56 protein-coding genes and 1 other annotated feature (2 of these 57 running past the window's edge) are annotated in these 57,671 nt (G+C 41.1%); of the genes, 45 read left to right on the top strand and 11 right to left on the bottom strand.

Translation table 11 applies throughout. From position 1 onward, the window contains the following. Both ACTNB8_RS00840 and ACTNB8_RS00835 read left to right on the top strand, forming a co-directional pair. On the top strand, window positions 1–264 hold the 3' portion of the coding sequence (locus ACTNB8_RS00840) for a DNA polymerase Y family protein (protein WP_441051449.1). 972 nt of this gene lie to the left of the window's left edge; only the last 264 of its 1,236 coding nucleotides appear in the window; the start codon falls outside the window, past its left edge; the stop codon is at window positions 262–264. Window positions 265–557: 293 nt separating this feature from the next. Continuing rightward, window positions 558–2,222 carry a hypothetical protein gene (locus ACTNB8_RS00835; RefSeq protein WP_441051446.1) on the top strand — a complete coding sequence of 555 codons (1,665 nt, stop codon included), beginning with the start codon at window positions 558–560 and terminating at the stop codon, window positions 2,220–2,222. Window positions 2,223–2,283: 61 nt separating this feature from the next. Here ACTNB8_RS00835 and ACTNB8_RS00830 read toward each other — a convergent pair whose 3' ends face one another. Continuing rightward, on the bottom strand, window positions 2,284–2,982 hold the full coding sequence (locus ACTNB8_RS00830; RefSeq protein ID WP_441051444.1) for a YoaK family protein: 699 nt from the start codon (window positions 2,980–2,982) through the stop codon (window positions 2,284–2,286). A 118-nt stretch (window positions 2,983–3,100) separates the two neighbouring features. On the opposite strand from ACTNB8_RS00830, the gene ACTNB8_RS00825 reads away from it, so the two are divergent. Continuing rightward, window positions 3,101–4,021, top strand: a complete 921-nt coding sequence (locus ACTNB8_RS00825; protein WP_441051442.1) for a LysR family transcriptional regulator — start codon at window positions 3,101–3,103, stop codon at window positions 4,019–4,021. On the opposite strand, the gene ACTNB8_RS00820 is transcribed toward ACTNB8_RS00825, so the two are convergent. Beyond that, the gene (locus tag ACTNB8_RS00820) at window positions 3,981–5,147 is read right to left on the bottom strand and encodes a CapA family protein (RefSeq protein ID WP_441051440.1); all 1,167 of its coding nucleotides are present in this window, start codon (window positions 5,145–5,147) and stop codon (window positions 3,981–3,983) included. The genes ACTNB8_RS00825 and ACTNB8_RS00820 overlap by 41 nt on opposite strands. Before the next feature lie 128 nt (window positions 5,148–5,275). Here ACTNB8_RS00820 and ACTNB8_RS00815 point away from each other — a divergent pair, with 128 nt between their 5' ends. Further along, window positions 5,276–6,115 carry a deoxyribonuclease IV gene (locus ACTNB8_RS00815; RefSeq protein WP_441051437.1) on the top strand — a complete coding sequence of 280 codons (840 nt, stop codon included), beginning with the start codon at window positions 5,276–5,278 and terminating at the stop codon, window positions 6,113–6,115. Between the two features lie 5 nt (window positions 6,116–6,120). On the opposite strand, the gene ACTNB8_RS00810 is transcribed toward ACTNB8_RS00815, so the two are convergent. From ACTNB8_RS00810 to ACTNB8_RS00800, 3 genes are all read right to left on the bottom strand, one after another. Then, complete coding sequence (locus tag ACTNB8_RS00810; protein ID WP_441051435.1) at window positions 6,121–7,110, bottom strand: 2-hydroxyacid dehydrogenase; 990 nt, start codon at window positions 7,108–7,110, stop codon at window positions 6,121–6,123. 66 nt (window positions 7,111–7,176) lie between these two features. Further along, the gene (gene aroA / locus ACTNB8_RS00805) at window positions 7,177–8,451 is read right to left on the bottom strand and encodes a 3-phosphoshikimate 1-carboxyvinyltransferase (RefSeq protein ID WP_441051432.1); all 1,275 of its coding nucleotides are present in this window, start codon (window positions 8,449–8,451) and stop codon (window positions 7,177–7,179) included. A 9-nt stretch (window positions 8,452–8,460) separates the two neighbouring features. Further along, window positions 8,461–9,552 (bottom strand): prephenate dehydrogenase/arogenate dehydrogenase family protein, encoded by a 1,092-nt coding sequence (locus ACTNB8_RS00800; RefSeq protein WP_441051429.1) that lies wholly within the window; start codon window positions 9,550–9,552, stop codon window positions 8,461–8,463. Window positions 9,553–9,771: 219 nt separating this feature from the next. Between ACTNB8_RS00800 and ACTNB8_RS00795 the strand changes: the two genes are divergently transcribed. Next, window positions 9,772–11,862, top strand: coding sequence for an elongation factor G (locus ACTNB8_RS00795; protein WP_441051427.1), 2,091 nt, complete (start codon window positions 9,772–9,774; stop codon window positions 11,860–11,862). Between the two features lie 163 nt (window positions 11,863–12,025). Next, window positions 12,026–14,428, top strand: coding sequence for a leucine--tRNA ligase (gene leuS / locus ACTNB8_RS00790; RefSeq protein ID WP_441051425.1), 2,403 nt, complete (start codon window positions 12,026–12,028; stop codon window positions 14,426–14,428). A gap of 42 nt (window positions 14,429–14,470) precedes the next feature. On the opposite strand, the gene ACTNB8_RS00785 is transcribed toward leuS, so the two are convergent. Next, the gene (locus ACTNB8_RS00785; RefSeq protein WP_441051423.1) at window positions 14,471–16,225 is read right to left on the bottom strand and encodes an Rqc2 family fibronectin-binding protein; all 1,755 of its coding nucleotides are present in this window, start codon (window positions 16,223–16,225) and stop codon (window positions 14,471–14,473) included. 18 nt (window positions 16,226–16,243) lie between these two features. Continuing rightward, the gene (locus ACTNB8_RS00780) at window positions 16,244–17,086 is read right to left on the bottom strand and encodes a YitT family protein (protein WP_441051421.1); all 843 of its coding nucleotides are present in this window, start codon (window positions 17,084–17,086) and stop codon (window positions 16,244–16,246) included. Window positions 17,087–17,289: 203 nt separating this feature from the next. Here ACTNB8_RS00780 and ACTNB8_RS00775 point away from each other — a divergent pair, with 203 nt between their 5' ends. The 6 genes from ACTNB8_RS00775 to pgsA are packed head-to-tail and all read left to right on the top strand — an operon-like array spanning window position 17,290 to window position 21,266. Beyond that, the gene (locus ACTNB8_RS00775) at window positions 17,290–18,168 is read left to right on the top strand and encodes a YicC/YloC family endoribonuclease (protein ID WP_441051419.1); all 879 of its coding nucleotides are present in this window, start codon (window positions 17,290–17,292) and stop codon (window positions 18,166–18,168) included. A gap of 18 nt (window positions 18,169–18,186) precedes the next feature. After that, window positions 18,187–18,459 (top strand): DUF370 domain-containing protein, encoded by a 273-nt coding sequence (locus tag ACTNB8_RS00770; protein ID WP_296155707.1) that lies wholly within the window; start codon window positions 18,187–18,189, stop codon window positions 18,457–18,459. Next, the gene (gmk, locus tag ACTNB8_RS00765) at window positions 18,452–19,084 is read left to right on the top strand and encodes a guanylate kinase (protein ID WP_441051417.1); all 633 of its coding nucleotides are present in this window, start codon (window positions 18,452–18,454) and stop codon (window positions 19,082–19,084) included. Before ACTNB8_RS00770 ends, gmk begins: the two co-directional genes overlap by 8 nt. A 1-nt stretch (window position 19,085) precedes the next feature. Continuing rightward, the gene (gene rpoZ / locus ACTNB8_RS00760) at window positions 19,086–19,403 is read left to right on the top strand and encodes a DNA-directed RNA polymerase subunit omega (protein ID WP_441051414.1); all 318 of its coding nucleotides are present in this window, start codon (window positions 19,086–19,088) and stop codon (window positions 19,401–19,403) included. A 2-nt stretch (window positions 19,404–19,405) separates the two neighbouring features. Continuing rightward, complete coding sequence (gene rimO, locus ACTNB8_RS00755; RefSeq protein WP_441051413.1) at window positions 19,406–20,743, top strand: 30S ribosomal protein S12 methylthiotransferase RimO; 1,338 nt, start codon at window positions 19,406–19,408, stop codon at window positions 20,741–20,743. Then, on the top strand, window positions 20,727–21,266 hold the full coding sequence (pgsA, locus tag ACTNB8_RS00750) for a CDP-diacylglycerol--glycerol-3-phosphate 3-phosphatidyltransferase (protein WP_441051410.1): 540 nt from the start codon (window positions 20,727–20,729) through the stop codon (window positions 21,264–21,266). Before rimO ends, pgsA begins: the two co-directional genes overlap by 17 nt. 91 nt (window positions 21,267–21,357) lie before the next feature. On the opposite strand, the gene ACTNB8_RS00745 is transcribed toward pgsA, so the two are convergent. Both ACTNB8_RS00745 and ACTNB8_RS00740 read right to left on the bottom strand, forming a co-directional pair. Continuing rightward, the gene (locus ACTNB8_RS00745) at window positions 21,358–21,630 is read right to left on the bottom strand and encodes a hypothetical protein (RefSeq protein WP_441051408.1); all 273 of its coding nucleotides are present in this window, start codon (window positions 21,628–21,630) and stop codon (window positions 21,358–21,360) included. Between the two features lie 16 nt (window positions 21,631–21,646). Then, complete coding sequence (locus tag ACTNB8_RS00740; protein WP_441051407.1) at window positions 21,647–21,973, bottom strand: hypothetical protein; 327 nt, start codon at window positions 21,971–21,973, stop codon at window positions 21,647–21,649. A gap of 98 nt (window positions 21,974–22,071) precedes the next feature. On the opposite strand from ACTNB8_RS00740, the gene ACTNB8_RS00735 reads away from it, so the two are divergent. Beyond that, entirely contained in the window at window positions 22,072–22,203 is a 132-nt protein-coding gene (locus tag ACTNB8_RS00735) for a hypothetical protein (RefSeq protein WP_441051406.1), read from the top strand. Window positions 22,204–22,233: 30 nt separating this feature from the next. Here ACTNB8_RS00735 and ACTNB8_RS00730 read toward each other — a convergent pair whose 3' ends face one another. Further along, a complete protein-coding gene (locus ACTNB8_RS00730; RefSeq protein WP_441051404.1) occupies window positions 22,234–22,500 on the bottom strand; it encodes a hypothetical protein in 267 nt (88 codons plus the stop codon). A 365-nt stretch (window positions 22,501–22,865) separates the two neighbouring features. Beyond that, window positions 22,866–23,084 (top strand) — a binding site (T-box leader). A gap of 41 nt (window positions 23,085–23,125) precedes the next feature. Between ACTNB8_RS00730 and tyrS the strand changes: the two genes are divergently transcribed. The 20 genes from tyrS (at window position 23,126) to rpsA (ending at window position 45,050) form a co-directional block, all read left to right on the top strand. Continuing rightward, the gene (tyrS, locus tag ACTNB8_RS00725; protein ID WP_441051402.1) at window positions 23,126–24,355 is read left to right on the top strand and encodes a tyrosine--tRNA ligase; all 1,230 of its coding nucleotides are present in this window, start codon (window positions 23,126–23,128) and stop codon (window positions 24,353–24,355) included. Between the two features lie 36 nt (window positions 24,356–24,391). Continuing rightward, window positions 24,392–27,031 (top strand): alanine--tRNA ligase, encoded by a 2,640-nt coding sequence (alaS, locus tag ACTNB8_RS00720; protein WP_441051400.1) that lies wholly within the window; start codon window positions 24,392–24,394, stop codon window positions 27,029–27,031. A gap of 147 nt (window positions 27,032–27,178) precedes the next feature. Beyond that, window positions 27,179–27,355, top strand: coding sequence for a 30S ribosomal protein S21 (gene rpsU, locus ACTNB8_RS00715; RefSeq protein WP_004222305.1), 177 nt, complete (start codon window positions 27,179–27,181; stop codon window positions 27,353–27,355). 101 nt (window positions 27,356–27,456) lie between these two features. Beyond that, a complete protein-coding gene (gene cls, locus ACTNB8_RS00710; RefSeq protein ID WP_441051397.1) occupies window positions 27,457–29,019 on the top strand; it encodes a cardiolipin synthase in 1,563 nt (520 codons plus the stop codon). Between the two features lie 67 nt (window positions 29,020–29,086). After that, window positions 29,087–30,277: a D-alanyl-D-alanine carboxypeptidase family protein gene (locus tag ACTNB8_RS00705; protein ID WP_441051395.1), complete on the top strand. Its 1,191-nt coding sequence runs from the start codon at window positions 29,087–29,089 to the stop codon at window positions 30,275–30,277. A 57-nt stretch (window positions 30,278–30,334) separates the two neighbouring features. Next, entirely contained in the window at window positions 30,335–31,366 is a 1,032-nt protein-coding gene (locus tag ACTNB8_RS00700) for a molybdopterin-binding protein (protein ID WP_441051393.1), read from the top strand. 8 nt (window positions 31,367–31,374) lie between these two features. Then, the gene (locus tag ACTNB8_RS00695) at window positions 31,375–32,211 is read left to right on the top strand and encodes a metallophosphoesterase (RefSeq protein ID WP_441051391.1); all 837 of its coding nucleotides are present in this window, start codon (window positions 31,375–31,377) and stop codon (window positions 32,209–32,211) included. A 2-nt stretch (window positions 32,212–32,213) separates the two neighbouring features. Then, window positions 32,214–32,999 carry a segregation and condensation protein A gene (locus ACTNB8_RS00690; protein ID WP_441051389.1) on the top strand — a complete coding sequence of 262 codons (786 nt, stop codon included), beginning with the start codon at window positions 32,214–32,216 and terminating at the stop codon, window positions 32,997–32,999. A gap of 18 nt (window positions 33,000–33,017) precedes the next feature. Next, window positions 33,018–33,587, top strand: coding sequence for an SMC-Scp complex subunit ScpB (scpB, locus tag ACTNB8_RS00685; RefSeq protein WP_441051387.1), 570 nt, complete (start codon window positions 33,018–33,020; stop codon window positions 33,585–33,587). A gap of 20 nt (window positions 33,588–33,607) precedes the next feature. Continuing rightward, window positions 33,608–34,402: a zinc dependent phospholipase C family protein gene (locus ACTNB8_RS00680; protein WP_441051385.1), complete on the top strand. Its 795-nt coding sequence runs from the start codon at window positions 33,608–33,610 to the stop codon at window positions 34,400–34,402. Between the two features lie 62 nt (window positions 34,403–34,464). After that, entirely contained in the window at window positions 34,465–35,664 is a 1,200-nt protein-coding gene (locus ACTNB8_RS00675) for a D-alanyl-D-alanine carboxypeptidase family protein (RefSeq protein ID WP_441051383.1), read from the top strand. A 149-nt stretch (window positions 35,665–35,813) separates the two neighbouring features. Beyond that, entirely contained in the window at window positions 35,814–37,250 is a 1,437-nt protein-coding gene (locus ACTNB8_RS00670) for an acyl-CoA carboxylase subunit beta (protein ID WP_441051381.1), read from the top strand. A 13-nt stretch (window positions 37,251–37,263) separates the two neighbouring features. Then, window positions 37,264–38,010: an OadG family transporter subunit gene (locus tag ACTNB8_RS00665; protein WP_441051379.1), complete on the top strand. Its 747-nt coding sequence runs from the start codon at window positions 37,264–37,266 to the stop codon at window positions 38,008–38,010. Between the two features lie 29 nt (window positions 38,011–38,039). Further along, the gene (locus tag ACTNB8_RS00660) at window positions 38,040–38,408 is read left to right on the top strand and encodes a biotin/lipoyl-binding carrier protein (RefSeq protein WP_296155748.1); all 369 of its coding nucleotides are present in this window, start codon (window positions 38,040–38,042) and stop codon (window positions 38,406–38,408) included. Window positions 38,409–38,424: 16 nt separating this feature from the next. Further along, complete coding sequence (locus ACTNB8_RS00655; protein ID WP_441051377.1) at window positions 38,425–39,573, top strand: sodium ion-translocating decarboxylase subunit beta; 1,149 nt, start codon at window positions 38,425–38,427, stop codon at window positions 39,571–39,573. A gap of 94 nt (window positions 39,574–39,667) precedes the next feature. Beyond that, the gene (locus ACTNB8_RS00650) at window positions 39,668–41,080 is read left to right on the top strand and encodes an oxaloacetate decarboxylase subunit alpha (RefSeq protein WP_441051375.1); all 1,413 of its coding nucleotides are present in this window, start codon (window positions 39,668–39,670) and stop codon (window positions 41,078–41,080) included. A 95-nt stretch (window positions 41,081–41,175) separates the two neighbouring features. Beyond that, the gene (locus tag ACTNB8_RS00645) at window positions 41,176–42,420 is read left to right on the top strand and encodes an NAD(P)/FAD-dependent oxidoreductase (protein WP_441051373.1); all 1,245 of its coding nucleotides are present in this window, start codon (window positions 41,176–41,178) and stop codon (window positions 42,418–42,420) included. A 15-nt stretch (window positions 42,421–42,435) separates the two neighbouring features. After that, on the top strand, window positions 42,436–43,128 hold the full coding sequence (cmk, locus tag ACTNB8_RS00640) for a (d)CMP kinase (protein WP_441051370.1): 693 nt from the start codon (window positions 42,436–42,438) through the stop codon (window positions 43,126–43,128). After that, the gene (gene ispH, locus ACTNB8_RS00635) at window positions 43,118–43,984 is read left to right on the top strand and encodes a 4-hydroxy-3-methylbut-2-enyl diphosphate reductase (RefSeq protein ID WP_441051368.1); all 867 of its coding nucleotides are present in this window, start codon (window positions 43,118–43,120) and stop codon (window positions 43,982–43,984) included. Before cmk ends, ispH begins: the two co-directional genes overlap by 11 nt. Further along, a complete protein-coding gene (gene rpsA / locus ACTNB8_RS00630; RefSeq protein WP_296155760.1) occupies window positions 43,965–45,050 on the top strand; it encodes a 30S ribosomal protein S1 in 1,086 nt (361 codons plus the stop codon). The genes ispH and rpsA overlap by 20 nt, the downstream gene beginning before the upstream one ends. Before the next feature lie 81 nt (window positions 45,051–45,131). Here rpsA and ACTNB8_RS00625 read toward each other — a convergent pair whose 3' ends face one another. Beyond that, window positions 45,132–46,172, bottom strand: a complete 1,041-nt coding sequence (locus ACTNB8_RS00625; RefSeq protein WP_441051367.1) for a ribonuclease H-like domain-containing protein — start codon at window positions 46,170–46,172, stop codon at window positions 45,132–45,134. Window positions 46,173–46,419: 247 nt separating this feature from the next. Between ACTNB8_RS00625 and rsxC the strand changes: the two genes are divergently transcribed. The 12 genes from rsxC to ACTNB8_RS00565 form a co-directional block, all read left to right on the top strand. Next, entirely contained in the window at window positions 46,420–47,745 is a 1,326-nt protein-coding gene (rsxC, locus tag ACTNB8_RS00620) for an electron transport complex subunit RsxC (protein WP_441051365.1), read from the top strand. 16 nt (window positions 47,746–47,761) lie between these two features. Then, a complete protein-coding gene (locus tag ACTNB8_RS00615) occupies window positions 47,762–48,742 on the top strand; it encodes an RnfABCDGE type electron transport complex subunit D (protein ID WP_296155765.1) in 981 nt (326 codons plus the stop codon). Continuing rightward, the gene (locus ACTNB8_RS00610) at window positions 48,739–49,344 is read left to right on the top strand and encodes an RnfABCDGE type electron transport complex subunit G (RefSeq protein WP_441051364.1); all 606 of its coding nucleotides are present in this window, start codon (window positions 48,739–48,741) and stop codon (window positions 49,342–49,344) included. Before ACTNB8_RS00615 ends, ACTNB8_RS00610 begins: the two co-directional genes overlap by 4 nt. Continuing rightward, window positions 49,341–50,045 (top strand): electron transport complex subunit RsxE, encoded by a 705-nt coding sequence (gene rsxE, locus ACTNB8_RS00605; RefSeq protein ID WP_441051363.1) that lies wholly within the window; start codon window positions 49,341–49,343, stop codon window positions 50,043–50,045. Before ACTNB8_RS00610 ends, rsxE begins: the two co-directional genes overlap by 4 nt. 2 nt (window positions 50,046–50,047) lie before the next feature. Then, window positions 50,048–50,623, top strand: a complete 576-nt coding sequence (locus ACTNB8_RS00600) for an electron transport complex protein RnfA (RefSeq protein WP_296155771.1) — start codon at window positions 50,048–50,050, stop codon at window positions 50,621–50,623. 12 nt (window positions 50,624–50,635) lie between these two features. Further along, entirely contained in the window at window positions 50,636–51,427 is a 792-nt protein-coding gene (locus tag ACTNB8_RS00595; RefSeq protein WP_441051360.1) for an RnfABCDGE type electron transport complex subunit B, read from the top strand. Between the two features lie 131 nt (window positions 51,428–51,558). Next, window positions 51,559–52,170: a Holliday junction branch migration protein RuvA gene (ruvA, locus tag ACTNB8_RS00590; RefSeq protein ID WP_441051359.1), complete on the top strand. Its 612-nt coding sequence runs from the start codon at window positions 51,559–51,561 to the stop codon at window positions 52,168–52,170. Window positions 52,171–52,188: 18 nt separating this feature from the next. Next, entirely contained in the window at window positions 52,189–53,187 is a 999-nt protein-coding gene (gene ruvB, locus ACTNB8_RS00585; protein WP_441051357.1) for a Holliday junction branch migration DNA helicase RuvB, read from the top strand. A 69-nt stretch (window positions 53,188–53,256) separates the two neighbouring features. Continuing rightward, a complete protein-coding gene (locus ACTNB8_RS00580; protein ID WP_296155779.1) occupies window positions 53,257–53,664 on the top strand; it encodes a cell division protein ZapA in 408 nt (135 codons plus the stop codon). A gap of 66 nt (window positions 53,665–53,730) precedes the next feature. After that, window positions 53,731–55,893 (top strand): peptidase U32 family protein, encoded by a 2,163-nt coding sequence (locus ACTNB8_RS00575; RefSeq protein ID WP_441051354.1) that lies wholly within the window; start codon window positions 53,731–53,733, stop codon window positions 55,891–55,893. A 5-nt stretch (window positions 55,894–55,898) separates the two neighbouring features. After that, window positions 55,899–57,269: an FtsW/RodA/SpoVE family cell cycle protein gene (locus ACTNB8_RS00570; protein ID WP_441051352.1), complete on the top strand. Its 1,371-nt coding sequence runs from the start codon at window positions 55,899–55,901 to the stop codon at window positions 57,267–57,269. Then, a protein-coding gene (locus ACTNB8_RS00565) for a peptidoglycan D,D-transpeptidase FtsI family protein (protein WP_441051349.1) crosses the window boundary here: on the top strand, window positions 57,181–57,671 show its 5' portion. 1,003 nt of this gene lie beyond the right edge of the window; only the first 491 of its 1,494 coding nucleotides appear in the window; the start codon lies at window positions 57,181–57,183; the stop codon falls past the right edge of the window. The genes ACTNB8_RS00570 and ACTNB8_RS00565 overlap by 89 nt, the downstream gene beginning before the upstream one ends.

The raw sequence follows: 57,671 nt of genomic DNA, 5'->3' as shown, positions 1-57,671 counted from the left end.
GTAAAAATTCTGTTTCAGGAATCCTGGAAGGGACAGCCTCTTCGGTTGATTGGAGTTGCTCTGACAGGGCTGACAGAAGATGAGTATATACAGTTTTCATTATTTGAAGATGTATCCAGAAGAGAACGTCAGAAAAAACTGGATGAAACACTCGACAATATCCGCAGAAAATACGGAAATGACAAAGTCACCAGAGCCAGTACCATGAATGTATCCGGCCGGATTGGACGGAAAGCCAGAGCGCAGATGGAAGAAGGAGAGTAAAACATGCCACAATGCCGTCATTATTTCCAAAAATTCATACTGTTTCTTGGTTTCATGCTGTCAGTAAGTTTTTGTTTCAGTGTACAGGCTGATTCTGATATAAAGATCAGGGATTTTGCAAATATATATAAAACCTGTTTTTTGTCTGATTATACAAATCAGGATACCTGTTCTTGTCCATTCATTCAAGTGAACAGTAACTGTTCACGCACTCTATTTCATTGATTATTCGACAAATTTATGATAATATACAGATATAACTTAATCTTAGATAAAGTGGAAGGAGAAATCATATGAATCATAGCAGAAAATTACTCAAAAAAATGCTTGCTGTTGCAACCAGCTCTTCTCTTATTCTTGCCGGTGGAAGCACTGTATTTGCTGCAGGAAGTTATCAGGATACCGAAAAGGCAGCTCTTGATAAAATTTCTTCTGATATTGCTGCTTCCTGGGGGGATTACCTTAAAGATTACCAGAAAGCACAGACCGGAAGCACCGCTGACATAACACTTACTGTAGAAGATACCGGAAGAGCACTTCTAGGAGCTCTTGCAGGCGGTTCCGATTTTTCCTGGTTACAGAATGTAAGTCTTAACAGTGATGTTACTATCAAAGACGGTATTGAGTCAATGGCATCTGCACTTCTTCTTAACGACAGTCAGCTCTGTAATCTGAATATTTATATGGATCTTGCAAGCCTGGCTGAATATATCCAGATTCCGGAAATTTCTGAAGGATACATCAAAGCTCCAATGACAGTTTCTGATGACTCTGATATATCTGCCGAAACATTTAGCACATATTTTAACATGCTTTCAGATATGAGTAGTGTTCTTCCTGATTCTGATACATTAAGCACACTGATCAGCCGTTATGGAAATCTTGTTATAGACAATCTTACAGAGGGAAGTTCAACTGAAGAAACGGTTTCTGTAGAAGGCATCAGCGAAGACTGTACTGCATATGAAGGACAGATTACAGCAAATAATGCAACAGATATGGCAGAACAGATTCTTACGACAGCCAGAGATGATGAAGAAATTAAATCTCTTTTTGATTCATGGACAGAAGCAGGAGTTGGAAGTAAAGATCAATACACAGAATTCCAGACAACAGTTGATGATCTTATTGCTGAACTCTCTGGTGATTCTGACGATACAGAAAACACAGATGATGGCAGTGTGATTTACTCCAGAGTATGGGTCAATGGAGAAGATAAGATTATCGGACGGGAGTTCGGAATGGGAGACGGAGTTAATGAACAGCCAATCTTCACATGGAAAGCCCCGTCAGATGCTGATAATTCTGCATTACTCCTTGAATTCCAGGCAGATGATTCATCAATCACATTTACAGGCAGCGGCGTTTCCAGCGAAGGCCTTCTTACAGGTGATTATGTATTTGCAGTCGATGGAACAGAAACCGTTGATATCCATGTGGACGACCTCGAAACCAAACCGGAAAAAGCCGGCTACTATAATGGCAAATTTACAGTGACAGTTCCTGAGAGTGCGACAGAAGACTCTACTGACTCTGAAGAAGCTTCAGCTTCCAATCCACTTGCAGGTTTTTCAGCTGAAATCACACTTAAATGTGATGCAGCTACAGAAACTTCCGCACTTGACCTGACTCTTATAACTTCCGGAGCTCCTATTGCAACCTTAAGCATTACCGGTGGATATGGCGATGGTACAGATACTCCTGATCTTTCTTCCGTAAGTCCTGCATATAATGCAGAAGATGATGCTGAAATGGCTGAATATCTGAAATCTGTCAATCTGGATACACTTGCAGCAAATGCAACAGCAGCTGGTGTTCCTGAAGAACTTGTTTCCCAGATCAAAGACATTTTTGAATCTGCAATAACAAGTGCCTCCGAGCCACAGGAAAACGCTGCCACAGATGACTCTTCAGCAGCTGAAACCGAGGGAACATCTGAAACAGATGTAGCCGCATAATCCTAATAATATTCCATAACCAGAAACTCCCCTGGAAATAAATTTCCAGGGGAGTTTTTTGTCATGTTTTATTTATTTGCAATTGCCGGAACAGATTTTTTTCCTGCTTGTATGCATTTTCATATGAATAGCACAACATAAGAGCAGTTACCGTAAACAATATTCCCGGCCATGAACCCTTCAGGCCTAAACTGTTACATGAAAAAAATGCAAGGACTACACCAAAATAAAAAGAAATAAGAACCTTTCCAAAATAGATACCTCTCCGAAGCGCCTCTGCATCGTGACTGTAAAAATACTCTGTAAATCCTGTAACACACTGACGTAGATTGTTTGTTGAAAAAATACTGGAACTTGCAAATCCATCTGCACCTTTAAACGAGCACCACTGAAAAGCAGTAGCAAAAAAGATAGGATACGTTGCAACAATAATATCAAGATTCTTCGGCAGGAATCCAATAAAAGACAAAACCATTGCGTCCAGTACAATACTGAATTTTTTTTGTTGTTCCGGCTTCAGCTTATGGCTGATAAAAACTGTAAAAGCAAGTCCTGCTATATATATCAGCAGTCCGACAAACCTTGCGATCCATTCACTTCCGGGTCCGCTTACTGCACCAATTGTCAACGCTATCATGTTAGTCGTCTGTGCGGATCCAAAAAAATCATCGTGACTCAGGACTGCGTAACCACCCATGAATCCACCCAGCAGTGTCATATTCAGATGAAGCCTGCGTTCCAGAATACGTTGATCTGACATAATCATCATTCCTTATTAACAATTTTATTTGCCCCTATTATAGAACGCAAAAAAATAATTGTAAAATTAATAATATATCTATATAATATAAACAGATTTTATATTATGGAGGAAATTCATGAATTACAATGACATCCACACATTTTTGACTATTGCTTCCAGTTCTTCTCTGTCCAAAGCAGCAGAACTTCTCTTTGTCTCGCAGCCTGCCCTGAGCCACCGTCTTTCAGCTCTGGAAGAGGAACTTGGAACAGAACTTATCATACGCCGCAAAGGATCACGAGTCCTTGAACTGACAGAAGCCGGGCAGAAATTTATACCCATCGCACAAAAATGGGAAGAACTGTGGCTGGAAACAGGAAAACTTAAATTAAATAATCCAGCGTCACTTCTCCGTATTGGAAATGTGGACAGTCTGAATTTTTATTTCATACCACAGGTAATCGGAGATTTTCTGAAAAAGCATGATGGATGCAGTATCCATGTAGACACAATGCGTTCAAATATCTCCTACAGAGCTGTAGAAAACAGAGAAATTGATCTTGGACTTATTACTAACCCGCACTTTTTTAAAAAAGTACAGACCATTCCACTGTTTGAAGAAAAACTTGTTTTTCTGTGTAACCGTAATTCTGAATACAGAGACGGCCTGCTTCCTTCACAGCTGAACTGCGAAGACGAAATATATATCCCATGGAGCAATACTTTTCTTATGTGGCATGATTACTGGTTTGGTAGTGACCCAAAGGTAAAAGTCTCTCTGGATAATATGGCTCTTCTCAGGCAGCTTCTTGAACTGGATAATGCATGGGCGATCATGCCTGCAACTATCGGACGCAGGCTTTCAGAACAGAACAGCTGCCGCATGATAGAACTTGAAAATGGTCCTGAATACAGAACCTGTTATGCAATCATGGAAGACCAGCGTAAGGCAAATCTTCATGTTACAGATTTCCTGAACATACTTCTTGATACTGTAAGCTGTATTCCGGAAATTACTATTCTTCCTCAGAGTCGTCAGTTTCTTCAGAATTTGTAACTTCTGTATTGATCCAGGAACTTCGTTCCTGGATTTTATTAAGAATTCTGGTGGCTTCTTCACCCTGGACAGGAGTAGGCTGATAATTGTTATAATCAGAATCTGATGAAATAGAACACGGAATAATGTTTGTTACATTATCATTTTTTACTCCATTCTGATCTATAGTAAATGTCTGCTGAAAAATCATAGTGTCCATATCACTCGGATAGGCATTTCCTCCAAAGCAGAAATTTCCGAGACTGTAGACAATGTTTTTGCCTTTATATTCCTCAATTCCCTGAAGAACATGTGGGTGATGACCACAGACAAGATCTGCTCCGAGATCAATTGCCATATGTCCCAGAGTTTTCTGGTTTTCATCAGGGACTTCTTCTTTTTCGTTTCCCCAGTGGAAGATGACGATCACCAGTTCCGCTCCGTCTTTTTTTACTTTCTGAATATTTTTTTTCAGCTGTTCCTCACGTCCCAGATGATCATTCAGTTCATAAATGCCAATCAGACCAACTTTGACACCCTTTACTTCAGTTACTGCTGTTTCATCATATCCAAAATGGATAATATTAGCTGCATCAAGAGCTGTAATCGTATCTTTGAAACTCTGTTCTCCATAATCATGACTATGATTATTTGCGGTATTCACAGCTTCTACAGAACCTGCTGTAAGAATATTCGCATAAGATGCAGGAGCCTTAAAAGCAAACTGTTTATCTTCACGTTCTTCCGAATCTGTAAGCGTTCCCTCGAAATTGGCCACTGTAAGATCATCTGCCGCAAAAATATTTCTGACATTTGCAAAGAAATACTCTGCTCCGTTATTGTCATAATAAGCATTCAGGCTTGTATCATAATCAAATTCCTCATCTGTGCCCAGTGTACAGTCACCAATAACACTGATCGTGAGAGATACAGGAGTCTTTGTTACAACAGCTTCTTTTGACTGCACAGTATTTTCTTTTTCAGCCTTTGCAGATACAGCTGCCGTTTTTGATGAAATGCAGCCTCTGATGATCAGAACCAGGCACAAAATAGCAAACACTGCAACGGCTATCGCAATTCTCTGTTTTATCTGCTGCTGCCTTTTTCGGTAATAACGGGATTTGTGGTACAGATTTTTTTTCGTCATAAAAAGTTCCTTCTCTTTCGTATATAGATATCTTAAGTATAAAATCCGAACTGTTCTCCGTCAACAAGGAATACTTTTGATTTTATTGATTTTATGTTATGATAAACAGAAAAAGAAAGGCAAAAAATATGTTATATATCGGCAATCACACATCCTCATCCAAAGGTTACGCAGCAATGGCACGGCAGATGATTTCCAACGGTGGAAATACCTTTGCATTTTTCACACGAAATCCCCGCGGCGGCAAGGCAAAAGCTATTAATGAAAAAGATATACAGGAATTTCTGCTTATCACAAAAGAATATAAATTTGGAAAAGTTGTCGCACATGCACCATATACTCTGAATGCCTGTGCAGCAAAAGAAAATCTCCGGGATTTTGCGCGTGAGACATTTATAGATGATCTCAGAAGAATGGAATACACTCCTGGCAATTATTATAACTTTCATCCCGGAAGCCATGTGGGACAGGGCGCAGAAACGGGCATTCAGAAAATTGCTGAAATCCTTAATAATGTCCTCACAGAAGACCAGACTACAACTGTACTTCTGGAAACAATGTCCGGCAAAGGTTCGGAAGTTGGAAGAAATTTTCAGGAGCTGAGAGACATCCTGGAACTTGTTGAACTCAAAGACAAAATGGGAATATGTCTGGATACCTGCCATGTCTGGGACGGTGGATACGACATTGTAAATGATCTCGATGGAGTGCTGAAAGAATTTGACAATATAATAGGTCTTTCCAGACTGAAAGCAGTTCATCTTAATGACAGCATGAACGGTCTTGGAAGCCACAAGGACCGCCATGCCAGAATAGGAGAGGGCGAAATCGGACTTGACGCACTGATTCGTATTATCCGTCATCCCGCCCTTAAGGGAATTCCCTTTATTCTGGAAACACCAAATGATGATAAAGGTTGGACTGAAGAAATCCATCTTTTGAGAGATGCTTTTGAAAAACAGAACTGAATATTTCAGATTTTTACCTGATTTTTCAGATCCATTCCTGTACGAAACGCTTCTGCATTCTGCAGAGTTGTTTCCGCTATATTAGTAAGTGCTTCTTCTGTAAAAAATCCCTGATGCGAAGTCAGGGCTACATTTGGAAATGAAAGGAGTCTCTGAACTGTCGAACTTTTAAGAATATGCTCTGACATATCCTCGTACACAAAATCAGCTTCTTCCTCATATACATCAAGGCCTACTGCGAAGAATTTATGATCACGAATTCCGTTGATCAGATCCTCTGTACAGATAAGACCTCCGCGAGAAGTGTTTACCAGAATAACTCCGTCTTTCATATGAGAAATAGATTCTCTGTTTATCATATGATATGTTTCATTTGTAAGAGGGCAGTGCAGGCTTATCAGATCACTGTACGCCAGGAGTTTTTCCAGAGTAACATATATCAGATCTGTCCGGGATCTGTCCGGATACAGATCATAGGCAAGTATCTTCATACCAAATCCACGGCATATCTGCGCCATGGCCGTGCCAATTTTACCTGTTCCGATGATTCCAGCAGTTTTTCCGTGCAGATTTACTCCCATAAGACCATTTAGTGAAAAATTATTTTCACGGCATTTAACATAGGCTTTATGAATATGTCTGTTTGCAGTCAAAACAAGGGCCATGGCATGTTCTGCAACAGCTTCCGGCGAATATCCCGGCACACGCAAAACTTTTATATCACATTCCTTTGCTTTTTCCAGATCAACATTATTATATCCCGCACATCTCATAAGAATCAGGCGAACCCCCTGATGTCTGAGTTCTTCGATCACATCTGCTCCAAGATCCGCATTTACAAAAGCGCAGATTCCATCATAGCCGGAAGCCAGGGATGCTGTTTCACGATACAGATTAGACTCAATAAAAGTTATGTTGATATCCGGATAATCCTTCTTCATATTTTCAAAGAATCTCTGATCATAATCTCTGGTTCCGTAAAATATTATATTCATAAAAAAACCTCCCTGCATGGCATTCTATAATATTCAGAATACCCGGCAGGGAGATTCATATACATTTTATTTGCTCAAACTGTAAAGATCATTATAAAAATCAGGATATGAAATTTTTACACAATCACCACCGTTGATATCAACAGTGCCATCACAGACAGTTCCTGCAACAGCAAATGACATTGCTACACGATGATCCAGATGAGAATCAATAACAGCTCCATGAAGCGGCTTTCCACCATGAATGATCATACCGTCATCTGTTCCTTCTATATCTGCGCCCATACGCCTCAGATTTTCGACCATAACAGCAATTCTGTCAGATTCTTTGACTTTAAGTTCCTGTGCATCACGGATCACTGTAGTGCCCTCAGCAAAAGCAGCCATAACAGCAATCATTGGTATTTCATCAATAAGGGCTGGAATAATCTCTCCCTCAACAATTGTTCCTTTAAGACTGCTTGTACGGATCAGAAGATCAGCTGTAGGTTCTCCCTCTGTACTCTGGTTAAGGAGTGTAATATCAGCCCCCATGTCCATACATATTTTCAGAAGACCGGCTCTTGTCGGATTGATTCCCACATTCCTGAGCAGGATCTCGCTGTCCGGTGTCAGAAGACCGGCGGCAATAAAATATGCAGCTGAAGAAATGTCTCCCGGAACTTTTACTTCACGACCGTCAAGAACAGGTTCTGGTTTTACGGAAGCAGTCGTACCTTCCGAATGAACTTCCGCGCCAAAATAATTCAACATGATTTCCGTATGATTTCTGGACAGAAACGGTTCTGTCACACTGGTAATTCCATCTGCATAAAGACCCGCAAGAAGAACACAGGATTTTACCTGAGCAGATGCTACCGGTGAATCGTAGTGAATACCGTGAAGATTTTTGCCATTGATCCGAAGAGGTGCACAACCGTTATCTCTGATACTTGCAATATCAGCACCCATCCTGTTAAGAGGAGTCATGATTCGCTTCATCGGACGGGTACGGATAGAATCATCACCATCCAGTTCTGATGAAAATTTCTGTCCTGCAAGAATTCCAGAAATCAGTCTCGTCGTAGTTCCGCTGTTTCCCACATCAAGAATTCCGGACGGAGTACAGAGGCCATGAAGACCTTTTCCGTGAACAAGAATTTCATCTTTATTTCTTTCAATATCTATTCCCATTTTGCGAAAGCAGGAGATTGTTGAAAGGCAGTCAGCTCCTTCCAGAAAATGAGAAATCTTTGTTGTACCGTTTGCCAGAGCGCCAAACATAACTGCTCTGTGTGAGATTGATTTATCTCCGGGAACTGTAAGCGTTCCTCTTAATGAAGACTGTTTTCTGATTTCCATATTTAACTCCTACCGTTCATATACAATATAATTACGTTTCTTAAGAAGAGCAGATCCTTTGTTCATTGCATTTTCTTCATAAAATTCAATTTTAAGAACGCCCTGTTCAAATTCTCTGTTATGAATGATTCCGATATTCTTAATGCTGATGCCTTCCATTGCAAGAATTGTTGCAATTGTTGCAATACCACCTGCTTCATCAACAATATCGATATAAAGCACATAGGTCTTGTTGATCAGTCCGCTTGAAGTGGCATCAATGGAATCTCTGTAATCACGGGAACTTGCAAACATTTCATAAAGATTTTTCGCTTCCATATTATCAATTGAACAGCGTATCTGAATCAGCATACGGATATATTCGTCAAGTACATTTGAAATATTCTCATGATTTTCCAGGCAGATCTGTTCCCACATAACAGGAGATGAAGATGCTATCCTTGTAATATCACGGAAACCTCCTGCGGCAATCGTTTTCATATATTCTGCATCATTATCCAGTGCATTGACAAGATTTACAAGAGCAGACGCTATAATATGCGGCAGATGGCTGACTCCTGCAGTTATAAAATCATGTTCTTCTGCTGTAAGAACCATGGGAATCGAACCAAGCGAATCAATCAGTTCAGAAAATTCCGTAATTTTTTCAAGCGGAACCTGTCCTCCCGGAGTAAGAATATAATAAGCATTTTCCAGAAGATGGTCAGAAGAATGTTCATATCCGGACTGCTCTGAACCAGCCATCGGATGCCCGCCAATAAAACAGTGATCCATACCAAGTTCTTCTACAGCCTTATGTATAGGAGATTTCACACTCCCAGCATCTGTAATGATACAGTTGTCAGAAATAACATTTTTCAGTTTTTTTAGATATTCAATATTGTATTCTACAGGAGCGCATAAAAAAATATAATCGCAGGACTGGTATCGTTCATCTTCCTGCTCAAGAACCCCGTCAATCACATTCTCTGTAAGTGCGGCAGCCAGTGTCTCTCTGTGTCTGGCATATGCAAGAATATGATAGTCGGGATGAAATTTACGTATAGTTTTTGCGATAGATCCGCCAATAAGACCAAGTCCGATAAAACCTATGGTTGTCATAATAATACGTGTCCTTTCCCTACTGCATAAAAATAAATAATATGTTTTATTTTAGAATACAGAAAGAAAAAAGTCAAATAAAGCCGAAGAAAACATAAAATAGTTTATTTTTCACATAAACTTTGCAAAAAAAGTTGTTAAAATTATATAAAATACTTGAAAAGTAGAAACTTTTTTAGTAATATATAGACATATTAGACAAACAGGGAGGTATTACATATGGACATTTATAGAACTGACCGAATTCGCAATGTGGTTCTTTTAGGGCATGGGGGTGCCGGTAAGACTACATTAGCAGAGGCAATGGCTTACCTTGCAGGAATGACAAACCGCCTTGGCAGAGTAGAAGATGGAAATACCGTCAGCGATTTTGATAAAGAAGAGATCAAGAGACATTTTTCTGTTTCAACTACTTTGATCCCGGTACCATGGGATAAAGTAAAGGTTAATATTCTCGATACTCCCGGATATTTTGATTTCGTAGGAGAAGTAGAAGAAGCAGTCAGTGCAGCAGATGCGGCAATTATTGTTGTTTCCGGTAAAGCTGGTGTTCAGGTTGGAACACAAAAGGCATGGAATCTCTGCGAAAAATATAAATTACCTCGTATGTTCTTCGTAACAGATATGGATGTGGATGATGTCAGCTATCGAAAAGTTGTAGAAGATCTGACAGAACTGTATGGCAAAAAAATTGCCCCGCTTCATTTCCCTATCCGTGAAGACGGCAAATTTGTGGGCTATGTAAATGTTGTGAAACAGGCCGGACGTAAGTATATTGACAAGGCAGGCAAAGAACCCTGTGATATTCCTGAATATTTGAATGAATACCTTGAAAAATATCATGATATTCTTATGGAATCTGTAGCTGAAACAAGCGAGGAATTTATGGATCGTTATTTTGACGGTGATGAATTCTCCGTAACTGAGGTTTCCGCAGCACTTGCAACCAATGTACAGGAAGCAAGCATTGTACCTGTATGCATGGGATCTCCGATCAATCTGAGAGGTGTTTCCAACCTTCTTGATGATATTTGCGGATATTTCCCAAGCCCGGACAAACGTTCCTGCAACGGTATCGCACAGAAGACCAACGAAATCTTTGAAGCTAATTACGACTTTGCAAAAGCAAAATCAGCATATGTATGGAAAACAATTGTGGATCCTTTCCTCGGTAAATATTCCCTTATCAAAGTTGCTTCAGGTGTTATCAAATCCGATGATACACTCCTCAATGTAGAAAAAGGCGAGGAAGAGCGCCTGAACAAACTTTATGTTCTGGAAGGATCCAAACCGATTGAAGTTTCCGAACTTCATGCAGGCGATATCGGTGCTATTGCAAAACTTGCAAGCGTACAGACCGGTGACAGTCTTGCCACCAAAGCAACACCTGTTCTTTATCCTAAGGCAACTATTTCAACTCCATACACATACAAGAGATATAAAGCTGTCAAAAAAGGTGATGAAGACAAGATCGCACAGGCACTTGCAAAGATGTGCAGCGAGGATAAAACACTCCGCGTAGTAAACGATTCCGCCAATAGACAGACTCTGCTCTATGGAATGGGCGATCAGCATCTTGATATCGTTGTCAGCAAACTGAAAGAACGTTATAAAGTAGACATTGAACTTTCCAAACCAAAAGTGCCTTTCCGTGAAACGATCCGCAAGAATTCCGATGTAGAAGGCAAACACAAAAAACAGTCCGGCGGTCATGGACAGTACGGTCATGTTAAGATGCGTTTTGAGCCATCCGGAAATCTGGATACACCATATGAGTTTGAACAGGTTGTTGTAGGCGGCGCTGTTCCGAAGAACTACTTCCCGGCAGTTGAAAAAGGTCTCCAGGAATGTGTTCTTAAAGGGCCTCTGGCTGCTTATCCTGTAGTTGGTGTAAAGGCTACTCTTTACGATGGTTCCTATCATCCGGTAGATTCTTCTGAAATGGCATTCAAGATGGCTACAATTCTCGCCTTTAAAAAAGGATTTATGGATGCATCACCGGTACTTCTTGAACCAATTGTTTCCATGAAAGTTACCGTTCCGGATAAATATACAGGTGATGTAATGGGTGATCTGAACAAACGCCGTGGCCGTGTACTTGGTATGAATCCTGATCATGCCGGAAATACGATCATCGAAGCTGATGTACCTCAGCTGGAAATTTACGGATATTCCACAACACTTCGTTCCATGACAGGCGGAAGCGGTGATTTCTCTTATGAATTCGCACGTTATGAGCAGGCTCCGAACGATATTCAAGCAAAAGAGATCGAAGCAAGAGCAAGCAAGCTTGACGAAGAAGAAAAATAATGTATAAACTCCTATGATAAAGCAGGGCATGCGGAAAAATTTCCCGTATGCCCTGTTTTTAGCTGAAAAAACAGGTATTAAGCAAAACGTTACATTGACAAAAAGACTTTATTGAATTAAAATTAATTCTCAGATACACAACAATGTTGGAGGAAACACAGACATGAAATACAATTTTAAAAAAATTGAGCCCAAATGGCAGGCAAAATGGGAAGAAAGTAAAGTCTTCGAAGCCAAAGATAACAGTGATAAACCTAAATTCTATGGCCTTGTAGAGTTTCCATATCCAAGTGGCGCTGGTATGCATGTAGGTCACATCAAAGCATACTCAAGCCTTGAGGTTATTTCCAGAAAACGTCGTATGGAAGGTTACAATGTACTTTTCCCGATCGGTTTTGATGCATTCGGACTTCCTACAGAAAACTATGCAGTAAAAACAGGAACACATCCACGTATTATTACAGATGAGAATATCAAGAAATTCTCCAATCAGTTAAAAAAAGTAGGTTTCTCCTTTGACTGGACTCGTGTAATTGATACAACTGATGAAGATTATTACAAATGGACACAGTGGATTTTCCTCAAAATGTTTGAAAAAGGTCTCGTATTCAGAGACAGAACCCTGGTAAACTATTGTCCACACTGTAAAGTAGTTCTTTCAAACGAAGACAGCCAGGGTGGTAAATGTGATATCTGTCATAGTGAAGTTGTACAGAAATCAAAAGATGTATGGTATCTGCGCATCACTAAGTATGCTGACAAACTTCTTGAGGGTCTTAAAGATGTAGACTATCCTGATAATGTAAAACAGCAGCAGATTCACTGGATCGGTAAATCCAAGGGTGCTTTTGTCAACTTTGATATTGCAGGCGTGGATGAAAAGCTTGAGATTTATACAACAAGACCAGATACCCTTTTTGGTGTAACATTCATGGTAATCGCTCCTGAACATCCGATCATCGATAAATATCAGGACAAAGTCACAAACATGGACGAGATTATTGCATACCGTAATGAATGTGCAAAGAAAACTGAATTCGAGAGAACACAGCTTGTAAAAGATAAAACCGGTGTTAGAATCCAGGGTCTTGAGGGTATCAACCCGATCAACGGCAAAAAAATCCCGATCTACATTGCAGATTATGTAATGATGGGATATGGTACAGGTGCCATCATGGCAGTTCCTGCTCATGACCAGCGTGACTATGATTTTGCCAAAAAATTTGGTATCGACATTATCGAAGTTATCAAAGGCGGAGATATTTCCAAAGAAGCTTATACAGGTGACGGAGAAATGGTCAATTCTGATTTCCTGAACGGATATACAAAGAAAAAAGATTCTATCGAGCGTATGCTTGAGGAACTTGAGAAAAAGGGTGTAGGTAAAGCCGGTGTACAGTACAAAATGAAAGACTGGGCTTTCAACCGCCAGAGATACTGGGGTGAACCTATTCCGCTTATTCACTGTCCAAAATGTGGCGTAGTTGCTGTTCCGGAAGAAGAGCTTCCGTTGCGTCTTCCGGATGTTAAGGACTTTGAACCAGGTGAAGATGGCCAGTCACCACTTGCCAAAATCGATTCTTTCGTAAACTGCACATGCCCGAAATGTGGCGCAGCAGCCAAACGTGAAACAGATACCATGCCACAGTGGGCAGGATCATCCTGGTATTTCCTGAGATATACAGATCCGCATAATCAGAATGCTCTGGCAGATATGGACAAACTGAAATACTGGATGCCTGTTGACTGGTACAACGGCGGTATGGAACATGTTACCAGACATATGATCTATTCCAGATTCTGGCATCATTTCCTGTATGACCTGGGAGTTGTTAATACACCGGAGCCATACGCAAAACGTTCTATTCAGGGTCTTATCCTCGGACCTGACGGGGACAAGATGAGTAAATCCAAAGGAAATGTTGTTGATCCTCTGGATATCGTAAAAGAATATGGTGCAGATACACTTCGTACTTATGTACTGTTCATGGGTGATTACGGTGCCGCAACTCCATGGAGTGAAAACTCTGTAAAGGGATGTAAAAAATTCCTTGACCGTGTAGCAGGTCTTACAGACATCATTTCTGATGAATCAGTTTCTGATGAACTCGAAATGAAACTTCACCGTACCATCAAAAAAGTATCTTCAGATATCGAAAACCTGAAATTCAACACAGCTATCGCAAGCCTGATGACTCTGATCAATGAGATTACTGCAGAAGGTCATTTAAGCAAAGATGACCTGACAATCTTTATCAAATTGCTGAGTCCGTTTGCTCCACATATCTGTGAAGAAATCTGGGAATTCCTTGGTGGCGAAGGTCTCCTTGCAGTTGCTCCATGGCCTGTATATGATGAAAGCAAGACAATTGCAAAGACCATAGAAATCGGTGTGCAGGTAAATGGTAAAGTAAGAGGTACTGTTGTCATTCCTACTGACTGTGCAAAAGAAAAAGCTTTTGAACTTGCAAAAGCGGACGAGAGAGTAGCTTCCTTCCTTGAAGGCAAAAATCTCGTTAAAGAAATTTATGTACCAAACAAAATTATCAACTTTGTTGCAAAATAATACCTGTTTTTAATACGCACAATAAAGAAGCATCCCTGTCCGTCAGGACTGAGATGCTTCTTTTATGTCTGAGATATCCGGTTCTGCCATCAGTGAATAGTTTGTATAATATACAACAAATCCAGGTTTTGCGCCTGCCGGTTTTTTTACATGTTTTTTCTGTATATAGTCAATTTCCACTTTTGGTGCAGTACGGCCTTTTGAATAATAGGCTGCCAGACGGCCAGCTTCCTCAAAAGTACGATCCGGAAGCTCACCGTCTTTTGTTTTTACGACAACATGAGAACCGGCCATTTTCTTTGCATGAAACCACCAGTCATTTCCGGTCGCCTGTTTGAATGTAAGTTCATCATTTTGGAAATTGTTTTTGCCAACATAAATATCAAATCCGTCACTTGAAATATAGTGAAATGGTTTTGATTTTGACTGAGCCTTCTGCCCCTTTTTTCCAGTATAATGTTTCTTGATATACCCATATTCTGTCAGTTCTTCTTTGATCTGACTGAGATCACTTTCCGCTCTTGCAATATCCAGTGCATTGGAAACAGATTCCAGATGTTCAATTTCCGATTCTGTTTCAGCAAGCTGTTCTGTCAGAGCTTCCTCAGTTCGCTTCAGTTTGCCATACCTGTCAAAATATTTCTTTGCATTTTCCCCCGGCGTGAGAGAAGGGTCAAGAGGAATCGTAATTTCTTCATTTGTATAATAATTCAGCGCTTTGAAAGATTTACAGCCTTCTTCCAGGCCATATCCATAAGTATTGATCAGTTCACCATAAACCTTATATTTATCCTTTTTTGCGGTATCCTTCATTTGTTTCTGCTGAAGAATATATTTTTTGCGATTACGTTCCAGTGCAGTCTGTACGATTCTTCGCAAATCCGAGGATTTCTGTCTGATCCTGTTCAGAACATCGCGGGAAGCATAATAGGTCTCAAGCATTGCTGATACAGTTTCAAAAGTCTCACTGTGATATTCGGCACCATATTGTGTAAGAGGAAGTACTGCATATTCTACAGGTTCTTCATCTCTGTAAATAATATTCGGTGTAAAATCCCCCTCACATACCCGTTCCATCAACCGGTTGAATGTATGATACAGATGTAGCTGTGCAGCTTCTGAGAGAGACTGCGCAGCATCACTTCCATCAATTGATGCACGGTAACATATTTCCTCCGCAATCAGAGGACTCAGACCCGTAAGCGTTGTATAAATTGCCTTTGAAATATTACATGGCTTTTTACATACAATATTTCTGAATTCTTCTTCAGTAACAGAAAACGGATCCAGCTTTTCCTGTGTATGAGGCAGAAAATACTGACGTCCGGGAAGGACTTCACGTACAGAACTCATATTGGAAGACACATGCTTGATACTGTCGAGAATCATGCGGTTCTCATCACAGAAAATAATATTGCTGTGTTTTCCCATCAGCTCAACGATCAGAATTTTTTTGCATGGATCTCCCAGTTCATTCAGATGTTCCAGTTCAAATTCTACCACGCGTTCCAGTCCTGGCTGTCGTATACTGCCAATCCTTGCACTTCCTATATATTTACGGAGCAGCATGCAAAAATTTGGAGCTGTCATCGGACTCGGTTTATTTTTATTTGTAAAATAAATCAACGGAAGGGAAGCACTGGCTGAAATCAGCAGACGACACTGTCCATTCTGCCCTTTTCCCGTAATCATAAGTGCATCTGATTCAGGCTGTGCAATTTTGTTAAATCGCCCGCCATCCAGATTTTTGTGTAATTCCTTTACCATTGCAGCAATGGTTATTCCATCAAAAGCCATATTTAATTCTCCTCTATATCAGACACTGTGAAATCCTTTTCCAATTATCTCACTTGTATTGGAAATAAGAATAAATGCAGACGGCTGATTTTCTTTGATATAATTACGTAATTTGACAGCCTGGGGACGGTTCAGTGCAGTAAGGACAATATATTTATCTTTTCCTGAAAAAGCCCCCTGGGCATGTACAATTGTAGCACTTCTGTTCAGCGTATGTACAAGAAAGTCACAGACAGGTTCCGGACTATCGCATACAACATTAAAATATTTGGACAGATTAAAGCTTTCAATAAAGTTATCGATCATAAACGAACGGATTGCAAGTCCCAAAAATGAATACAGGCCTGTCTGAATATCAAACACAAAGCAGCCCGCAACAGTAATAAGGATATCTGTTACCAGCAGTGCTTTGCCTATATTAAAACTGCTGTATTTTTTGAGAATCATGGCAATGATGTCTGTTCCTCCGCTTGAAGATCCTATATTAAAAAGAATTGCAGAACCAAGTGCCGGAAGTGCAATTGCAAAACAGAGTTCCAGCATAGTCTGGTCTGTCAGAGGATGATCCATCGGGCAGACACGTTCAAGAGTAGAAAGTGCGACCGACAGAAGAATACTGCAATATGCCGTTTTTGCAGCAAATTTTTTTCCAAGAACCACAAATCCGATCACAAGAAGGATCATATTGACAATAAAAGAAAAGTCACTGGCCGAAATAGCCGACCGGTCTGCAACAAGTACTGCCAGACCTGTAATTCCTCCAAATGTAAAATTATTTGTAAATTTGAAAAAATATGTTCCTACCGCCATAATCAGCGTACTGACTGTAAGCAGCAGAAAATGTTTAATCTTTTCGTTCATAATATACCTCCTCCACACCCATAAAATTCATTACTATATTTTACCTCGAAAGGAAGTACTGTGTCAATGTAACCAGCTATCAGGAGAAAGTACTCGGATAACACGCTGCGAATTATTTACAAAAAAAAATTGACTAGTTTTTTAGAATGCACTATAATAAATCTGTATGTAAAAAGAACAGACTTGCAAAGTGAGAGAGACTTATGATAAAAAGTATGACAGGCTTCGGCCGTGCAGAAACAGTAACTGCTCAGCGCAAGATCACTGTGGAACTGAAATCAGTTAATCACAGATATCTTGATCTGAACATAAAAATGCCCCGTAAATTCAATGTTTTTGAAGGTCAGGTTCGTAACCTTATGAAAACATATATGCAGCGTGGTAAGGTAGACGTATTTATTTCCTATGAAGATTATACCGCCAGCAGCGTTGCTCTGAAATACAATCGGGAACTTGCTTCAGAATATCTCAGTTATTTGAAACAGATGGAAGAAGAATTTCATCTTGAAAATGACATCCGTGTAACTACATTATCAAGATATCCTGAAGTTCTCACAATGGAAGATGCTTCTATTGATGAAGAAACATTGTGGGAATGCCTGGAAGTAACACTTAAAGAAGCCTGCCAGCGATTCGTTGAGGCACGTACAAGAGAAGGCCAGCATCTGAAAGAAGATCTTCTTCAGAAACTGGAAGACCTGGACAGAAAAGTCTCACAGGTAGAAGAGCGTTCTCCGGAAGTTGTTCAGGCTTACAGAGAAAAGCTGGAACAGAAGGTTCATGAACTTCTGGAAGACAGTCAGATCGATGATAACCGAATTGCAGCAGAAGTTGTTCTTTTTTCCGACAAAATCTGCAACGATGAAGAAACTGTACGTCTTCACAGCCATATACAGGGGATGAAAAATATCCTGAAAGAGCAGGATGGCGTGGGACGCAAAATGGATTTCATGGCTCAGGAAATGAATCGTGAAGCCAATACGATTCTGTCCAAATCTAACGATCTCCAGGTTTCCAACATTGCCATTGACCTGAAGACAGAAATAGAAAAAATACGTGAGCAGATTCAGAATATTGAGTGATAGGAGCATGAAATATCTGTGGCAAAATTAATTAATATCGGCTTCGGGAACGTAGTAAACTCCCGTAAAATAGTAGCCGTTGTCAGTCCTGATGCAGCACCGGTGAAACGAATGGTCCAAAATGTAAAAGGTACCCGTTCACTGATTGATGCAACTCAAGGACGTAAAACAAAGGCCGTAATCGTCACTTCAGACGATTATCTGGTTCTTTCTGCTCTGCAGCCGGAAACAATTGCCCGACGTTTTGCAGAAGCATATGATTACGAGGAAAAGGAAGAGGAACATGAGTAAAGGTATATTAGCTGTTGTATCCGGTTTTTCTGGTGCAGGTAAAGGTACTGTCATGAAACGGCTTCTGGAAAAGCATGACGACTATGCATTATCCATATCTGTTACCACAAGAGCCCCCCGCCAGGGTGAAGAAGATGGGCGGGAATATTTTTTCCGTACAAAAGAAGAAGTAGAAAAACTGATTGCTGATGATCAGCTTCTGGAATATGCTGAATATGTAGGCAATTATTATGGAACACCTCGTTTTTATGTTGAGGAAATGCTCTCCAAAGGCAAAAATGTAATTCTTGAAATAGAAATACAAGGTGCCATGAAAATAAAAGAAAAAATACCGGAAGCTGTATTGATTTTTGTAACTCCACCATCTATCAAAGAACTGGAGGAACGTCTTACAGGAAGAGGTACAGAATCTCAGGATGTGATCCATTCCCGCCTTATGAGAGCTGCCGAGGAATCCGAAGGAATGGAAAACTATGATTATCTTCTCGTCAATGACGAGGTAGACGGCTGTGTTGAAAGGCTCCACCAGATCGTTCTAAGCGAACAGAGCCGTGCACGCAGAAATGAAGATTTTATCAAAACGATCCAGGAAGAAGCAAGGATCTTTATGAAAGGGGAAAATTAATATGATACATCCATCATACAGTGAACTGATTCAGGCAATCAATAACAACGCAGAGGAAGATGACAACACTATGATGCTCAACAGTCGTTATTCTCTTGTACTTGCAACAAGCAAGAGAGCACGTCAGCTGATCGCAGGTGCAGAACCACTGGTAAGCGGCACTGCCGGCAAAAAACCTCTTGCCATCGCAATCGATGAATTATACAAAGGTGAAGTTAAAATCGTTGCCACAGGTGAAGATGAAGAAACCAGCACCTCCACCACACATACAGAAACAGCTGAAGCAGAAACTGAAGCACCTGAAAGCACAGAAGAATAATTATGAAAATACTGTTTATTTCACTTGGGTGTGACAAGAATCTGGCCGATTCCGAAGAGATGCTTGGTCTCCTCACCGCAAGTGGTCATGAGATTGTAGATTCCGAAGAAGATGCTGACGGCATTGTTATCAACACCTGTTGTTTTATACATGACGCAAAAGAAGAAAGTATTAATACTATTCTTGAAATGGCAGAATACAAAAAACAGGGCACCTGCAAGGCACTGATCGTAACCGGCTGTATGGCACAGCGTTACAAAGAAGAAATTATTCAGGAAATCCCTGAAGTAGATTCTGTTCTTGGTACTACTTCCTATGGCGATATAGTCAAGGCCCTTAACGAAGCGGCGGTCGGAAATCATTTTGAGGAATTTAAAGATATCAATTATCTTCCAGAAGATTCTGGCAGAAGAATTCTGACCACAGGTGGACATTTTGGATATCTGAAAATTGCAGAAGGATGTGATAAGCATTGCACTTATTGTATTATTCCTTCTCTTAGAGGCAGGTTCCGCAGTGTCCCGGAAGAACGTCTTCTTGCTCAGGCAGAATACATGGCTTCTCAGGGCGTTAAGGAACTTATCCTTGTCGCACAGGAAACTACTGTATACGGAACAGATATTTACGGTCACAAAACTCTTCACATTCTTCTCAGGAAATTATGTAAAATCAGCGGCATACGATGGATACGTATTCTTTACTGTTATCCGGAGGAAATTTATGATGAACTGATTCAGGTCATGAAAGAAGAAAAGAAAATCTGTCATTATCTGGATCTTCCTATCCAGCACTGCAGCGACCGCATCCTGAAACGTATGGGACGCCGTACAAGCAAAGCACAGCTTATAGAAATCATCGCCAAACTTCGAAAGGAAATCCCTGATATTGTTCTCAGGACCTCACTCATCACAGGTTTCCCGGGTGAAACTGAGGAAGATCATCAGGAGCTTATGGAATTTGTAGATGAAACTGAGTTTGACCGACTGGGTGTATTTACTTATTCGCCCGAAGAAGGAACTCCTGCTGCCTCTATGCCGGATCAGATTCCCGAAGAATTAAAAGAAGAGCGAAGAGATGAAATTATGGCTCTTCAGCAGGAAATTTCTCTGGAGAAAGGCAATGAAAGAATCGGCCAGGAAATGCTTGTCATGATTGAGGGTAAGGTTTCCGGCGAGAGTGCCTATATTGGACGAACATATGCAGATGCTCCAAAAGTTGACGGTTATATGTTTGTACAGACCGGTGAACTTATGGTAACCGGTGATTTTGCCAGAGTCTGTGTTACAGGTGCTCTGGAATATGATTTGATAGGAGAGTTAGCTGATGAATACACCGAATAAACTTACAGTAGCACGTATGATCATGGTTCCTTTTCTGGTCATTTTTCTTCTCACCGGATGGGGCGGTGAAGCCAATCGTTATATTTCTCTTGCACTTTTTGCAGCAGCCAGTATTACTGACTGGTTTGACGGACATCTCGCCCGCAAATATAATCTCATAACAAACTTTGGCAAATTCATGGATCCACTGGCAGATAAACTTCTTGTCTGCTCAGCTATGATCTGTATGATCGAATTAAACCGTCTTCCGGCATGGTTTGTTATCATCATTATTGCCAGAGAATTTATTATCAGCGGTTTCCGTCTGATCGCTGCTGAAAACGGTGTAGTTATTGCAGCAAATTACTGGGGAAAATTCAAAACCGTATCCCAGATGATCATGATTATTCTTCTTATTTTAAATTTTGGAGGAATTTTTGTAGTCCTGGAACAAATCTTTATCTGGCTTTCCCTGGCACTTACTGTTATTTCACTGATCACTTATATCTGGCAGAATAAATCTGTTCTGTCCATGCAGGAATAATATCTTTCCGGACAGGAAATGTTAGTTCTGACACTTTCCCCGTATTTCGGTATATGAAATACGGGGCTTTGTTTTATTTTTGTCCTCATGTTCAGCGTATCATATGCATCAGATTTACAATCTGGTCAATCTTCGCAGCCTCGGCAGAACTTTTTCCAGATTTCAATGCCGTCAGGATAACAGATATTTCATCTGCTGAAAATTTCAGTCCGTTGTTTTTTCCTCTGGAAGCTGCGCTCATCAGAAACGGCAGCATATCTGAAGCATTTTTACCTTTTCCCTGTTCTGCCAGTTTCTGAAGCATATCCAGTTTTTCTTTGTCCATCTGTTTCAGTCCGGGATCTTCTCTCCAGTCATCACTCATTTTCCTACCCCCATCATTAATCTTTCATAAGCTGCATGATCCGGATCATTGCAATCATATTTGTAATCTGATCCAGCCGCTGTCTGCTTTTTCCGTAACTGTACTGTTTTATGTTTTCCAGTATTTCTACAGAATCTGATTCCGGCATGCTGCATATCTGCATATCACCGGTATTTTTTCCAAAAAGAACTGCTGTATTATAAAACTCTCTTGCTTTTGCATACAGCGAAAAAATCTGCTGTCCCCCCGGTGGAAGATAAGGGATCATTGCTTTCAGCATCTGCCCGTTTTCATCTGTAATCATCTGATCAAAAAATGTCTGTAAAATCTTTTCCTGCTCCATTTGATTTCCTGTTCATATTATGCATTTTCTATTTAGCTTATGACAGAACCAGGCTTTTTGACATAGAATAAACTATATAAAATCCCGGAGGCTTTTATATGGAGGAAAAAAAAGAAAAGCTGATACTGAATGGAAATGCTTTTTATGAAATAGATCTGCAATGTATAAAAAAGAAAAAGCAGGAAGAAGAGAAGAAAAAAGAGGAGCAGCAGAAAAGGCAGAGGAAATAACCTCTGCCCAAGTACAAGACTCCTCAAAAATCAGCAGCCACATCCACAGCCGTTGTTTCCACATCCACCGCAGAGCAGAAGCAGTACAACAATAATCCAGCAGCTATCATTTCCACAGCCGCAGCCGTTATTGCAGCCGTTATTTCCGCAGCAGTACATCAGAATGATGATCCAGAGTATACAGTTACATGAATTTCCTCCAAAGATTCCCGTACCACATCCGTTTCCGCATCCGCAGCCATTACTACATCCACAACCATTATCGCATCCACAGTTTGTTGCAGCTAAATCACTCATGAAGAATTCCTCCATAAAAAATAAATATGTTCACAATTCATACTATGGCAGAGTCCTGTCCGTTGTGACTACAGCATATGTGATGTTTATAAAAGGTTTTTTACCGTTACTGTTCACAGGTAATATTCCGCGAGGTGTTTTGCCATATTCATGGCAAAATCCCGAGACATACGGGTCAAAATCCCATCACCGAAGGTGATTTGGAATGGATTTTGACCAAGTTGCTGTGAACGGAGTGAACAGTAACTTTTTACCACTTTAAGTTGTTAAAACGTTAAGAAAACACCCTTGACAAACATTTTTTCAGTTTGTATACTTTTAAAGTAAATGACAGTTGCTGTGAACAGAGTGAACAGTAACAAACGACAATGGCTTAGAAGGGAAGAAGTAGCCTGAAAGGAACACACAGAGAGTTGCCGGCTGGTGAGAGGCGCGTGGAAATTTTATGTGAATACATCCTGGAGCTCTGCACCGAAATTCTCCAGTAGGCTGCAGCGGTTTGGCACTCGTTACTGTGCTCAATGAGGCAGAACTTATTTCTGCGAATTTAGGTGGTATCACGGGACCCGGTTCTCGTCCTAAACGGACTGGAACCGGGTTTTTTTGATAACAGGAGGATAATAAAATGACAGTATGGGAAGAACTTAAGGCCAGAGGTCTAATTGCCCAGGTAACAGACGAAGATGAAATCAAAGAAATGGTAAACAATGGCAAAGCTACTTTTTATATCGGCTTTGACCCTACAGCGGACAGCCTTCATGTGGGACATTTCATGGCTCTTTGCCTTATGAAACGTCTCCAGATGGCCGGAAACCGTCCAATTGCCCTTCTCGGTGGCGGAACCGGAATGATCGGAGATCCATCCGGAAGAACAGATATGCGTCAGATGATGACAAAAGAAACAATCCAGCATAACATTGACTGCTTCAAAAAACAAATGTCCCGTTTCATCGACTTTTCTGATGGAAAAGCACTTATGGTCAATAATGCTGACTGGCTTCTGAATTTAAATTATGTAGATCTGCTTCGTGATGTAGGTGCGCATTTCTCAGTAAACCGTATGCTCACAGCCGAATGCTACAAACAGCGTATGGAAAGAGGCTTAAGTTTTCTTGAATTTAACTACATGATCATGCAGAGTTACGACTTCTACATGCTGTATCAGAAATACGGCTGTAACATGCAGTTTGGTGGTGATGACCAGTGGAGCAACATGCTCGGTGGTACAGAACTTATCCGTCGTAAACTTGGCAAAGATGCTTATGCAATGACAATCACGCTTCTTCTGAATTCGGAAGGCAAAAAAATGGGCAAAACACAGTCAGGTGCAGTATGGCTTGATCCAAACAAAACTTCTCCGTTTGATTTTTATCAGTACTGGAGAAATGTGGATGACGCAGATGTCATCAAATGCATGCGTCTTCTCACGTTCCTTCCTCTGGAAGAAATCGATGAGATGGCCAAATGGGAGGGCAGCCAGTTAAACAAAGCCAAAGAAATCCTGGCCTATGAACTTACCAACCTTGTACATGGTGAAGAAGAAGCAAAGAAAGCACAGGAAGGTGCAAGAGCACTTTTTGCAGGCGGCGCTGACACAGCACATATGCCGTCCACAGAACTCACTGCTGAAGATTTTGCAGACGACGAGACTATTGATCTTATTACAATGCTTATAAAAGCAGGTCTTGTTCCTACACGTTCTGAAGGACGCCGTGCAATTGAACAGGGCGGTGTTTCCATTGACAGCGAAAAAATCACAGACATCAAACATACCGTATCAAAAGATGCTTTTTCCGGTGACGGTCTTGTGCTGAAACGCGGCAAAAAGAAATTTAACAGAATCTATGTTAAATAATAAAGTATATATAAATACTTTCAGGAGGAGATAATCATGAAAAAATACGGAGTAAATGAACTTCGTCAGATGTTTCTTGATTTCATGGAAAGCAAAGGACATCTGGTAATGAAAAGCTTCTCTCTGGTACCACAGGGAGACAAGAGCCTTCTGCTCATCAATGCAGGAATGGCACCACTGAAACCATATTTTACAGGCGCAGAAATACCGCCAAGAACACGAGTAACTACCTGCCAGAAATGTATCCGTACCGGAGATATTGAAAACGTAGGAAAAACAGCGCGCCATGGTACATTTTTCGAAATGCTCGGAAACTTCTCTTTTGGTGATTACTTTAAAAGAGAAGCAATCCACTGGTCATGGGAATTCCTTACAGATGTAGTAGGACTGGATGCAAACCGTCTTTATCCTTCTGTATATCTCGATGACGATGAAGCTTTCGATATCTGGAACAAAGAAGTAGGAATCCCTGCTGAACGTATTTTCCGTTTCGGAAAAGAAGACAATTTCTGGGAACACGGTGCAGGTCCATGTGGCCCATGTTCAGAAATTTATTATGACCGTGGAGAAAAATACGGCTGTGGCAAACCTGGCTGTACTGTAGGCTGTGACTGTGACCGTTATATGGAAGTATGGAACAATGTATTTACACAATTTGAAAATGACGGTAACGGAAACTATACAACTCTGAAACAGAAAAATATCGATACAGGTATGGGACTGGAACGTCTGGCAGTTATTGTTCAGGACGTTGATTCCATTTTTGATGTTGATACCATCTGTGCTCTTCGTAATCTTGTATGCCAGATTTCAGGCAAAGAATACGAAAAAAATTATAATGACGATGTATCCATCCGTCTTATCACAGACCATATCCGTTCTGCCACATTTATGATTTCCGACGGTATCATGCCAACAAACGAGGGAAGAGGTTATGTACTTCGTCGTCTGATCCGTCGCGCAGCACGTCACGGACGTCTTCTTGGTATCAAAGGAACTTTCCTTGCCAAATTAAGTGAGGAAGTAATCAACGGTTCCAAGGCCGGATATCCGGAACTTGAAGAAAAGAAAGATTTCATCTTCAATGTACTTACAAATGAAGAAAATCAGTTCAACAAAACTATTGACCAGGGTCTCCGTATCCTTACAGATATGGAAGATAAAATGACTGCTGCCGGAGAAAAGACACTTTCCGGTGATGATGCATTCAAACTTTATGATACTTACGGATTCCCTCTTGACCTTACAAAAGAGATTCTCGAAGAAAAAGGTTACGGGATTGATGAAGAAGGCTTCCAGAAAGCAATGGAAGAACAGCGTGTGAAAGCACGTACCGCCCGTGAGGTTACCAACTACATGGGAGCTGATGCCACCGTATATGATGATATTGATGTAAATATAACTACTGAATTTGTAGGTTATGAACATCTTGAATGTGAGTCAGACATTACAGTTCTTACAACAGAAACCGAAATTGTTTCTTCTCTCATGGAAGGCCAGAAAGGTACTGTATTTGTAAAAGAAACTCCTTTCTATGCAACAATGGGTGGACAGGACGGTGACTGTGGCGTAATCGAAACAGCAAATGGTAAATTTGTTGTAGAAGACACAATCAAACTTCGTGGCGGCAAATTTGGCCATGTAGGCCATATGGAATCCGGAATGATTTCCACTGGCGACAAAGTATCCCTCAAAGTCAACGAACAGGCTCGTCGAGATACAGAAAAGAACCACAGTGCTACACATCTTCTTCAGAAGGCTCTCAAAACAGTACTTGGTTCTCATGTAGAACAGAAAGGTTCTCTTGTTACACCAGACAGACTTCGTTTTGACTTTGCTCACTTCCAGGCAATGACTCCGGAAGAGATTGAAGCAACTGAAACTCTTGTAAATAAAGAAATTCAGGCAGCGCTTCCTGTTGTAACTACTGTTATGGATGTAGAAGAAGCCAAAAAGTCCGGTGCCATGGCACTGTTCGGCGAAAAATATGATCAGAAAGTACGTGTAGTATCCATGGGAGATTTTTCCAAAGAACTCTGCGGTGGTACTCATGTAAAGAATACTAGTTCCATCATGCTCTTCAAAATCGTATCTGAAGCAGGTGTTGCAGCAGGTGTCCGCCGTATTGAAGCCCTTACAGGTAACGGTGTTATTAACTATTATAAAAAACAGGAAGAAATGCTCCATGCAGCTGCCAGAGCGCTGAAGGCACAGCCATCAGAAGTATCTGAAAAAATTGCGCATCTTCAGGCTGAAGTAAAAACACTGCAGAGTGAAAACGATTCTCTCAAGAGCAAGCTGGCACAGGGTTCTCTTGGCAATGTTATAGATCAGGTAGTAGAAGTTAAAGGAATAAAACTTCTTGCAGCCAAAGTTGATGGCGTAGATATGAACGGACTTCGTGATCTTGGCGATCAGCTGAAAGAAAAACTCGGAGAGGGCGTTGTTGTTCTCGCAGCAGTAAACGGCGGAAAAGTAAATCTTCTTGCAATGGCAACAGACGGTGCTCAGAAAGCCGGTGCTCATGCCGGAAACCTTATCAAGGGTGTAGCAGCTATCGTAGGTGGAGGCGGCGGTGGCCGTCCAAATATGGCACAGGCAGGCGGTAAAAATCCGGAAAAAGCTCAGGAGGCAGTGGAAGCAGTGGCAGGTCTTCTTGAACAGCAGCTTCAGTAACACGTTCAGAACTTTTTTCTAAAAATAACCAAATTGTTGTTGACGAATGTCACAGCTATGATATATAATAAAACACGTGCAAGAAAAATACCCAGACAGTTGTATTTTAGCACAATCTACAACTGGAGGGAGGTTAGGTGTGAGTCTATGTCAAACGTTATCGTAAAAGAAAACGAGACTTTAGATAGCGCTCTTCGCAGATTCAAGAGAAGCTGTGCAAAAGCAGGTATCCAGCAGGAAATCCGCAAGAGAGAGCATTACGAGAAACCAAGCGTTCGTCGTAAGAAAAAATCTGAAGCCGCAAGAAAACGTAAATATAATTAATTGTGCGCAAAAATCCCTGACGAATATCCGTCAGGGATTTTTAAAATCATAATCTGTGATATTATTAACAGACTCGCATCAACAGATAAACGGAGTAACGAATGAGCTATATAATGAAAACCCTGAAAAAATTACTCAAACTTATTTTTAATCGTATTTTTTATATTGTCTTTGCATTACTGATTCAGCTCGGATGGCTTTTCTTTGTTGTATGGCGTCTTGCGGCTTACTCAAAATATATTTCTTTTGGAATTACAGCCATCAGTATTGCTTCGGTACTGTGGATTTTGAACAAAAAAATCAATCCATCTTATAAACTCGGCTGGACTATGCTGATTCTGGTATTTCCTGTGTTTGGTCTGCTCTTATACATTCTTTTTGGAAAGTCACGTATTGCCCAGAAAATTCAGGAACATTATGCTGAAATCCAGGAAGAAAGTCTTCCATATATGGAACAGGATCCTGAAGTTCAACGTCTGATCACAGAGGAAGATTTGTCAGCAGCTGTACAGTCCGCTTATATCCGAAACTATTCCGGTTTTCCGGTTCACGGAAATACCACCGCCAGATATTTTCAGGTAGGAGATGATATGTTCCCTGCGCTGGTAGCAGAACTTGAACAGGCCAGTCATTACATCTACATCGAATATTTCATCATTAACGACGGTGTTATGTGGAGAACAATTCTGGATATTCTTGAACGCAAAGCTGCCGAAGGTGTGGATGTCCGGCTTATCTACGATGGTTTTGGCTGTGTCACCACACTCCCTAATAAATATGACCGTTATCTCAGAAAGAAAGGCATTCAGTGTAAAATTTTCAATCCGTTCAGGCCTATTCTTAATATTGTACAGAACAACCGTGACCATCGTAAAATCTGTGTTATTGACGGGAAAACCGGATTTACCGGCGGTATTAATCTTGCTGATGAATATATTAATCAGAAAGAACGCTTTGGGCACTGGAAAGATACTGCAGTTATGCTTAAAGGTGAAGCAGTATGGAATATGACTGTAATGTTCCTTCATATGTGGAGTGTTGTAAACGGTTCAAGAGAATCTGTTAATTATACAGAATACATGCCACACAGATATCATCCGGAGTCTTTCTCTCATAATGGTTTTGTGCAGCCTTTCAGTGATACACCTCTGGATGGAGAAGTAGTCGGTGAAAATGTATATCTTAATATCATTAACCGTGCCCGTAAATATGTTTATATCTGCACCCCATACCTGATCATTGATAATGAAATGATGACTGCCCTTTGTCTTGCAGCCAAAAGTGGTGTTGATATCCGAATCATGACACCGGCAGTTCCTGACAAAAAGATGGTTTTCCTTCTTACTCAGTCTTATTACGAACAGCTTCTGGAAGCTGGTGTACGGATCTATGAATATCAACCGGGATTTCTTCATGCCAAATCTTTCGTCTGTGATGATGAAATTGCAGTTGTTGGAACTATCAATCTCGACTACCGCAGTCTGTATCTTCATTTTGAAGATGGTGTATGGTTTTACAAAAATGATGTGGTAAATGACATTCTGCAGGATTTTCAGGAAACTTTGAATTACTGTGATCCTATAAGCATTGATTTCTGTAAAAACAGAAATATAGTTATTCGTGGTATTCAGAGTATTATGCGTGTTTTTGCTCCATTGCTTTAATTCTTTTGTCATATTTTCCATATATTCTATTTAAAATAGAATAGAATATATTTCGGGGAGACAAACGATGAAAAAGCATTGGAGCCTTTTTTTATGTATATATTTTTTTATTACAGCTTTTCTGCCGGCATACGTGTCAGCAGAAAGCTCTCCTGAAATCCGGCTTGAACTGTCTGCGCCAAGTGCTGTGCTGATAGAACCGGAAACAGGAACTGTCATCTATGAAAAAGACAAAGACACAAGAAGAAGTCCTGCCAGCATCACAAAAATCATGACACTTCTTCTTATTTTTGAAAATCTTGATGCCGGAAAACTTAAACCTGACGATATTGTAACTACAAGTGCATATGCAAAATCCATGGGCGGATCCCAGGTTTTTCTGGAAGAAGGAGAAACCCAGACTGTAGAAACAATGATCAAATGTATCATTGTAGCTTCAGGAAATGATGCCAGTGTCGCAATGGCTGAGCATATTTCAGGAAGTGAAGAAGCTTTTGTACAGCAGATGAATCAGAAAGCAGTCTCTCTGAACATGAAAAACACTCACTTTACCGACTGTTGCGGTCTTACAGACTCCGATTACCATTATACTACTGCTTATGACATATCTCTTATGAGCCGCGAGCTGATTACTAAGCATCCGAAAGTTCTGGACTATTCTACGATCTGGATGGATAACATTACTCACGTTACAAGAAAGGGTTCCAAAGAATTTGTCCTAACTAACACCAATAAACTTCTTCGTACTTACAAAGGGTGCGTAGGCCTAAAAACCGGCAGCACCAGCAAAGCCGGCTTCTGTATATCTGCTGTTGCAAAAAGAAATGGACTTTCCCTGATTTCTGTTGTAATGGCAGCTCCCGACTACAAAGCCCGCCTGAAAGACGCCGCTGCAATGCTGAATTATGGTTTTGAAAGATGTTCTCTGTATACAGATAATACACCGCCTCCTCTTCCAGTTATCCCTGTCAAAGGTGGTATAGAAGAAAAAGTTCATCTCAAATATAAGGGAACCTTTCGTTTTCTTTTCACAGATGGAGCACCTTCTGCTATCCGCAAAAAGCTGAAACTTCCTGAAAATATTTCCGCACCTGTAAAGAAAAATCAGTCTGCCGGAGAACTTGTTTATTACAGCGGAAACAGGAAACTCGGAAGCCTCCCTGTTACCTTTTCAAAATCAGTCAGAAAAGCCACTTGTCAGGACTGTATTCTCAGGATCTGGCGTGAATTTCTCGGAAACACCCAAGCTAGCTTTTGACAAACCAATATATATAGAGGTATAATAGAATGCAAATCGGCTGTGGAGAGTGATAAAATGAAAGAAATCAGAACAGAAGATGCTGTTGGTCAGGTTTTGTGCCACGACATCACACAGATCATAAAAGACGAAAAAAAAGGTGTCCTCTTTAAAAAAGGACATATCATCCGCAAGGAAGATATTCCGGCACTACTTTCTGTAGGAAAAGAACATCTCTTTGTATGGGAAAAACAGGAAGGAATCCTTCATGAAAACGAAGGTGCTGAAATACTGTACAGAATATGTGCAGGTGATCATATGCATGGAAGTGATATCCGCGAAGGCAAAATTGAACTGATTGCCGACTGTGATGGGCTTCTCAAAATCAGAAGAGACGCTCTTATGGCAGTAAATTCTCTTGGTGAAATGATGATTGCATCAAGACATGGTGATTTTCCTGTAAAAAAAGGAGATAAAATTGCCGGAACAAGGATTATTCCTCTTGTAATTTCTCAGGAAAAAATGGATCATGCTGTAAAAGCAGCAGGAGAGGAACCTGTTTTTTCCATACTTCCTTTCCATCCCAAAAAAGTCGGCATTGTCACTACCGGAAGTGAAGTCCAAAAGGGACTTATCAAAGATACTTTTACTCCTGTACTAAGAGAAAAACTTGCAGAATATTCCTGTGAGATCACAGGGCAGACTATGCCCGGTGACAACCGAAATCAGATTACTTCTGATATTCTTGCTTTTATTAAACAGGGAGCCGATATGGTTATCTGCAGCGGTGGAATGAGTGTTGATCCGGATGACCGCACACCAGGTGCGATCAAAGATACCGGTACAGAAATCGTAACTTATGGTGCACCAGTTCTTCCCGGAGCCATGCTCCTTCTTTCTTATTATTCTGACAAAAGCGGAAAGAGGATTCCTGTCCTGGGACTGCCTGGCTGCGTTATGTATGCCAAAAGAACAATTTTTGACCTTATCCTTCCAAGAATCATGGCAGATGATCCTATCACGGCAGACGAAATTTCATCCTATGGTGAAGGTGGACTGTGCCTGAACTGCACAGTCTGTACTTTTCCAAATTGTGGATTTGGCAAATAAGGAGTTACATGAAAACATTTACTACCAGAACATTTGAAATCCCGACTTCCAAACTGAACGGCCGTCCTGTCTGTTTTGCCGTACTTGCGGATCTGCACGGCCTTGTTTTCGGCACAAATCATCAGAAACTTTATCAGGCGATCATGTCACAGAAGCCCGATGCCATTTTGATTCCCGGTGATATGATAGTAAGCCGCGAAACAGATACACTGCCTCTGGCAGCCAGCCTGATCCTCAGGCTCATTCAGGATATACCCGTATATTATTCGCTTGGAAATCATGAATACAAAATGCTTCTTAAACCCGAACGCAGGGAATCCTACCTGAATTACGAACGTCTGCTTACCAGTGCAGGTGTATGTTTCCTGCACAATGAACAGATCCTGACGGAATTTGGAAATACAGATTTTACTTTTCATGGACTGGAACTTCCCATTGAATTCTACCATAAACCCAACTCTCCTTCACTGAGTCTTACTGAAATGGAACATATGCTTGGCATTCCTTCAGACAAAAGTTTTCATGTACTGCTCGCTCACAACCCCAAATATGGCCGTACTTATTTCTCATGGGGGGCAGATCTTACTGTCTGCGGGCATTATCACGGTGGAATTCTGAGATTTGGCAAAAATCATGGACTCACCTGTCCGCAGTTTCTGCTGTTTCCACCATTCTGCTGCGGTGATTTTCACAGAGGATCACGGCACATGGTGGTAAGTGCCGGCCTCGGCGAACATACTATTCCAATTCGCATCCATAATCCCCGCGAACTGGTCATTATAAAACTCCTGCCTTTCAAAGCAGGAGTGGTAGTGGAACCCAACTATAACAGGAAGGAACCCTGAGTATGGCAATACCTGTCAAAATCAACGTATTTGAAGGTCCTCTGGATCTTCTTTTACACCTTATCGAAAAAAACAAAATCGACATATACGATATTCCTATTGTTGAAATTACAGATCAGTATATGGAATATATCCACTCCATGGAAAAAGAAGATCTTTCCACCATGAGTGAATTTATGGTAATGGCAGCCACTCTGCTTGATATAAAATGCCGAATGCTTCTTCCAAAAGAAATAAATGAGGAAGGCGAAGAAGAAGATCCGAGAGAAGAACTGGTTCAGAAACTCCTTGAGTACAAAATGTACAAATATATGTCTTATGAACTCAAAGACCGTATGGACGATGCTGTTGGTGTATTTTACAAACCCTCTACCATACCTGACGAAGTTCTCAAATACAGAGAACCTGTTGATCCTTCTGAACTGCTGGCAGGACTTACTCTTGAACGCCTGAACAGTATTTACAAATCTATTCTCAGGAAACAGGAATCAAAGATTGACCCTATCCGAAGCAAATTCGGAACTATCGAAAAAGAAGAAGTCAGTCTGTCTGACAAAATGATCCAGATGAAAGAGTTCGCCGGATCACACCGCAAATTCAGCTTTCGCCAGCTTCTGGAAAAACAGTCTTCCAGAATTCAGGTGATCGTTACCTTTCTTTCCATACTGGAACTTATGAAAATGGGATATATTCATGTAGAACAGGATTCAATCTTTGATGATATCAAAGTAGAAGTCACAGAAGATCCTGGAACATGGACACATCTGACAGAATTTGCAGACGAATAGTAAAGAACGGGGAAAATTATGGAAATCAAAAAACTAGAAGCCGCTATAGAGGCAATACTTTTTACGATGGGCGATTCCGTTGAACTTGGACAGATTGCGGAAGCTATCCAGCAGGATAAAGAAACCACAAGAAAACTGCTTCAGAATCTGTCCGACAGGTACAATGAAGAAGAGCGTGGTCTTCAGATTATCGAACTTGAACAGGCTTATCAGATGTGCACCAGAAAAGAATATTACGAATACCTGATACGTCTTGCAATGCATCCCAAAAAACCCGCCCTGACCGATGTTATGCTTGAAACACTTTCTATTGTTGCATACAAACAGCCGGTAACTAAAGCAGAAATCGAAAAAATCCGTGGAGTAAAATGTGACCACGCCATAAACAAACTGGTAGAATACGAACTCATAAAAGAGCTTGGCAGGCTGGATGCTCCAGGCAGGCCAATCCTTTTCGGAACAACAGAAGAATTTCTCCGTTGTTTTGGTGTACAGGGACTTGAAGAGCTTCCGTCCGTGGATCCGGTCCGTCTCGAAGACTTCAAGGCAGAAGCAGAAGAAGAAGTCCAGCTGAAACTTGATATATAAAAAAGAAAGGAAGGATTATTTTGCCTACAACCTATGCTCATGATCTATTTGGAAAAAAAGTCTGCCGAAAGCTTCCCGCCGAACTTCAAAAAATCATCAGACGTAATGCTAATCTGTACAGAATCGGACTTCATGGTCCGGATATACTTTTTTATTACATGACCAGACCTGCAGTTACAGGAACAGGCATACGCATGCATCACGAAGATGCCGCACCTTTTTTTGAAAGAGGAATGACTCTTGTACGCAGGAACCAGGACGAGCAGCTGCTGGCGTATCTGCTTGGTTTTGGCTGTCATTATCTTCTTGACAGCGCCTGTCATCCATACATTGAGCAGATGGCCAGTCAGAATGTAATTTCTCACACCCTGCTCGAAAAAGAATTTGACAGAACGCTCATGCTTGAAACACACAAAGATCCCTACCATTTTTATCCTTCTCACTGCGTAAAAGCAAGGATAAGTTATGCAAGGATTATTCACAGAGCCATCCCAAAAGTCAGGAGCAGAGATATCCTGACATCATTAAAGCTGATGAAATTCATCACCAACTGTCTGGTATATGATAACAGCGGACGTCGCAAAAAACTGCTGACCTTTCTGTCTAAAGCAGCTGGCAGGAAACTGTCAGATTCTATGATGGAATATTTTATGGCCAAATATCCTGTGCCCGGGAGTGCAATTCCTGTACAGACACTCCATCACCTTTACGATCAGCAAATACAGGAAGCTCCTGCATTTATTAAAGAACTGTACAGCCTTTCCAGTTCAGAAATTCCTCTTTCCGAGCGCTGGCACCACACTTATAACGGATAAGTTCTGTGAATAAAAGCAGCATGTCTGCATAAAATAATCTTATAAACAAGGAGTTTCGGATTATGAAAAGCAGACATGTACCAACTTTATTTCTTCTTATCTTTTTTCTTCTTAACGCCGAATGTTCTGTATATACAGCAAACGCAGATAATTTACCCGGTGAACTTCATGCATTGTCGGCAGTCCTTATGGACGGAACTTCAGGGCGTGTCCTTTATGCCAAAGATGGAGAAAAGCCTCTTCCCAATGCAAGTACTACGAAAGTACTTACCTGCATGCTTGCCCTGGAAAATGGAAGTGGTGATGACTATGTTCCTGTATCTTCAAATGCTGCTTCACAACCGGAAGTAAAACTCGGTATGCGTCAGGGCGAACAATATTATCTGGAAGACCTTTTGTATTCCCTGATGCTGAAAAGTCATAATGACACGGCAGTTGCCATTGCAGAATATATTGGTGGTACAGTAGAGGGTTTTGCCACAATGATGAACCGGAAAGCAAAAGAGATTGGATGCAAAGATACATATTTTATTACCCCCAATGGCCTTGATGCCAGAGATAATACAGGAATACATCATACTACAGCATCTGACCTTTCGCTTATCATGAAATATGCTATAGGCAGCAAAACCTTTCTGAAAATCACACAGACAAGAGAATATTCTTTTTCAGACCTGTCAGGCAGACGCAGTTTCACTGTCCAGAACACAAACAGGTTTCTGGATATGACTGACGGCGTTCTCAGCGGAAAAACAGGATTTACAGGAGATGCCGGATACTGTTACGTATGTGCCTGTCAGAAAGACGACCGTGTATTTATCATTGCTTTACTTGGCTGCGGATGGCCGGGAAATAAAGGCTATAAATGGGAAGATGCCAGAACGCTTCTTGAATATGGCTGTAAAAATTATCATTACCAGAATATATGGCGGGAACCGGTTCTGCCCCTTATTTCGGTTAAAAACGGAATCAATCCGGGAAAAGATCCTTTTGCTGAAACATATATCAAAATCGCAGCTTCTCCTTCCGGTAATTTCCGCCACAAACAGATTCTTATGCGAAATAACGAATGTGTTAACAGACAGCTGTTTATAAAAAAATCTCTCAACGCTCCCATAAAAGCAGGAGAGCAAGTCGGACAAATTTCTTTTTTCCTAAACGGAAACACGGTACTTACCTGTCCGGTAAAGGCAGAAGAAGATATACAAAGACTCACTTATCAGTATTGTTTGAAATATGTTTTTTATAATTTCTTTCATTAAGAACTCCTCGTCTGCGAGGAGTTCTTTTGGAGTTAAATCTTTAACAAATTCGTCAAAATGTATTGAAAAAATTGTCAAAACAGGGTACAATTATAATCGGCTAAAATTTTGGTTATATTTAAATTTTATAAAATGGAGGGCAAACAAGAATGAGTAACACAACACAAAGCTTAGCAGGCACAAGAATCACATCTTTGCTTGATGCCAACAGTTTTGTTGAAATCGGAAAAAGTGTAACAGCCAGAGCAACTGATTTCAACCTTACTGAGACAAAAGCGCCTTCAGACGGTGTCATTACCGGATATGGTGTGATCGATGGAAATCTTGTATACGTGTACAGCCAGGATGCTTCTGTATTAAACGGTACAGTTGGCGAAATGCACGCCAAAAAGATTTCTTCTCTTTATGATCTTGCTATGAAAACAGGTGCACCGGTAATCGGACTGGTGGACTGTGCAGGTATGCGTCTTCAGGAGGCAACCGATGCACTTGAAGCATTTGGTTCTATCTATCTGAAACAAACACTTGCTTCAGGAATGATTCCTCAGATTACAGCTGTATTCGGCACCTGCGGCGGTGGTATGGCAATCATACCGGCATTGACTGACTTTACATTTATCGAAGCTGAGAAAGGCAAAATGTTTGTCAACAGCCCAAATGCACTTGACGGCAACTACACAGAAAAATGTGATACAGCAGATGCAGCATTCCAGAGTGAAGAAACAGGACTTATCGATTCTGTGGGAACAGAAGATGAGATCCTTGGTCAGATCCGTCAGCTGATCGGTCTTCTTCCTTCTAACTTTGAAGACAATGATTCCTATACAGAATGTACAGATGATCTTAACCGTGTATGCTCTGACCTTTCCGCATGCGCAGGAGATACATCTATCGCACTTTCCAGAATCGCAGATAACAGCATCTTCTTTGAAACCAAAAAAGCTTACGGCCAGGATGTTGTTACAGGTTTTCTTCGTCTTAACGGCGCAACTGTAGGCGCTGTAGCCAACAGAAGCGAAGTATATGATGCAGAAGGAAATAAAACAGCTGAATTTGATGGTACCATTACAGCAAGAGGTGCAAGAAAAGCAGCTGATTTTGTAAAATTCTGTGATGCTTTTGACATTCCTGTTCTTACTCTTACAAATGTTACAGGATTCAAAGCAACTCTCTGCAACGAAAAAATGATGGCAAAATCTGTAGGCGAAATGGTTCATGCATTTGCTTCTGCAACTGTACCGAAAGTAAACGTTATCATTGGCAAAGCTTACGGTACCGCTTATGTTGCAATGAACAGTAAATCCATCGGTGCTGACCTTGTTTATGCATGGGATAATGCAGAAATCGGTATGATGGATTCTTCTCTTGCAGCCAAGATCATGTATGCAGGTGCTGACGCTTCTGTTCTTAACGAAAAAGCTGCAGAATACAGAGCACTCCAGTCCGGTGTTGAATCTGCCGCAGCAAGAGGTTATGTTGATACTGTGATTGCTCCGGAAGATACACGTAAATATGTGATCGGAGCATTTGAAATGCTGTTCACAAAAAGAGAAGACCGTCCATCCAAGAAACACGGAACAGTCTAAGTGAGGTGAGCATATGAATCAGATGTTAAAAAAGACTTCCTCTGTATGCACTGCAGTTGTCTGCGCAGCATCTCTGATGTTTTCCAGTTCAGTGCTGGTAATGGCAGCAGACAAAATGGATGATGCAACCAAATCTCAGATTGAATCCACAGCAGAGGGACTTACACAGACAATCATTCCTCTGACAGCCGATCAGATTTCCGCATATTCTGAATCCGGTGATGCTTTTACAGAAAGTGCTATGACTGCATGGGCTTCCGTAAAAGATGAAGTTGGAGAAATGAAAGAAGTCGGAAGTGCAGAAGTTGAATATTCCAACGATCAGTATACTGCAACGGTTCCTGTTGAATTCGAAGATGAAGATGCAGAATTTGTATATGTATTTGATGATACAATGGTTCCGACTTCTCTGGCAGTAGATATTCAGTACTCTTTTGCAACTACAATGAAAAATGCTGCTCTTAATACAGTTATGGGACTTGGTACTGTATTTGTAATTCTTTGTCTTCTGATCCTGCTTATTTCTCTGTTCCAGTTTATTCCTGGTTCAGGAGCTCAGCAGCAGAAAGCAAAAAAAGCAGCTGCTGAAGCAGCACAGGCAACAACGCCTTCACCTGTTGAATCAGCTCCTGTAGCAGCTGCTGAAGATAATAACGAACTGATTGCTGTTATCGCAGCAGCCATCGCAGCAGCAGAAGGAACATCAACAGATGGATTTGTTGTACGTTCTATCCGCAAGATCAATCGTAAAAAAAGATAAATCGACCATCTATTTAGGAGGATTATAAAATGAAAAGTTATACAATCACTGTAAACGGAACAGCATATGAAGTAACTGTAGAAGAAACCGGAAGTGTTTCTGCTCCTGTAGCTGCAGCAGCTCCTGTAGCAGCACCAAAAGCAGCTCCGGCTCCAAAAGCAGCAGCTCCGGCAGCAGGCGCTGGTGCAGTCAAAGTAACTGCATCTGTACCTGGTAAAGTTCTTAAAATCGTAGCAGCAGCTGGACAGGCAGTAAAAGCAGGAGACAGCATTATTATCCTGGAATCCATGAAAATGGAAATCCCGGTTGTTGCTCCTCAGGACGGTACAGTAGCCAGCATTGATACCACTGAAGGTGCATCCGTAGAAAACGGAGATACTCTGGCTACAATGAACTAGGACGGGAGGTAATCAGATGTCTTATGTAACAGAAACCTTGTCCAACCTGATTCATCAGACAGCTTTCTTCAACCTTACATGGGGAAACTACCTGATGATCGCGGTGGCGTGTGTATTCTTATTCCTTGCAATCAAAAAAGGCTTTGAGCCGCTTCTTCTGGTTCCGATTGCTTTTGGTATGCTTCTGGTAAATATTTATCCGGATATCATGGCAAACCCGGAAGATATGTCCAACGGTGTCGGCGGACTTCTGCATTACTTTTACCTGCTTGATGAATGGAGTATTCTTCCTTCCCTTATTTTCATGGGCGTAGGTGCAATGACCGACTTCGGTCCTCTTATTGCAAACCCGAAGAGCTTCCTTCTTGGTGCAGCAGCTCAGCTTGGTATCTATGTTGCTTACTTCCTTGCAATATTCCTTGGATTCAATGGAAAAGCAGCAGCAGCTATCTCCATTATCGGTGGAGCTGATGGTCCTACCTCTATTTTCCTTGCCGGAAAACTTGGACAGACATCTCTGATGGGACCGATTGCAGTGGCGGCGTATTCCTACATGTCACTGGTACCGATCATTCAGCCTCCGATCATGAAACTCTGCACAACAGAAAAAGAACGTAAGATTAAAATGGATCAGCTTCGTCCAGTAAGCAAACTGGAAAAAATCCTGTTCCCGATCGTTATCACTATTGTTGTATGCCTGATTCTTCCTACAACAGCTCCTCTGGTAGGTATGCTGATGCTTGGTAACCTGTTCCGTGAATCAGGTGTTGTTAAACAGCTGACTGAAACAGCATCCAATGCTCTTATGTACATCGTTGTTATCCTTCTTGGTACTTCAGTAGGTGCTTCCACAAGTGCTGAGGCATTCCTGAATGTAGATACACTGAAGATTGTTGTTCTTGGTCTTGCAGCATTTGCATTTGGTACATTCGGTGGATGTATGCTTGGAAAACTCATGTGCAAGCTTTCCGGAGGAAAGATCAATCCACTGATCGGATCTGCCGGTGTATCTGCCGTTCCTATGGCAGCCCGTGTATCCCAGAAAGTCGGTGCTGAAGCAGATCCTACAAACTTCCTGCTGATGCATGCCATGGGACCAAACGTAGCCGGTGTTATCGGTACTGCTGTAGCAGCAGGAACCTTTATGGCTATCTTTGGTGTATAATCCAAAGTACTTAATGAATACAAGCGATAGTGCAGTATGAATTTAGTGAATCGAACTTCCTTTTTTCTTAATTTATAATATAAGGAGAAATATAATGGCTGAATTAGAAAAAAAACCTGTAAAAATTGTGGAAACTGTTCTCCGTGATGCACATCAGTCTCTGATCGCAACACGACTTACCACAGAACAGATGCTTCCAATTGTTGATAAAATGGACAAAGTCGGCTACCATGCAGTAGAGTGCTGGGGTGGAGCAACATTTGATGCTTCTCTCCGTTTTCTGAAAGAAGATCCATGGGAAAGACTTCGTAAATTACGTGACGGATTCAAAAACACAAAACTCCAGATGCTGTTCCGTGGACAGAATATCCTAGGATATCGTCCTTATGCAGATGATGTTGTTGAATATTTTGTTCAGAAATCCGCAGCAAACGGAATCGATATTATCCGTATTTTTGACTGTCTGAATGATATGCGTAACCTCCAGACAGCAGTAAAAGCAGCAAACAAAGAAAAAGCACATGCACAGGTTGCTCTTTCTTATACACTTGGTGATGCTTACACACTTGATTACTGGGTAAACATTGCCAAACAGATTGAAGATATGGGTGCAGATTCTATCTGTATCAAAGATATGGCAGGCCTTCTTCTTCCATACAAGGCAACCGAACTTGTAAGTGCTCTGAAAGATGCTGTTCAGATCCCGATTGACCTCCATACACATTATACTTCAGGTGTTGCTTCCATGACTTACATGAAAGCAGTAGAAGCAGGTGTTGATATCATCGATACAGCAATCTCTCCATTTGCACTTGGAACTTCACAGCCTGCAACAGAAGTTATGGTTGAAACTTTTAAAGGAACTCCTTATGATACAGGATTTGACCAGAACCTTCTTGCTGAAATCGCAGATTACTTCCGTCCAATCCGTGATGACGCTCTTGACAGCGGTCTCCTGAATCCAAAGAACCTTGGTGTTAACATCAAAACTCTTCTGTATCAGGTACCAGGCGGAATGCTTTCCAACCTGACTTCCCAGCTGAAAGAACAGCATGCAGAAGATAAATTCTACGATGTACTGGAAGAAGTACCGAAGGTTCGTAAAGACCTTGGTGAACCGCCTCTGGTTACACCATCTTCTCAGATTGTCGGCACACAGGCTGTATTTAACGTTCTTATGGGCGAAAGATACAAAATGGTTACCAAAGAGACCAAAGATATCCTTCTTGGCAAATATGGTGCCACTGTAAAGCCATTCAATGAAGAAGTACAGAAGAAATGCATTGGTGACGCAGAGCCAATTACCTGCCGTCCGGCTGATCTTCTTGACAACGAAATGGATAAACTCGAAAAAGAAGTTGCTCCTTATAAAGAACAGGATGAAGATGTTCTGTCCTACGCTCTGTTCCCACAGGTAGCTACTGATTTCTTCAAATACCGTCAGGCACAGGAGAAAAAAGTAGACGAAAAAGCAGCAGATACAAAAAACGGAGCATATCCAGTTTAATATTTTCAAAGACCCGTCAGAAACTCTGGCGGGTCTGTTTAAATTATGGTAATATATCTGTGAGAAAAATATTTTATTTTACAGAAAGGAAATCCATGAACAAAGTCATAATCGTGGGTGGCGGTGCAGCCGGTATGCTGTCCGGCATCATTGCTGCCAGAAACGGATGTGAAGTATTTCTTTACGAAAAAAACGAAAAACTGGGAAAAAAACTTTTTATCACAGGCAAAGGACGGTGCAATGTCACAAATAACTGTGATCCTGAGGAACTTCTCCGTGCAGTAAAAAGCAATAACAAATTTCTCTACAGTGCATTTTATTCTTTCAACAGCCAGGATATGATGGCGCTTCTCGAAGAAGCCGGAGTTCCTCTGAAAACAGAACGTGGCAACCGTGTTTTTCCTGTATCTGATCATTCTTCTGATATCATTCGGGGGCTGGAACGTCTCCTCAGGAAATATAATGTCCATATCAGTCTGCACAGCCAGGTATCTGAAATTCTCACAGAAAATGGAAGAGCAGCAGGAATTGTCCTGAAAAACGGCACTGTTCAGAAAAGTGACTCCGTAATTATTGCCACAGGAGGGCTGTCCTATCCTACAACCGGTTCTACTGGTGATGGATACAGATTTGCCACAGACACCGGACATTCAGTTACAGACTGTATCCCTTCACTTGTTCCGTTAACTGTAAGTGAAGATTATATTCCACAGATGCAGGGACTGTCTCTCAGAAATGTAGAACTCACCATTAAAAGCGGTAAAAAAATCCTGTATCGGGATTTTGGCGAAATGATGTTTACCCATACAGGCATCACCGGTCCGCTGGTATTGTCTGCAAGCGCAGTGATCGGTCGTCGTCTTCAAAAAGAAGGACATCTTGAAGCCTTTATTGATCTGAAACCTGCACTTTCCTTTGAACAGCTGGATGAACGTATATTAAAAGAATTTGAAAATTCCAGAAACAGACAGTTCAAAAATGTAATTGATGTTCTGTTTCCAGCTTCTCTGACACCTGTTATCATCGGACTCGGCGGTATTCCTGCAGACAAAGTTATTCATGAAATTTCCCGGGAAGAACGTCAGCATTTTGCATCTGTCGTCAAAGCCTTTCCGTTCACTATAATTGGACTTGGTCGATACTCGGAGGCGGTCATTACCAAAGGTGGTATATCAGTAAAGGAAATACAGCCCGGAACTATGGAATCCAAAAAGATTTCCGGTCTTTATTTCATAGGCGAACTTCTTGATCTCGATGCACTGACAGGCGGTTTTAATCTTCAGATTGCATGGTCAACCGCCTATCTGGCCGGAACTGCCGTAAGTGAAAGTAATATATAAACTGGAGGAATAAAAATGATACACAATATTGCCATTGACGGACCTGCCGGAGCCGGCAAAAGCACAATCGCAAAAAAAGTAGCAAAAGATCTGTCCTGTATTTATGTAGATACAGGAGCCATGTACCGTGCGATGGCTCTTTATCTCATCAGACAGAATGTAAACAGAAATGATACTGTTGAAATCGGCACCGTATGTCAGAATGCTGATATATCTATTGAATATCAGAACGGAGTACAGATTGTACTTCTCAACGGAGAAAACGTAAACGACTATCTTCGTACAGAAGAAGTAGGAAATATGGCTTCTGTAAGTTCGGCAGTTCCTGAAGTAAGACAAAAGCTTCTGGATCTTCAGCGCAAACTTGCCGCTTCCATGAGTGTTGTTATGGATGGCCGGGATATCGGTACAACTATTCTTCCTGATGCAGAAGTAAAGATTTATCTTACCGCAAGTTCCCTGACAAGAGCGAAGAGAAGATTTCTTGAACTTCAGGAAAAAGGAACCGACTGTGAACTTTCTGAAATCCAGAAAGATATTGAAGAACGTGATCAGCGAGATATGAACCGTACAGTTTCACCTCTCAAACAGGCCGAAGATGCAGTTCTGGTAGATTCTTCAGATATGACCGTTGATCAGGTAGTTGCCAGAATTCTTGAAATATATCATTCTAAAATTGCAGATGGAGAAACAGCTGATGAAAATTAAAGTTGCCGAAACCGCAGGTTTTTGTTTTGGTGTCAAACGTGCCGTTGATAAAGTATACCAGTTGATCGAAGAGGGTGTAAGCCCTATCTATACCCTTGGTCCGATCATACACAATGAAGAAGTAGTATCAGATCTCACTCAAAAAGGTGTGCAGGTAATCTCAGAAGATGATCTTCCATGTCTGAACAGGGGAACTGTCGTTATCCGTTCTCACGGAGTCGGCAAGCATATCTACGATCTTCTTCGTAAAACAGGACTTGATTATGTAGATGTTACCTGTCCTTTCGTTCTGAAGATTCACCGCATCGTCGAAAAAGAAAGCAATGACGGAAAACAAATCGTTATTTTCGGTGATCCGGATCACCCGGAAGTAAAGGGTATCTGTGGCTGGTGCAACGGTCCGTACACAGTTCTCTCCGGAAAAGAAGAAACTGAACATTTCACTCCTGTACCAGGAAAAGAACTGTGCGTCGTATCTCAGACGACATTTAATTACAACAAATTTAAAGAATTAGTTGAAATTCTCAGCAAAAAGAGTTATTATAATAATGTTTTAAATATTAGCAATATTTTAAACACTATTTGTAATGCTACTGAAGAACGGCAGAAAGAAGCAAAAAACATAGCCGGAGAGGTAGACACTATGCTGGTCATCGGTGGCAGGCGTAGTTCCAATACTCAAAAGCTGTTTGAAATATGCAAAGAGGAATGTGGAAATACTTACTATATACAAACACCTGTAGACTTGGATTCTGAAATGTTCCATCACAGTAGTTATGTAGGTATTACAGCAGGGGCATCCACCCCAAAGAAAATTATTGAGGAGGTTCAAGAACATGTCAGAATTAAGTTTTGAACAGATGCTGGAGGATTCCGTAAAAACAATCAGAAATGGAGAGATCGTACAGGGTACTGTCATCGACGTTAAAGAAGATGAAATCATCCTGAATATCGGGTATAAAGCAGACGGTATTATCACCAAAAGCGAATATTCTAATGACGCTTCCCTTGTACTGACTGATGCAGTTCATGTGGGAGACACAATGGAAGCTAAAGTTCTCAAAGTAAACGATGGTGAAGGACAGGTTATCCTCACATATAAGAGACTTGCCGCTGAAAAAGGCAACAAACGTCTGGAAGCAGCATTTGAGTCACAGGAAGTACTGAAAGCGCCTGTAACTCAGGTACTTGATGGAGGTCTCTGTGTTAATGTAGAAGAAGCAAGAGTATTTATTCCTGCAAGCCTTGTATCTGATACTTACGAAAAAGACCTTTCCAAATACGCAGATCAGGAAATTGAATTTGTTATCACAGAATTCAACCCGAGAAGACGTCGTATCATTGGTAACCGTAAACAGCTTCTTCTTGCAGAAAAAGCTGAAAAACAGAAAGCACTTATGGAAAAAATCAATGCAGGCGATGTTGTAACAGGTGTTGTAAAAAATGTTACAGATTTTGGTGCATTTATTGATCTTGGCGGAGCAGATGGTCTTCTTCATATTTCCGAAATGTCCTGGGGCAGAGTAGAAAACCCGAAAAAAGTATTTAACGTAGGTGACGAAGTAAAAGTTCTCATCAAAGAAATCAACGGAGACAAAATTGCATTATCCATGAAATTCCCGGAAGAGAATCCATGGCTTACAGCTGCAGAAAAATTTGCAGTAGGAAACGTTGTAACTGGTAAAGTTGCACGTATGACAGACTTTGGTGCATTTGTAGAACTTGCTCCTGGAATCGATGCACTTCTTCACGTTTCTCAGATTTCCAGAGAACATGTTGCAAAACCATCTGATGTTCTTTCCATCGGCCAGGAAATCGAAGCAAAAGTTGTTGATTTCAATGGCGAAGACAAAAAGATCAGCCTTAGCATGAAAGCTCTGGAAGCTCCTGCACAGGAAGAAGCAGAAGATACTGAAGCTTGATCGCAAAATTAAATATAATTTATAAAGAATATATAAAAAACTCCTGTTAATTAAATTAACGGGAGTTTTTTTATACTCTTATTACTTTTTAATGTTCCAGGTTTTTTTCAGTATATTCAAAAAATACGCAAATGTATGTTTAAGATACTGTTTCTGTTTTTGCTTATCTGCAAGGAAATCCTCATTACATTCAAACCAGGTATAACAATTTTCCAATGTTGCCGGCTTTTTCAGACTTTTGTCCATATATCTGCTCAAAGCTTTGGTAATGGCCATATCTTCCCCTGGAATATACTCATAATCTTTATAATTGCTGTAATGTTGTTTCAGTTTTCCATCTTTCAGATGAATCAGAAGTCGTGCTTCCTGACCTGATACGGTCAGATACATTTCAGGTATACTATTTGAAAAAGCAATCGGTACCTCATAGGGAAGGTTTAAACATACTGTCAGTTCCTGTTCATGACAATTTATCTTTTTTATCTCAAATTCATCTTGAAAAAAGCACCGATATTTCAGAAGATTCATAATCTGACCAAGTCCCAGCAAATCTTCCTGGTTGTGTCCCATAAGAGTTTCTGCCACAGATTCTTCCGTTTTTTTTATATAAGATCTGTACAGTCGGATACATTTTCCTCCATCACAGTACCTGCGGCCTGGCAAATGCATAAATTCTTCCATGTCCGGCTGCTTCATACGAGACAATTTTAACAAACTCTGATATGGTTTTAACAACTGATATATATCAATTGCAGGTATTTCACCAAAAGGAGAGTCTATTTCATTCTGTCGGAAACGTTCTTCAAGATATGGCTGGTCAAAGCGGTTTCCATTATACTGGATCGTACATGAGGCTCCTTCAAGGAAACCTGAAAAAGTCTCAAGAACAATTGACTCTTCCTGTGGTTTTTCCGCCATCCACTGGTAAAGAAACCAACTTTTTTCTTCCCACTTTACCGCCCCGATAAGGTAAAGAAAAGAAGTAAAACGGGAGAGTCCAGTTGTCTCAATATCGTAAAAAATGGGATTAAATTCTGACAATTTATTTTTTGAGTTCGACAATATTTTAACAGTAAAAATGTCTGGAAACCCTTGTAAAATAGGTATTTTTTTAACAATCATGTTATTTTTTTCCTTTCTCGATTGTATTTAATTATACACAATATTGGCTAAATTGGGTAGTGAATTTTTCGAAAAAAAGAGTTATATTATATATATGCATTTTGCGGCGACAAAGAAACAAGACAGAAAATATATGTGGGATTTTGTCTTATACATATTATAAATATAAATACTATCGTCTGCATCATGAAAAAGAAACTAAACATGAGTGAGACAAAATGCTCATGAAAAAGGAGGAAACAAATATATGGGAAAACTCACCTTTAAAGGCGGAATCCATCCTTACGACGGTAAGGAATTATCCAAAAACCAGCCAATTGAAAAGTATCTTCCCAAAGGAGATATGGCTTATCCGCTTTCTCAGCACATTGGTGCACCCGCTGTTCCCTGCGTAAAAAAGGGTGACCATGTACTTGCAGGACAGAAGATTGCCGATGCCGGTGGATTTGTATCTGCACCGATCCATGCTTCTGTATCAGGTACTGTGAAGGGAATTGAAAAAAGACTGACTGCTGTCGGAGCAATGGCTGATTCTATTATTATCGAAAACGACCAGCAGTACCAGGAAGTTGAATTCCAGCCTGCCAAACTGGAAGAGCTTTCACGAGAAGAAATACTGAACAGAATCAAAGAGGGCGGAGTAGTAGGTATGGGTGGTGCCGGTTTCCCGACACATGTCAAACTTGCACCGAAAGATCCTTCTAAAATCGAATATGTACTTGTAAACGGGGCAGAATGTGAACCATATCTTACCAGCGACTACAGAAGAATGCTGGAAGAGCCTGAAAAAGTTGTTGAAGGCCTTCGTGTTATTCTTTCTCTTTTTGACTCTGCGAAAGGTTTTATCTGTATTGAAGATAACAAACCTGACTGTATCTCAAAAATGAAAGAACTTGTCAAAGACGAACCGCGTATTGAAGTTAAAGAGCTTATGACCAAATACCCACAGGGCGGTGAGCGTACACTGATTTATGCTACTACCGGAAGAGAAATCAACTCCACCATGCTTCCTGCTGATGTCGGCTGTGTTGTTGATAATATCGATACTGTTGTTGCAGTATATAAAGCCGTTATCCTTGGAAGACCTGTTATGAGCAGAATTGTTACTATTACCGGTGAAGGAATCAATAATCCCAAGAACTATACCGTACTTACAGGAACTGATATGTCAGAACTGGTAGATGCTGCCGGCGGGCTGAAAGCAAAAATCGCAAAAGCAATCTCCGGTGGTCCTATGATGGGATTTGCACTTTATGATCTTCATATTCCATGTGTAAAAACAACATCTGCATTCCTGTTTCTGGAACACGATGCTGTTTCTGAATCGCAGGCAATCCAGACTGCTTGTATCAACTGCGGACGTTGCGTAGGTGTCTGTCCTGGTCATGTTCTTCCTGCGCGTCTTGCAACACTTGCTGAACGAGGTGATATGGCTGGTTTTGAAGCACTGGATGGTATGGAATGCTGTGAATGTGGATGCTGCAGTTATATCTGCCCGGCTAAGAGACCACTGACCCAGAGCATCAAATCTATGCGTAAAATGGTTCTTGCAGAACGCAGAAAGAAGAAATAAGGGGAGGATATAGGAAATGGAAGAAATGTATAATGTATCATCGAATCCCCATGTGAGGGACAAAATGACCACAAGCCGTATTATGCAGTTAGTTGTCATCGCACTGCTTCCGGCTACTCTGTTTGGAATCTGGAATTTCGGTCTTCATGCACTCCTTGTTGTGCTCGTAACAGTAATTTCCAGTGTGTTTTTTGAATGGCTTTATGACCGTCTGATGCATAAAAAAAACACGGTCAATGATTTCAGTGCCGTAGTTACCGGCCTTTTACTTGCTTTAAACATGCCGCCGCAGATTCCACTGTGGATGCCGGTACTTGGCAGTGCATTTGCTATCATTGTTGTAAAGCAGCTCTTTGGAGGTCTTGGACAGAACTTCATGAACCCGGCATTAGGTGCAAGATGTTTTCTTATGATTTCTTTTGCAGCTAAAATGACTGACTTCTCTGTATCCAAGAGTTACAGAGGTGTTCTTGATACAGTAACAGGTGCAACACCACTTGCCGCACTGAAAAAACAAGGCTTTGTTGCAGCATCATCTATTCCGGTAAAAGATCTCTTTATTGGTAATATTCAGGGAACAATCGGCGAGACATCTGCCCTTGCGATCCTGATAGGTGCAGTGATCCTTCTTGCATTTAAAGTTATTGATCTCAAAATCCCGCTTACATATATCGGAAGTTTTGCCATTTTTGTAATCTTCTATATGTTTGGTACTGGCATGGGATTTGATATCAACTATCTGTTAAGCCATCTGTTCGGAGGCGGACTTATGCTTGGTGCATGGTTCATGGCTACAGATTATGTCACAACACCGATCACACCTAAGGGACAGCTCGTATACGGCTGCTGTCTTGGTATTGTAACAGCCGTTTTCCGTCTGTTCGGCGGATCAGCAGAAGGTGTTTCCTATGCAATTATCTTCTGTAACTTACTGGTTCCGCTTATTGAAAAGGCAACCAAACCAGTAGCCTTTGGAAAAGGAGGTAAAAAGGCATGAATACAATCCTGAAAAACACCATTTCCATTACTGTTATTACTCTGGTTGCAGGTCTTGCCCTTGGTGTCGTACAGGACATTACAGCAGGCCCGATTGCGACACAGCAGGAAAAATCAAAAGAAGAAGCTTACAAAACAGTCTTTGAGGATGCTGATAAATTCGAAATCTATTCTGCTGATGATGATCTGACTTCTTATCTCAGCGATAATGGCTTTACAGCCCAGACAATTGACGAAATTATGGTAGCAGAAGATGCCTCAGGCGAAACACTGGGTTACGCATTCACAGTAACAGATTCCGAAGGTTACGGTGGAGATATCCAGTTTGCCATGGGTGTTCAGAATGACGGTACTTTAAACGGTATTTCTATTCTGTCCATCAGTGAAACTGCAGGTCTTGGAATGAAAGCCACTACTGACAGTTTCAAAGATCAGTTCAAAGATAAAAAAGTAGAAAAATTTACATACACAAAAACAGGTGCCACCTCAGATGATCAGATTGACGCTATCAGTGGTGCTACTATTACAACAAATGCCATGACAAACGGTGTCAATGCCGGACTTTGTGCATTTCAGTATGTGGAAGGAGGAGCAGAGTCATGAAAGCAAATACACCTGCTGAACGTCTTGTAAACGGTATTATTAAAGAAAATCCGACTTTTGTGCTGGTGCTTGGTATGTGTCCGACACTGGCTGTTACAACATCTGCAATCAATGGTATTGGTATGGGTCTTACTACAACAGTAGTACTGGCTGCATCCAACCTTATGATTTCTCTTTTAAGGAAATTTATTCCTGACGGAGTGCGTATGCCTGCATTTATCGTAGTTGTTGCTTCTTTCGTAACAATCGTACAGATGCTTCTTCAGGGCTTTATACCAACCCTGTATTCCGCACTTGGAATTTATATTCCTCTTATTGTTGTTAACTGTATTATCCTTGGTCGTGCAGAAGCATATGCTTCCAAAAATCCTCCAATTCCTTCATTATTTGATGGTATTGGTATGGGACTTGGTTTCACCTTAAGTATCACATGTATTGGTGCTGTTCGTGAATTTCTCGGTGCCGGACAGATTTTCGGAAAACAGATTCTTCCTCTGGCAGCAGACGGCAAATTTGGTTATGAACCGATCACAATCTTTATCCTTGCACCTGGAGCATTTTTCGTTCTGGCTATGCTTGCAGCACTTCAGAACAAATTCAAAGTTGGTGCAGCCAAAAAAGGAATTGATCCAAGTGAAGGCTGCGGTTGCTGTGCTGGTTGCGACAGTTGCGGAAATACTGCATGTAAAGGAGGTAAATAAGCATGAAAGAATTATTGATCATCCTTGTCAGCTCTGCCGTTGTACACAACGTAGTACTTAGCCAGTTCCTTGGTCTGTGTCCGTTTTTTGGTGTTTCCAAAAAAACTGAGACAGCTGTGGGAATGGGTGGAGCTCTTGTTTTCGTTATCACTCTGTCTTCCTTTGTAACAGGGCTTATTTACAATTTTATTCTTGTTCCTACAGGTATGGAATACTTACAGACAATTGTATTTATCCTTATTATTGCAGCACTTGTTCAGTTTGTGGAAATGTTTCTCAAGAAATGTATTCCTTCTCTTTATCAGGCACTCGGCGTTTATCTGCCACTGATCACTACAAACTGTGCAGTTCTCGGCGTAGCGCTTACAAACGTTCAGGATGAATATAACATTCTTCAGGGTACTGTAAACGGATTTGCAACAGCAGTAGGTTTCACAATTTCCATCACACTTATGGCTGGTATCCGTGAAAAAATTCAGTTTAATGATATTCCGGAATCATTCAAAGGCTTCCCGACCGTACTTCTTACAGCAGGTCTGATGGCCATTGCATTTTTCGGATTTTCAGGATTAATTTAAGGAGGCGTGATCATGAATATTGGAGCAATTATTACCGCAACCGTAGTTGTTGCAGCAGTCGGCCTCTTTATTGGTATCTTTCTTAGCATTGCAGGTAAGAAATTTGCCGTTGAAGTAGACGAAAAGGAAGTTGCTGTCCGCGAAGCACTTCCGGGAAATAACTGTGGTGGTTGTGGATACCCGGGCTGTGACGGACTTGCAGCTGCCATTGCCAAAGGAGAGGCACCTGTTAATGCATGTCCTGTTGGTGGAGATGCAGTTGGAAAAGTCATTGCCGGCATTATGGGACAGGAAGTTGTTGAAACTGCCCGCATGGCAGCATTTGTAAAATGTACCGGCACCTGTGACAAAACTAATAACAATTATAAATATACAGGTGTAGAAGACTGTGAGATGATGGCCTTCATTCCTGGTGGCGGATCAAAAGCATGTTCCTATGGCTGTATGGGATTCGGAAGCTGCGTTAAAGCATGTCCTTTCGACGCTATCCATATTGTAAACGGTGTTGCAGTTGTTGACCGTGAGGCTTGTAAAGCCTGCGGTAAATGTATTGCAAAATGTCCTCATCATCTGATCGAGCTTGCACCATATGTGCAGAAAACATTTGTTGGATGCAGCTCCCACGCAAAAGGAAAAACAGTTACATCTGCTTGCGAAATCGGATGTATCGGATGTAAAAAATGTGAAAAAACCTGTCCTAACGGTGCTATCACTGTTACAGATTTCTGTGCACATATTGATTATGAAAAATGTACAAATTGCGGCGCATGTAAAGAAGCCTGCCCAAGAGGTATCATTCTTTAATCTTCATATTTACGTATGTAACCTCCGGCCTGATAACATCAGGTCGGAGGCTTTTCTTTTTCCGAATAGATGTTTGCTTTTTGCTATCTGTTATGTTATGATTGGTAAAGCACAAATGCAGGAGTTATAATATGATTTCATTTATCAACGGCTATGTAGCTGATACAACAGAAAATTCAGTCATTATTGAAACTGGTGGAATAGGGTACGAGATATATATGACAGGCTCTGCTCTTGAACAGGCGGTCCGGACCGAAGGCAAACTTAAAGTGCATACATATTTTCATGTACGCGAAGATGCCATGCAGCTGTATGGCTTTTTATCCAAAGATGACCTGGAAATGTTTCGCCTGTTACTTGGTGTAAACGGAATCGGCCCCAAAGCAGCAATGGGTATTCTTTCCGGAATGACTTCTGATGAACTTCGTTTTGCAGTATTATCCGAAGATATCAAAACCATCTCCAAAGCACCTGGCATAGGCAAAAAAACTGCTCAGAAACTCATTCTTGAGTTGAAAGATAAATTAGAACTTGAAGATGCTTTTGAGAAAAAACTGGCTCATCAGCAGGAGACCGCCATGATCACAGGTGAAATTCTGCACGATGGACGTCAGGAAGCAGCAGAAGCGCTGATTGCACTGGGATACAGCAGTACCGATGCCATGAAGGCTGTACGTAAGGTAACTGGCGTGAACTTTGATGATGTAGAAGGTATTCTTAAGGCAGCCCTAAAACAGTTATAAACGGGAGCACCAATATAAATGGAAAAAAGAGTTATCACAACCGATGTCACAGAAGAGGATTTTCCTCTTGAAGGAAATCTGCGTCCTCAGACACTTGACGAATATATCGGTCAGGAAAAAACAAAAAACACACTGAAAATTTATATAGAAGCAGCCAAGCAGCGACATGATACACTGGATCATGTACTGTTTTATGGCCCTCCTGGACTCGGAAAAACAACTTTATCCGGTATTATTGCCAATGAGATGGGAGTTCATATGAAGGTTACTTCCGGTCCTGCAATCGAAAAACCCGGTGAAATGGCTGCCATTCTCAACAACCTTCAAGAGGGGGATATTCTCTTCGTTGATGAAATTCACCGTCTTAACAGGCAGGTAGAAGAAGTCCTTTATCCGGCAATGGAAGATTTTGCCATTGATATCATGATCGGCAAAGGAGCTTCTGCACGTTCCATACGTCTTGACCTTCCGAAATTCACTCTCGTAGGAGCAACAACACGTGCCGGGCTTCTTTCAGCACCACTGCGTGACCGTTTTGGAGTCATGCATCATCTTGAATTCTATAATCAAAAAGAACTTCAGACTATCATCATGCGTTCAGCAGAAGTACTCAATGTTGAAATCGCCCCCAAAGGTGCTGCTGAAATAGCCAAACGTTCCCGCGGGACTCCGCGTCTTGCCAACAGACTGCTAAAAAGAGTCCGTGATTTTGCACAGGTCAAATATGACGGAAAAATCACTTTTGATGTGGCTGCCTTTGCCCTTGATCTTCTGGAAGTAGATCAGTATGGCCTTGACAAAATCGACCGAAGAATTCTTCAGACACTTATTGTTAATTTTAAGGGAGGGCCTGTAGGTCTGGAAACTCTGGCTGCTGCCATAGGCGAAGATGCAGGCACTCTGGAAGACGTATATGAGCCATATCTGCTGCAAAACGGTTTCCTGAACAGAACCCCCAGAGGCCGCATTGCATCTGATCTGGCTTATAAGCATCTGGGAATCGAAAAGAAATCGTAAAAATTCCTATACATTTCTACAAAATTCGATTATAATCAATAAGAGAATTAATTACACAGGAGGCTTGTTATGGCAGTCAAAAATACGGCGCAGGTAGTAATCGGCGGAAAGATCATTACGTTAGGTGGCTACGAATCTGAAGAGTATTTTCAGAAAGTAGCATCATATATAAATAACAAAATAGCAGAATTAAGCGAAATGCCAGGATATTCCCGGCAGCCTGTAGAAACGAAACACACTCTGATCAGTCTGAATATCACGGATGATTATTTCAAAGCCAAAAAACAGGCAGAAATTTTTGAACAGGATCTTCAGCAGAAGGATCAGGAAATGTACGAGTTGAAGCATGAACTGATCGCTCTTCGTATGAAAATAGAAGAAACCGAAAAAAAGGAGCAGGAAACTGCACACCAGAAAGAACTTCTGGAGGGAAAAGTCAGAGAACTCGAGGGAGAAATCGACAAATTACTAAAATAATTCAGAAAGAGGGGATTGCTTCGGTAGTCCCCTTCATTCATTTATGTATGAAAGGAATTGGACATTTTGGACAAATATAATATTGAACTTCTTGCCCCTGCCGGTTCTTACGATGCATTTCTGGCAGCACTTGGTGCAGGTGCAGACGCAGTATACGTAGGCGGTCCCGATTTTGGTGCCAGAGCCTACGCACAAAATTTTACACAGGATGAACTTGTCAGTGCTATAGAAACAGCACACATTCACGGCAGAAAACTTTATCTGACTGTAAACACACTTCTGAAAAACAAAGAAATCCAGGACAGGCTCTATCAGTCACTGCTTCCTGTATATGAAGCAGGCCTGGATGCAGTTATCATACAGGATTTGGGGGTTTTTCAGTTTATACGCCAAAATTTTCCTGGTCTTCATCTGCATGCAAGTACACAGATGACCGTTACCGGACCTGAGGGAATGAAATTTCTCGAAGAACAGGGCGCTTCCAGAATTGTTGCGGCACGTGAACTGAGTCTCCGCGAAATTTCTGATATGCACAATGCCAGTCCCATTGAAATAGAAGCTTTTATTCATGGAGCTCTGTGTTACAGTTTTTCCGGTCAGTGTCTTATGAGCAGTATGCTAGGAGGCAGAAGCGGAAACCGCGGACGCTGCGCACAGCCATGCCGCCTTTCTTATCAGGTCCGTGAAGAAACAGGACATTACAGTAACCGGAAAGAATTCTGTCCTTTAAGTCTGAAAGATATCTGCACCATTGACATACTTCCGGAAATTCTTAAAGCAGGAGTTGTATCACTGAAAATTGAAGGCCGCATGAAACAGCCTGAATACACAGCCGGTGTTACTTCCATTTACCGCAAATACCTTGATCTTTGTCTCAGTGATCCCTCTCACTATCAGGTTGAAGAGAAAGATCGCAGATATCTTCTTGATATTTTTAACCGCGGAGGTTCCTGTCAGGGCTATTTCAAACAGTATAACGGTCCTTCCATGATGGCTTTCACCAATGACAAAAAATCAGGCAATATTTCTGTTCATATAACACAACCTAAAGAAAAAATTAAGGGAAATTTAATCTTGTATCCACAAAGTCCTGCTATACTGAAAGTATCCTGCAGAAATTTTCATACAACAGTTTCCCTTGGCGAAGTACAGATAGCCAAAGACAGGCCTATGTCAGAAGACAGGATACGTCAGCAGATGAACAAACTGGGCAATTCCGAATTCTATTGGGAATTTCTGGATATTCAGATGGGAGAAAACATTTTTATCCCTGTGAAAATTCTAAACGAACTGCGACGCACTGCACTTCACGATCTACGGGAACAGATCTGCGGCAAAATGCGCAGAGTCGCCTCTAAACCACCGTTTTATGCAGCATCAGATATCAGAAATACCACTTCACAGCAAGATGGATTTTATGTTTCCTGCGAAACTCCTGAGCAGGCACTTATACTCTGTAAAAGAGATTCCATCAAAGGTATGTATCTTTATCCTGATGCAATGCAGCAGTGCCTGCAAATGGGAATACAGAACTCCAAAGACCTGTTTCTGACACTTCCCTATATCACACGCGGAAATGTACCTGCCGCCTTTATCCTCACAAGCAGGGAATGGCTGAAATCAGGAATGAAGGGATTTCTTATAAGAAATCTTGAAAGTTACGGAATTCTTAAAAAAGCCGGTCTGGAAAAATACTGTATACTGGATGCCTCCATGTATACCTGGAATAACGAGGCAGTTTCTTTCTGGAATGATCAGGGTATTTTCCGCAATACAATCCCTCTGGAACTCAATGAAAAAGAACTGCTGCACAGAAATAATCAAAACAGTGATTGTATCATCTACGGATACAGTCCGCTGATGCTGTCTGCACAGTGTGTAAGAAAAAACTGTCTGCAATGCGACAAAAATCAGCACAAAATGATTCTTAAAGACCGGTATGACAAAGAATTTACCTGCGTATGCGTCTGTGATCCATGGAAAACAGGGACTACAGGTCCGCAGAATTACTGTTATAATATTTTATATAACAGCATCCCCTATGGTCTTCTTAAAGAAGCAGATCATGTCAGAAAGCTTGGTGCCGGAGAACTCCGCCTTAATTTTACACTTGAATCTCCTGCACAGGCAGCAGAAATCATGAAGGATTTTGAAGCCGTATATCTTAATGGTCAAATTCCTTCCAGCCACGACTTTACAAAAGGACATTTTAAAAGAGGAGCCGAATAAGGTATATGATTAATGTAATTGTTGAACTGTCCAAATACATCATCCTGACACTGATGATCGTATATACGTTTCATTGTTTCTATGCAGTACGACAGCCAGATAATGATGAACGTAATGAATTACTACAGAGACAGCTTACGCTGATTTTTTCCATGGACTTCATGGCGTTTCTTGTGATCTATCTGAAAACTTTTGATTTTAAGGTAGTTCAGTTTTATGTGGAAATGCTGGGATTTTTTGCTATTATCCAGATACTCTACCGTATCTTTTATAAAAAAGCGTCTCTGCTCCTTCTTAATAACATGTGCATGCTTTTAAGCATCGGATTTATCATGTTATGCAGACTGGATATCACAACTGCCAACAAACAGCTGCTTATCGCTTCAGCTGCAAATATCATAGCACTTGTCATTCCGGTTATGATCCGTAAGATGCGTTTTTTACGTAAACTTACATGGATTTATGCCGCTATTGGTATCATCCTTCTGGCAGCAGTATTTGTTCTTGCAAGGACAAGCTACGGAGCCAAACTTTCCCTGCTTGGAGTTCAGCCTTCAGAGGCGATCAAAATCACCTTCGTATTTTTCCTTGCCTCATTCCTGTCCAGAGATATCAGTTTCCGTGCAGTTATACAGGTTTCAGTCGTTGCAGCACTCCATGTCGGTATTCTGGTATTATCCAGGGATCTCGGAAGTGCCGTTATCTTTTTTGCTGCATATCTTGTAATGGTTTTTGTAGCGACCCGCAATGCTGGTTATCTTGCTCTGGGAATTGCCGGCGGAAGCGCAGCCTCTGTAGTTGCCTATCATCTTTTCGGTCATGTAAGGCAGCGTGTAAGCGCCTGGAAAGACCCTATGGCCGTTTATCAGAATGAAGGCTATCAGATTGTGCAGTCGCTTTTTGCCATCGGCACAGGCGGATGGTTCGGTATGGGCCTATGTCAGGGATCCCCTGAATCAATCCCTGTTGTCAAAAACGACTTTATTTTCAGTGCAATCTGTGAGGAACTGGGAGGGATTTTTGCAATCTGTCTTATCCTTGTGTGCATGAGCTTTTTTCTGATGATTGTTAATATAGCACTGCGTATCATTAATCCTTTTTATAAACTGATTGCCCTTGGTCTCGGTACAGAATATGCCTTTCAGGTATTCCTGACCATCGGTGGCGCCAGTAAATTTATTCCGATGACCGGAGTCACACTTCCCCTTGTAAGTTATGGTGGAAGTTCTGTGCTCAGTACGATCATCATGCTTGCAATTATCCAGGGACTATATATTTTAAGAGAAGATGAGGATGAAGAATTTGAGAAGAGAAGAAAAGAAGCAGTTCAGAGAATACGAGCAAGAGAGGAAGCAGGCAGAACGGGCCAGATCTAAACGGCGCCGGGGCAGAAACCGCGAATATACTTTCGTATCTATTTTCTTTGTTGCCATATTTATGGGACTGATCGGATATCTCATTTACTTTAACGCTGTTAAAAGTGACAGTTTTATAAACAGTCCTTATAATACCAGACAGGATACTTTTGCCGACAGGGTAGTACGTGGAAAAATCATGTCTTCAGACGGTGAAATCCTTGCTGAAACCGAGGTAGACGATGATGGTACTGAAACACGTGTGTATCCTTACAACAATATATTTGCCCATGTAGTCGGTTATGATACTAATGGAAAAAGTGGTCTGGAATCCGAAGCGAATTTTCAGCTTCTGACTTCCCATGAATTTTTCCTTACTCAGATCAAAAATGAATTTCTCGGTACCAAAAATACCGGGGATAC

The sequence above is a fragment of the Blautia sp. HCP28S3_G10 genome, from assembly GCF_052065235.1.
Taxonomy (GTDB): Bacteria; Bacillota; Clostridia; order Lachnospirales; family Lachnospiraceae; genus Blautia_A.
This window is presented reverse-complemented; position numbering and strand designations above follow the sequence as displayed.

What these genes read in the sequence shown, in the direction of transcription:
- ACTNB8_RS00835 (WP_441051446.1), top strand. Translation starts at nt 558, where the DNA reads ATGAATCATAGCAGAAAATTACTCAAAAAAATGCTTGCTGTTGCAACC.
- ACTNB8_RS00830 (WP_441051444.1), bottom strand. Translation starts at nt 2,982, where the DNA reads ATGTCAGATCAACGTATTCTGGAACGCAGGCTTCATCTGAATATGACA.
- ACTNB8_RS00825 (WP_441051442.1), top strand. Translation starts at nt 3,101, where the DNA reads ATGAATTACAATGACATCCACACATTTTTGACTATTGCTTCCAGTTCT.
- ACTNB8_RS00820 (WP_441051440.1), bottom strand. Translation starts at nt 5,147, where the DNA reads ATGACGAAAAAAAATCTGTACCACAAATCCCGTTATTACCGAAAAAGG.
- ACTNB8_RS00815 (WP_441051437.1), top strand. Translation starts at nt 5,276, where the DNA reads ATGTTATATATCGGCAATCACACATCCTCATCCAAAGGTTACGCAGCA.
- ACTNB8_RS00810 (WP_441051435.1), bottom strand. Translation starts at nt 7,110, where the DNA reads ATGAATATAATATTTTACGGAACCAGAGATTATGATCAGAGATTCTTT.
- aroA (WP_441051432.1), bottom strand. Translation starts at nt 8,451, where the DNA reads ATGGAAATCAGAAAACAGTCTTCATTAAGAGGAACGCTTACAGTTCCC.
- ACTNB8_RS00800 (WP_441051429.1), bottom strand. Translation starts at nt 9,552, where the DNA reads ATGACAACCATAGGTTTTATCGGACTTGGTCTTATTGGCGGATCTATC.
- ACTNB8_RS00795 (WP_441051427.1), top strand. Translation starts at nt 9,772, where the DNA reads ATGGACATTTATAGAACTGACCGAATTCGCAATGTGGTTCTTTTAGGG.
- leuS (WP_441051425.1), top strand. Translation starts at nt 12,026, where the DNA reads ATGAAATACAATTTTAAAAAAATTGAGCCCAAATGGCAGGCAAAATGG.
- ACTNB8_RS00785 (WP_441051423.1), bottom strand. Translation starts at nt 16,225, where the DNA reads ATGGCTTTTGATGGAATAACCATTGCTGCAATGGTAAAGGAATTACAC.
- ACTNB8_RS00780 (WP_441051421.1), bottom strand. Translation starts at nt 17,086, where the DNA reads ATGAACGAAAAGATTAAACATTTTCTGCTGCTTACAGTCAGTACGCTG.
- ACTNB8_RS00775 (WP_441051419.1), top strand. Translation starts at nt 17,290, where the DNA reads ATGATAAAAAGTATGACAGGCTTCGGCCGTGCAGAAACAGTAACTGCT.
- gmk (WP_441051417.1), top strand. Translation starts at nt 18,452, where the DNA reads ATGAGTAAAGGTATATTAGCTGTTGTATCCGGTTTTTCTGGTGCAGGT.
- rpoZ (WP_441051414.1), top strand. Translation starts at nt 19,086, where the DNA reads ATGATACATCCATCATACAGTGAACTGATTCAGGCAATCAATAACAAC.
- rimO (WP_441051413.1), top strand. Translation starts at nt 19,406, where the DNA reads ATGAAAATACTGTTTATTTCACTTGGGTGTGACAAGAATCTGGCCGAT.
- pgsA (WP_441051410.1), top strand. Translation starts at nt 20,727, where the DNA reads ATGAATACACCGAATAAACTTACAGTAGCACGTATGATCATGGTTCCT.
- ACTNB8_RS00745 (WP_441051408.1), bottom strand. Translation starts at nt 21,630, where the DNA reads ATGAGTGATGACTGGAGAGAAGATCCCGGACTGAAACAGATGGACAAA.
- ACTNB8_RS00740 (WP_441051407.1), bottom strand. Translation starts at nt 21,973, where the DNA reads ATGGAGCAGGAAAAGATTTTACAGACATTTTTTGATCAGATGATTACA.
- ACTNB8_RS00735 (WP_441051406.1), top strand. Translation starts at nt 22,072, where the DNA reads ATGGAGGAAAAAAAAGAAAAGCTGATACTGAATGGAAATGCTTTTTAT.
- ACTNB8_RS00730 (WP_441051404.1), bottom strand. Translation starts at nt 22,500, where the DNA reads ATGAGTGATTTAGCTGCAACAAACTGTGGATGCGATAATGGTTGTGGA.
- tyrS (WP_441051402.1), top strand. Translation starts at nt 23,126, where the DNA reads ATGACAGTATGGGAAGAACTTAAGGCCAGAGGTCTAATTGCCCAGGTA.
- alaS (WP_441051400.1), top strand. Translation starts at nt 24,392, where the DNA reads ATGAAAAAATACGGAGTAAATGAACTTCGTCAGATGTTTCTTGATTTC.
- rpsU (WP_004222305.1), top strand. Translation starts at nt 27,179, where the DNA reads ATGTCAAACGTTATCGTAAAAGAAAACGAGACTTTAGATAGCGCTCTT.
- cls (WP_441051397.1), top strand. Translation starts at nt 27,457, where the DNA reads ATGAGCTATATAATGAAAACCCTGAAAAAATTACTCAAACTTATTTTT.
- ACTNB8_RS00705 (WP_441051395.1), top strand. Translation starts at nt 29,087, where the DNA reads ATGAAAAAGCATTGGAGCCTTTTTTTATGTATATATTTTTTTATTACA.
- ACTNB8_RS00700 (WP_441051393.1), top strand. Translation starts at nt 30,335, where the DNA reads ATGAAAGAAATCAGAACAGAAGATGCTGTTGGTCAGGTTTTGTGCCAC.
- ACTNB8_RS00695 (WP_441051391.1), top strand. Translation starts at nt 31,375, where the DNA reads ATGAAAACATTTACTACCAGAACATTTGAAATCCCGACTTCCAAACTG.
- ACTNB8_RS00690 (WP_441051389.1), top strand. Translation starts at nt 32,214, where the DNA reads ATGGCAATACCTGTCAAAATCAACGTATTTGAAGGTCCTCTGGATCTT.
- scpB (WP_441051387.1), top strand. Translation starts at nt 33,018, where the DNA reads ATGGAAATCAAAAAACTAGAAGCCGCTATAGAGGCAATACTTTTTACG.
- ACTNB8_RS00675 (WP_441051383.1), top strand. Translation starts at nt 34,465, where the DNA reads ATGAAAAGCAGACATGTACCAACTTTATTTCTTCTTATCTTTTTTCTT.
- ACTNB8_RS00670 (WP_441051381.1), top strand. Translation starts at nt 35,814, where the DNA reads ATGAGTAACACAACACAAAGCTTAGCAGGCACAAGAATCACATCTTTG.
- ACTNB8_RS00665 (WP_441051379.1), top strand. Translation starts at nt 37,264, where the DNA reads ATGAATCAGATGTTAAAAAAGACTTCCTCTGTATGCACTGCAGTTGTC.
- ACTNB8_RS00660 (WP_296155748.1), top strand. Translation starts at nt 38,040, where the DNA reads ATGAAAAGTTATACAATCACTGTAAACGGAACAGCATATGAAGTAACT.
- ACTNB8_RS00655 (WP_441051377.1), top strand. Translation starts at nt 38,425, where the DNA reads ATGTCTTATGTAACAGAAACCTTGTCCAACCTGATTCATCAGACAGCT.
- ACTNB8_RS00650 (WP_441051375.1), top strand. Translation starts at nt 39,668, where the DNA reads ATGGCTGAATTAGAAAAAAAACCTGTAAAAATTGTGGAAACTGTTCTC.
- ACTNB8_RS00645 (WP_441051373.1), top strand. Translation starts at nt 41,176, where the DNA reads ATGAACAAAGTCATAATCGTGGGTGGCGGTGCAGCCGGTATGCTGTCC.
- cmk (WP_441051370.1), top strand. Translation starts at nt 42,436, where the DNA reads ATGATACACAATATTGCCATTGACGGACCTGCCGGAGCCGGCAAAAGC.
- ispH (WP_441051368.1), top strand. Translation starts at nt 43,118, where the DNA reads ATGAAAATTAAAGTTGCCGAAACCGCAGGTTTTTGTTTTGGTGTCAAA.
- rpsA (WP_296155760.1), top strand. Translation starts at nt 43,965, where the DNA reads ATGTCAGAATTAAGTTTTGAACAGATGCTGGAGGATTCCGTAAAAACA.
- ACTNB8_RS00625 (WP_441051367.1), bottom strand. Translation starts at nt 46,172, where the DNA reads ATGATTGTTAAAAAAATACCTATTTTACAAGGGTTTCCAGACATTTTT.
- rsxC (WP_441051365.1), top strand. Translation starts at nt 46,420, where the DNA reads ATGGGAAAACTCACCTTTAAAGGCGGAATCCATCCTTACGACGGTAAG.
- ACTNB8_RS00615 (WP_296155765.1), top strand. Translation starts at nt 47,762, where the DNA reads ATGGAAGAAATGTATAATGTATCATCGAATCCCCATGTGAGGGACAAA.
- ACTNB8_RS00610 (WP_441051364.1), top strand. Translation starts at nt 48,739, where the DNA reads ATGAATACAATCCTGAAAAACACCATTTCCATTACTGTTATTACTCTG.
- rsxE (WP_441051363.1), top strand. Translation starts at nt 49,341, where the DNA reads ATGAAAGCAAATACACCTGCTGAACGTCTTGTAAACGGTATTATTAAA.
- ACTNB8_RS00600 (WP_296155771.1), top strand. Translation starts at nt 50,048, where the DNA reads ATGAAAGAATTATTGATCATCCTTGTCAGCTCTGCCGTTGTACACAAC.
- ACTNB8_RS00595 (WP_441051360.1), top strand. Translation starts at nt 50,636, where the DNA reads ATGAATATTGGAGCAATTATTACCGCAACCGTAGTTGTTGCAGCAGTC.
- ruvA (WP_441051359.1), top strand. Translation starts at nt 51,559, where the DNA reads ATGATTTCATTTATCAACGGCTATGTAGCTGATACAACAGAAAATTCA.
- ruvB (WP_441051357.1), top strand. Translation starts at nt 52,189, where the DNA reads ATGGAAAAAAGAGTTATCACAACCGATGTCACAGAAGAGGATTTTCCT.
- ACTNB8_RS00580 (WP_296155779.1), top strand. Translation starts at nt 53,257, where the DNA reads ATGGCAGTCAAAAATACGGCGCAGGTAGTAATCGGCGGAAAGATCATT.
- ACTNB8_RS00570 (WP_441051352.1), top strand. Translation starts at nt 55,899, where the DNA reads ATGATTAATGTAATTGTTGAACTGTCCAAATACATCATCCTGACACTG.